32 protein-coding genes (1 of these 32 only partly in view) are annotated in these 42575 nt (G+C 45.9%); 10 read left to right on the top strand and 22 right to left on the bottom strand.

Translation table 11 applies throughout. From position 1 onward, the window contains the following. Positions 1-59 precede the first annotated feature (59 nt). The 4 genes from BFN00_RS03705 to BFN00_RS15910 form a co-directional block, all read right to left on the bottom strand. Positions 60-1169, bottom strand: coding sequence for a hypothetical protein (locus BFN00_RS03705; protein WP_005108063.1), 1110 nt, complete (start codon positions 1167-1169; stop codon positions 60-62). A 92-nt stretch (positions 1170-1261) separates the two neighbouring features. Beyond that, positions 1262-2662: a hypothetical protein gene (locus tag BFN00_RS03700; protein ID WP_071850494.1), complete on the bottom strand. Its 1401-nt coding sequence runs from the start codon at positions 2660-2662 to the stop codon at positions 1262-1264. A 10-nt stretch (positions 2663-2672) separates the two neighbouring features. Beyond that, positions 2673-2852 carry a hypothetical protein gene (locus tag BFN00_RS03695; RefSeq protein ID WP_005267565.1) on the bottom strand — a complete coding sequence of 60 codons (180 nt, stop codon included), beginning with the start codon at positions 2850-2852 and terminating at the stop codon, positions 2673-2675. A 254-nt stretch (positions 2853-3106) separates the two neighbouring features. Beyond that, the gene (locus tag BFN00_RS15910; protein WP_005267563.1) at positions 3107-3274 is read right to left on the bottom strand and encodes a hypothetical protein; all 168 of its coding nucleotides are present in this window, start codon (positions 3272-3274) and stop codon (positions 3107-3109) included. Between the two features lie 410 nt (positions 3275-3684). Here BFN00_RS15910 and BFN00_RS03690 point away from each other — a divergent pair, with 410 nt between their 5' ends. Beyond that, positions 3685-3885 (top strand): dodecin family protein, encoded by a 201-nt coding sequence (locus BFN00_RS03690; RefSeq protein ID WP_004278594.1) that lies wholly within the window; start codon positions 3685-3687, stop codon positions 3883-3885. A 67-nt stretch (positions 3886-3952) separates the two neighbouring features. Here the strand turns inward: BFN00_RS03690 and BFN00_RS03685 are convergent, their stop codons facing one another. The 4 genes from BFN00_RS03685 to ompR all read right to left on the bottom strand — a co-directional run bounded on the left by BFN00_RS03685 (position 3953) and on the right by ompR (position 9085). Continuing rightward, positions 3953-4645, bottom strand: coding sequence for a DsbA family oxidoreductase (locus BFN00_RS03685; RefSeq protein ID WP_071850493.1), 693 nt, complete (start codon positions 4643-4645; stop codon positions 3953-3955). A 232-nt stretch (positions 4646-4877) separates the two neighbouring features. Beyond that, entirely contained in the window at positions 4878-6395 is a 1518-nt protein-coding gene (gene scpC, locus BFN00_RS03680; RefSeq protein ID WP_071850492.1) for a succinyl-CoA:acetate CoA-transferase ScpC, read from the bottom strand. Positions 6396-6600: 205 nt separating this feature from the next. Continuing rightward, positions 6601-8061 (bottom strand): ATP-binding protein, encoded by a 1461-nt coding sequence (locus BFN00_RS03675; protein ID WP_071850491.1) that lies wholly within the window; start codon positions 8059-8061, stop codon positions 6601-6603. Positions 8062-8320: 259 nt separating this feature from the next. Then, positions 8321-9085, bottom strand: coding sequence for an osmolarity response regulator transcription factor OmpR (gene ompR / locus BFN00_RS03670; RefSeq protein ID WP_004278590.1), 765 nt, complete (start codon positions 9083-9085; stop codon positions 8321-8323). Between the two features lie 335 nt (positions 9086-9420). Between ompR and BFN00_RS03665 the strand changes: the two genes are divergently transcribed. Next, complete coding sequence (locus BFN00_RS03665) at positions 9421-11775, top strand: Tex family protein (RefSeq protein ID WP_071850490.1); 2355 nt, start codon at positions 9421-9423, stop codon at positions 11773-11775. 58 nt (positions 11776-11833) lie between these two features. Here BFN00_RS03665 and BFN00_RS03660 read toward each other — a convergent pair whose 3' ends face one another. The 7 genes from BFN00_RS03660 to BFN00_RS03630 all read right to left on the bottom strand — a co-directional run bounded on the left by BFN00_RS03660 (position 11834) and on the right by BFN00_RS03630 (position 17994). Next, entirely contained in the window at positions 11834-12151 is a 318-nt protein-coding gene (locus tag BFN00_RS03660) for a hypothetical protein (RefSeq protein WP_071850489.1), read from the bottom strand. Positions 12152-12211: 60 nt separating this feature from the next. Continuing rightward, the gene (locus BFN00_RS03655; protein WP_071850488.1) at positions 12212-13291 is read right to left on the bottom strand and encodes a patatin-like phospholipase family protein; all 1080 of its coding nucleotides are present in this window, start codon (positions 13289-13291) and stop codon (positions 12212-12214) included. A gap of 90 nt (positions 13292-13381) precedes the next feature. After that, positions 13382-13804: a hypothetical protein gene (locus tag BFN00_RS03650; protein ID WP_071850487.1), complete on the bottom strand. Its 423-nt coding sequence runs from the start codon at positions 13802-13804 to the stop codon at positions 13382-13384. Between the two features lie 72 nt (positions 13805-13876). Then, positions 13877-15496, bottom strand: coding sequence for an ABC1 kinase family protein (locus tag BFN00_RS03645; protein WP_071850486.1), 1620 nt, complete (start codon positions 15494-15496; stop codon positions 13877-13879). A gap of 12 nt (positions 15497-15508) precedes the next feature. Continuing rightward, complete coding sequence (locus tag BFN00_RS03640) at positions 15509-16186, bottom strand: ubiquinone biosynthesis accessory factor UbiJ (RefSeq protein WP_071850485.1); 678 nt, start codon at positions 16184-16186, stop codon at positions 15509-15511. 12 nt (positions 16187-16198) lie between these two features. Then, positions 16199-17143, bottom strand: a complete 945-nt coding sequence (gene ubiE, locus BFN00_RS03635; protein ID WP_004647333.1) for a bifunctional demethylmenaquinone methyltransferase/2-methoxy-6-polyprenyl-1,4-benzoquinol methylase UbiE — start codon at positions 17141-17143, stop codon at positions 16199-16201. Positions 17144-17289: 146 nt separating this feature from the next. Next, positions 17290-17994, bottom strand: coding sequence for a DUF8198 family protein (locus BFN00_RS03630; RefSeq protein ID WP_044111768.1), 705 nt, complete (start codon positions 17992-17994; stop codon positions 17290-17292). Positions 17995-18199: 205 nt separating this feature from the next. Between BFN00_RS03630 and pap the strand changes: the two genes are divergently transcribed. Further along, positions 18200-19618, top strand: a complete 1419-nt coding sequence (gene pap, locus BFN00_RS03625; protein ID WP_082180548.1) for a polyphosphate:AMP phosphotransferase — start codon at positions 18200-18202, stop codon at positions 19616-19618. Between the two features lie 54 nt (positions 19619-19672). Here the strand turns inward: pap and BFN00_RS03620 are convergent, their stop codons facing one another. After that, complete coding sequence (locus BFN00_RS03620; RefSeq protein ID WP_004278581.1) at positions 19673-20173, bottom strand: hypothetical protein; 501 nt, start codon at positions 20171-20173, stop codon at positions 19673-19675. Between the two features lie 177 nt (positions 20174-20350). On the opposite strand from BFN00_RS03620, the gene BFN00_RS03615 reads away from it, so the two are divergent. From BFN00_RS03615 to pnp, 5 genes are all read left to right on the top strand, one after another. Beyond that, positions 20351-24061 carry an exodeoxyribonuclease V subunit gamma gene (locus BFN00_RS03615; protein WP_071850483.1) on the top strand — a complete coding sequence of 1237 codons (3711 nt, stop codon included), beginning with the start codon at positions 20351-20353 and terminating at the stop codon, positions 24059-24061. Between the two features lie 4 nt (positions 24062-24065). Continuing rightward, complete coding sequence (locus BFN00_RS03610) at positions 24066-28190, top strand: UvrD-helicase domain-containing protein (RefSeq protein ID WP_071850482.1); 4125 nt, start codon at positions 24066-24068, stop codon at positions 28188-28190. Positions 28191-28261: 71 nt separating this feature from the next. After that, positions 28262-30043 (top strand): exodeoxyribonuclease V subunit alpha, encoded by a 1782-nt coding sequence (gene recD / locus BFN00_RS03605; protein ID WP_071850481.1) that lies wholly within the window; start codon positions 28262-28264, stop codon positions 30041-30043. Between the two features lie 892 nt (positions 30044-30935). Beyond that, the gene (gene rpsO, locus BFN00_RS03595; protein ID WP_004278577.1) at positions 30936-31205 is read left to right on the top strand and encodes a 30S ribosomal protein S15; all 270 of its coding nucleotides are present in this window, start codon (positions 30936-30938) and stop codon (positions 31203-31205) included. Positions 31206-31465: 260 nt separating this feature from the next. Beyond that, positions 31466-33553, top strand: a complete 2088-nt coding sequence (pnp, locus tag BFN00_RS03590) for a polyribonucleotide nucleotidyltransferase (RefSeq protein WP_171054287.1) — start codon at positions 31466-31468, stop codon at positions 33551-33553. Positions 33554-33691: 138 nt separating this feature from the next. On the opposite strand, the gene BFN00_RS03585 is transcribed toward pnp, so the two are convergent. From BFN00_RS03585 to BFN00_RS03560, 6 genes are all read right to left on the bottom strand, one after another. Next, positions 33692-33955 (bottom strand): HP1242/YdcH family protein, encoded by a 264-nt coding sequence (locus BFN00_RS03585; protein ID WP_004729352.1) that lies wholly within the window; start codon positions 33953-33955, stop codon positions 33692-33694. An 89-nt stretch (positions 33956-34044) separates the two neighbouring features. Continuing rightward, positions 34045-34374 carry a chaperone modulator CbpM gene (locus BFN00_RS03580; protein ID WP_004278573.1) on the bottom strand — a complete coding sequence of 110 codons (330 nt, stop codon included), beginning with the start codon at positions 34372-34374 and terminating at the stop codon, positions 34045-34047. Positions 34375-34858: 484 nt separating this feature from the next. After that, positions 34859-35320, bottom strand: a complete 462-nt coding sequence (locus tag BFN00_RS03575; RefSeq protein ID WP_005102907.1) for a DUF2147 domain-containing protein — start codon at positions 35318-35320, stop codon at positions 34859-34861. Between the two features lie 321 nt (positions 35321-35641). Further along, a complete protein-coding gene (gene hslO / locus BFN00_RS03570; RefSeq protein WP_004278571.1) occupies positions 35642-36517 on the bottom strand; it encodes an Hsp33 family molecular chaperone HslO in 876 nt (291 codons plus the stop codon). A 50-nt stretch (positions 36518-36567) separates the two neighbouring features. Further along, positions 36568-38421: a cation:proton antiporter domain-containing protein gene (locus BFN00_RS03565; RefSeq protein ID WP_071850479.1), complete on the bottom strand. Its 1854-nt coding sequence runs from the start codon at positions 38419-38421 to the stop codon at positions 36568-36570. Positions 38422-38496: 75 nt separating this feature from the next. Beyond that, positions 38497-40719, bottom strand: a complete 2223-nt coding sequence (locus BFN00_RS03560) for a primosomal protein N' (protein ID WP_071850478.1) — start codon at positions 40717-40719, stop codon at positions 38497-38499. A gap of 150 nt (positions 40720-40869) precedes the next feature. On the opposite strand from BFN00_RS03560, the gene gspF reads away from it, so the two are divergent. Together gspF and gspG are read left to right on the top strand one after the other, a co-directional pair. Further along, positions 40870-42075 carry a type II secretion system inner membrane protein GspF gene (gene gspF, locus BFN00_RS03555; RefSeq protein ID WP_071850477.1) on the top strand — a complete coding sequence of 402 codons (1206 nt, stop codon included), beginning with the start codon at positions 40870-40872 and terminating at the stop codon, positions 42073-42075. A gap of 79 nt (positions 42076-42154) precedes the next feature. After that, positions 42155-42575, top strand: the 5' portion of a protein-coding gene (gspG, locus tag BFN00_RS03550) for a type II secretion system major pseudopilin GspG (RefSeq protein ID WP_004278567.1). It continues 14 nt past the right edge of the window; 421 of the gene's 435 nt are visible here — the first part of the coding sequence; its start codon is at positions 42155-42157; its stop codon lies off the right edge, out of view.

Here is a 42575-nt window from a genome sequence, read left to right as displayed (position 1 = left end):
CTTAACTGACTGGCATTACATGAATGATGGGCTTTTATTATTTTCTCGTATCAGTCAGTTTAAAATAACGCTTCTAAACGCACCAAAGCCCCGACATAGTGATCACGATCTTCGCGATGATCATTCAAATAGTTCAGGTCGGTCTGGACAAAAAACCATTCACGTAAAAAAGGTTGTCTCCACGACACATAGGGGCCCCAGCGGTTGAGACGCAGATCCTTGTCATTTAGATAACCACCGGTATAAATGCCGTAACTGAAACGGTTGTCCTGAAAAAACTGATGTTGCCTGAAGGTGTAGTTGTCCCAGGTCAGATCATCGTCTTGATCATCTGCATAAGTCAGACTAAGCTGATTGGAGAAAAAGGCCTGATTGGGACGGGCATGGATTAGCTCCAGATTGGTCCGTAAATAGTTTTCGCTTTGAGTGCCATAGCGATAAATCTGTTCGGCATGAAAAGAGTAGTCATTTTCCAACGTCCAATCCTTACTGGCTTTGACACGCAGATAAATATCATCGCCAGAACGTAAGCCCAGATCCAGATCGGTTTGGAAAGGAATGCGATCTGACCATTCTGACCAACGTAAGGCAAAAGAGCTGTTATCTTCACGTGCACGTTTAGTATCCAGACGCTTATCTCCGGAAGTGGCAGGATTTTCATTGGTAATGGCGACATTGCTGTCTAATTCATTGTCCAGACTGTCATCACCAAAAACCACACTCAGCTTTTGTTCCAAGGTCGGAAGCTTGATCTTGCCGCGGATTCGGGGCTTAATCTCATAGCCTTCATATTCATCCCAGCGATTATCTAGAATGATCCGTAATGTGGCTGCAGCTGGCTGATCCGGATCGGTTTCACCAAACCAGTTATCAATTTTATGTGCAGTACGATCGGCCCATTCGCGGATGCCTTTCTGTTTTTGATCCGCCCATGAATAATTTTCTGTCTCTAGCGTGGATGGAACGATGGCGACACTTGATTGCTCTGGCAGAACCGTCGGTGTTGCATCGATCAAACGTGGAATCTGATCCAGCAAGCCTGATCGACTTGGCTCTGTATTTGTTGGACTGGCAGGAGCAGCTGTGACTGAATTTGCCCAAGACATGCTACCACTCATTCCTAAGCCCAGAGAGAGCAGTAAAATTTGAGTAATCCTGTTTATTTGCATGAGATATTTGTTGCTCTTGTATTCTTATATTCAGCTGTAGTTTTCTAAAAAACGGCCTTAAAAAGCAAGTTAAAGCTACAAAATAACAGCAATTATTCAATCATTTGAGCCTGAATTTCCCGATAAAGCTCTAATACCCGAATGGGTTGTGGCATTGTTAAAATAATATTGTGAATATTCTGCCAATTTAGCTGTTTGTCGCGTTGCAGCAAGATGTATGGATAGGCCAGCTCATCCTCTGCGAGAGAGATGCGTTTTTCACCATGAATCACTCGGATTTTTTGATGTTCCTGTAGCAAAAGCACTGGGGTAGAAAAATCCGCAGCAGCTTCTTTAAACGAGATAAATTTCTGCTTTTGAATGGACTGTGCGGGTATAAATGGATGGTAATCTGGCTGTGTCCAGACTGTTTCAGCCTGCTGCAAGTAAGCCGTTGAAAAAAACTCGAGTTGCATGAACCTGGTGCTTATAACAGACCACGCCAGTGATTTAATCGCAGCAGCCTGATGTTGATGATGGGTCAGCCAATGTTGAATACAATAGTGAGCCTGCAACTGACTCGGTACCCCTAAGAGCATCAGATATTTAACAAACTGACCTTGCAGATTCAATTGCTCAACCAAATAAACCTGACGTGCCTGCCAGTTATCTTCTGCCGCATAATATAAGACAATATCCAGATAAACAGGGTGTTGTTCAACATCGGATTCTAGTTCTAAAGCACAGAGCCGCTGGATATTAGTTTCTTCTAAACCTAAAGGGTGTACATGAGCGTTTAGTTTGCCCAGTTGGATCTGTGCAGGGAATTGAATCAATTCGGAGGCTGTGATCTGTTCTTGCTGAATTATCGTTTCAGCTTTGAGCTGAGGATCGGGAGTCTCATATACAGGGGGTACCTGTATGGGTAGCTCATCTGAGCGATGTGGTTCTAGCGCATGGATTCTTGCCCTCGGCCGTCCCCGATGATATTTGGTTGTTTCCACATCTTTTAAGCTGGTTTCAGCTTCGTTTAAGGATAAGGCAGGAACGATCAAGGGGGGATCCTGTTGCAGACACGAAAATTGCTGCTGTTGTTGCAACAGCCAGATATAGCAGTGTTGCAATTCAGCCCATTGGCTGTGCAGGGCAGGAGCTTGGGGAGCCGGAATCAGCCAGATTTGCCAGCCACGTTCAGGATGATGTAAAACTGCCCAGCCTGAATCCGGATGGGCAGACAGTGCTTTTTGCAGCGCCAAGATTTCGGTGAAATAGCCACGAAAGCTTAGATGATAAGACGTGTTAGCAGAAAATTGGTAGGTGATAAGTTCAGGCTGAGTGCGGGCTTTAAATGCTGAAATCTGGGTTTTGAAAATAGGCTCATTACACAGATTAAAAATATCGCGTATTCTTTTTTTAGAACGGGCAATTTCATATAAAGGCAGGACTTTATGCTCCAGTTGCTGCGCCAGTCCATGTAATTCTTTAATTAAGTGTGCTTTTTCTAAAGCATTCATTTTTTGATCTCTAGAGATGTTTCAGTGCTTTATCTAGGGTTTGTGCCAGTACGATGTTAACCGCCAGCTCGACCAGTCTGTATTCAGCAGAATTCGAGTCGGTATAGCTTTCTGCCATTTCAATTAAATAATCAATAGAAACTGACTGAGGCAGAATTTTGCCCTGTACCAATGCCTGAAGTTCATGCATAAAAAATTTTCTTATCATTAATCTATTTATATTGCTGCAATTATAAGCAGAGATCACATAAAATAGTGATCTATTTTGAGTATTTTATAAACAAATTTTTTAATTAAAAGTGATAAAAATCAATAGAAAAAATGAGAGTAGGAAATAGTCGATATTTTTTTTAGAGTTGTGCGTCTTTCACATTGAAGGTGTTTAATGTGATCAAAAAAACAGGCTGAATCAATCAGCCCGTTTTAATGAAAAACAGCTTTGCATTAAGCCGTTTTTTCAGTTACCACAGTCGCAGCATCTGCATTTACTGTTTCAGCAGGTGCTTTAGTCGCTGGAAAGTCTGGCAGATGAACCACTTGCGCCATTTGTGCAGACGCTTGAACAGAAAAAGCCATAACGGTTGCTGCGAAAGCAAATTTAAGAGCATTCATAGGATGACCTTTAATATCAGAGTGTTCAATGACTTGAACAGAGGAGAATATTTAAACTTAATTCGGGTGAAATAATAGCAAATAAGACTTAATAGAAAATGATAGATTCGGCAAATTTAGGCAGTAAATTTTAGATAAATTACTCTATAAAACAATAAATTAGTATATTTACTCTAGTTTGATTTGTGTGGTTTTACAGGGCTTTATACTTTATTTTAGCGATGAAAATCTGGACTTAATTGAGTGTCAAAATAAAAGGTCATATGTTTTCGATCTGCCAATTTAAAACTGAATTTCGAGCTTTGTTCAATCCATGTAAGTTTTTGCTATCGCTTGTTTACCAGCTGCTGCAATCTTCTAAGAATGGACTAAGATGGAATTCCATTCATTTTCATGCTGAGAGTTTTATTATGGCAATTGCAAAAGTGGTAGAAGTCAATTCAAGCAGCAATAAAAGCTTTGAAGATGCGATTCAAACGGGCATTCAAAAAGTCACGGAAACGGTCAAAAATGTACAAGGTGCTTGGATCAATGAACAGAAGGTTGTCATTAAAGAAAATAAAATCACGGAATATCGTGTCAATTTAAAAATTAGTTTTCTGGTTGATTAAGCGAATGCCATTCAATAACAAATAAAAAAACCCCATTTAAAATGGGGTTTTTTTATTGAACGTTGTTTTATTTAGCTTGGTCTGGCGTGTCACACGTTTCTGGTGAGCACTGTGCTGCCTGACTGTTGGTTGATGTATCGAGCGCTTTTTCAAATACTTGCAGGAAAACTTCTTTAGGCTGCGCGCCTGCCAATGCCACACGTTGATCAAAAACAAAGAAAGGTACACCGGTCACTTTGAGTTGTTCATGTGCGACTTCCTGATCGAATTTGACGAAATCAGCATATTCTTCCGAATCCAACAGGTCATCGACTTCGACCGGATTCAGGCCAATACGCGCTGCGATATCTTCCAGTGTTTCACGTTCTCCAATCGCCAGACCTTGGGTCATATAGCTATAGAAGAACGCTTCCTGTGCTTCATTGCCCAAACCTTTGCTTTGCGCCAGGTGAATCAGGCGATGCGCATTAAAGGTATTGCCTGAATTGGCACCTTCCCAGTTAAATTCAATACCTTCGGCTTTGGCCATTTCAGCAATATTGCGCTGCATCTCTTCGACTTCTGCCACGGTGCGGCCATATTTTTGCGCCAGACGCTCAGAGTTGGAGACTTCCTGACGTACCGGTGCTTCAGGATCGAGCTGGAAACTGTGCCAATGTACTTCTAGCTCAATACCTGCTTCTTGTGCAGCAGCTTCTAAACGTTTTTTACCAATATAGCAGAAGGGGCAAACCACATCTGACCAGATATCTACGCGCATGTCATGTCTCTAATTTTGCTCTTGTGTTCAAGTATGAGGGTGAAGAATCAGAATTTAAAGCCCTTGAGCATCAGAAGTGTATTTCTACAGCAGATCGGCAGGATAAATAAAAGAAGAAAGAGTAGGTGATAGCCAGATGGCTTCCTTAATATAATCAGGTTCTGACTATTCAAAAAAAATATAAAAATGCCATAAAAAAACGCCCCATAGGGCGTTTTGTGAATGCAGTCAATTATGCAGTTTTTACTGCAGCTTCAACAGCAAGCATGTGACCATTTTCTTCGAAGTTTGAGTGCCAAGAAAGCGCTTCACGAAGAAGATGAGGGGTATGGCCGCCTTTTGCACATGCACGGTCAAAGTAATCATTCAACGCATCGCGGTACATTGGGTGCGCACAGTTATCAATTACTGCACGTGCACGCTCACGCGGAGCCAAACCACGAAGATCCGCAAGACCTTGTTCAGTCACTAGGATATCAACATCATGTTCTGCGTGGTCGATATGTGAAGCAAACGGCACTACAGAAGAGATGTCGCCACCTTTCGCGATTGATTTGGTTACGAAGATCGCCAAGTGGGCATTACGTGCGAAGTCACCTGAACCACCAATACCGTTCATCATCTTGGTACCACATACGTGAGTTGAGTTCACGTTACCGTAAATATCAAACTCAAGTGCAGTGTTGATGCCGATAATACCTAAACGACGTACCAGTTCAGGATGGTTTGAAATTTCCTGTGGACGTAATACCAGTTTGTCTTTGTATTGTTCAAGGTTGTTAAATACTTTTTCGCCATATTTAGCAGAAAGCGTAATAGACGAACCTGAAGCAAACTTCATCTTACCTGCATCGATCAATTCAAAGGTACAGTCTTGCAGAACTTCTGAGTACATGATCAGGTCTTCGAAGTTTGAATCTTTCAGACCGGTCAATACGGCATTTGCAATTGAACCGATCCCTGCTTGAAGAGGTCCCAGGTTTTTCGGTAGACGGTCTTCAGCCACTTCTTTTTCAAAGAAAGCGATCAAATGGTTGGCAATGCTTTGCGTCTCATCATCTGGTGCAGTTACAGTAGATGGAGAGTCGTGCAATTCGCTGTTAAATACGATACCAACAATTTTAGATGGATCGATATTGATCGCATGTGTCCCGATACGCTCATCCACTTGAGTCAAAGGAATCGCTTGACGCGTTGGACGGTATGACGGGATATAGATATCGTGTAAGCCTTCAAATGCCGGGCTTAAGTTGGTATTGATTTCTACAATTACTTTTTCAGCAAAGATTGCAAAGCTTGCAGAGTTACCTACAGATGTGGTTGGAATGATGCCGCCATCTTCAGTGATTGCAACCGCTTCAATGATCGCAACATCTGGTTTTTTCAGCTGTTGGTTACGCATTTGTTCAACAGTTTCAGACAAATGCTGGTCGATGAACATCACTTCGCCGTTGTTGATCGCCTTACGTAAAGTGTTGTCGACCTGGAACGGTAAACGACGTGCCAGTACGCCAGCTTCAGTCAGTTGTTTGTCTAGATCGTTTCCTAGTGATGCACCAGTAATTAACGTGATCTTTAATGGATTTGCTTTTGCCTGTTGAACCAAAGCTAAAGGAACCGCCTTCGCTTCACCAGCGCGAGTAAAGCCACTCATACCCACAGTCATGCCATCTTGGATGAATTCAGCCGCTTGTTCAGGGCTGATGACTTTGTTGTGTAGGGAGGCTAAACGGATACGATCTAAAGACATTTTAACTCTCATTAATTCTTAAACTATGATACGGATTGTACCGCTCAAAAAATGTATTGTGCATAGGTGTTAGGCTAAGGTCTAATTTTTTAGCTAAATGTAGGTATAATAAAAAATGATGATTTTTAAATGATTGAATTCGTGAACTATAAAATGAATTGTATAGAAAAACTAAAAAGTCATTTGTTGAATTACTGATCACTTCTTAAAAGTGATCAGTCAAGGTTTGGCGAATTTTATCGAGTGTAGTGGCGGGGGGAAGTGTCTCAGGGTTCGCCTGATTCACGGGTAGTGAAATGATAGCTTCCAGCCCACCTTCAGGACGATTATGGATACGTAATTGACCATGGTGAATATCGACAATCCGTTTAACAATGGCCAGCCCCAAGCCACTGCCTTGTACCGTTCGTGCCGAATTGCCCCGAACAAAAGGCTGCATCAAGGCTTCAATCTGATCTTCCGGAATGCCTTCGCCATGGTCTGCGACACAAATCAACAGTTGATCTTCTTCAACATGCGCAGAAAGCTCAATTGGTTCTGAACCATAGCGTTTTGAGTTGTTGATCAGATTGCCAATCAGTCTTTTTAGCGACATGCTACGTGCCTGAATGGTCGGTATATCTTGTGGGGTGAAACGGATATCTAGCGGTTTAAACTGCTTGACCAGTTCCTGTAGCAGTACATTGACATTGGTGTCCTGCGGTTCTTCATCGGAACCGTCGCGCATATAGGAAATGAACTGATCCAGAATCGCGTCCATATCTTCGACATCATAAATCAGGCCTTCTTTGAGAAAGTCTTCATCTGGCATCATTTCGGCACTGAGGCGGATCCGGGTTAAGGGCGTGCGCAAGTCATGTGAAATACCGGCCAGCATAATTCGGCGTTCCCGCTCGGTCTGATCCAGCGTGTAAATCATCTGGTTAAAGGCATGATTGACCTGACGGATTTCCAGTGGACCATGATTGGTATCCAGATAGGGCGCTGAACCGATTCGACTATAACTGTTGGCGGCATTCTGCAGACGGCGTAAAGGACGGTTGAGCTGACGCACCAAGGTCAAAATAATGATGCCGACAATAATTGGCGTGCCGAGCAACCAGCCTAAAATCAGTTCATTACTATAATTGGCATAGGTCTTTAAAGGTTCCTGTACCCAGTGACCATTCATTTCAGGGGTCTGGATCCAGATACGAGGACTTGGCTTAAACTGGAAATAGACTGTGGCTTGTTCGATACGTAACTCTTTGGCCAGTTTGGTTTCGATCTGCCGGGTAAAAAATTCGGCAATCAGCTTTTCACGGACAGTGGGATATTCTGCTGGATTGGTAACATATTCAATGCCGACCCGGTTTCTTAACCAGTCATCGATATCGACTTCCTGCTGTTTATGATACAGGCGCAGATCGGGATTGTTGAGAATTTCCAGTTCCATGGCCAGATAACGCGCATGTTGCTGGATTTCAGGTAAAAATAAGGTACGCCAGAAGAACCACAAAGACATGAACAGGCTGAAACAGACCACAAAGACCACCAGAACTGTGGTACGCATGGCGGCAGAACGCGGTTTGATCTTGTCCAGAAAGCGTTCCCCACGCGTGCGTTTTTTTTCTGAGTAGGTAACAAAATCGGTAAATTTTTGTGGGTCGATGGGGTCGAGTTTCACATTGCGTCCTTTTGCTCAAAAGGGGAGGCTTCCCCCGTAGTTGGATACACGTTAAGGTCATCCGCAACTGTTTGAGGCACGACTCAAGATGGTCAATGATGTTTCTGCGAGAGAATTGCTTGAATGACGGAGGTTGTCGAGTTTTGCGGATGACAATGGTTTTGCTTACTTTTGTCGAAACAAAAGTAAGGCGAACCGCAGGTTAAACCCTATAAATGAGCTTAAACCATCAGACTCCGTCATGAATCAAGGTATTAATTTACTCCGCACCATCTGGAACAAACACATAACCCACCCCCCAAACGGTCTGGATATAACGTGCACGCGCAGGATTTTCTTCAACCAGACGGCGTAAACGTGACACCTGAACATCAATTGAACGTTCCATTGCACCCCATTCACGGCCACGCGCCAGATTCATCAGCTTGTCGCGAGTTAAAGGTTCACGAGGATGCTGCACCAGTGCTTTGAGTACTGCAAATTCGCCGGTAGTGAGTGTTACCACTTGGCCTTCACGGGTCAGGGTGCGGGTGGACAGATCCAGTGACCATGGACCAAAAGAAACGACTTCCATCTGCTGGCTTGGTGCACCTGGCACTTCGCGTACCTGACGGCGCAATACCGCACGAATACGCGCTAGCAGTTCATTCGGGTTAAATGGTTTTGGCAGGTAATCGTCGGCACCTGCTTCCAGACCGGCAATACGATCCGAGTCGCTACCACGAGCGGTGAGCATAATGATAGGCGTATCGATATTGGATTGGCGTAAACGACGACAGATACTCAAGCCATCTTCGACCGGAAGCATAAAGTCAAGCACGATCAGAGAAAACAGTTCCCGCTGTAAAAGTCGATCCATCTGCGTGGCATCATGTGCAGTTTTAACCACAAAGCCTTTATCTTCGAGAAAACGCTGTAATAAGGTACGCAGACGAACATCATCATCAACCACCAGGATCCGTTCGACCCGGTCCGTTTCGGTATGTACGGCATCGGCTTTTTCAGCAGGTACAACTAAACTCATGAGATGCTCCTTTATTCTTTATTGTCATCATAAACAAAAATCAAATAGGCTTTGAGTATACGATTCATTGATATTAATTGACTATGCTCTAAAGCACCAAATATTGCAGTTAAAATCAAGACATAGATACCAAATATATACATCTAAATGAGCAAAAAATACGATTTTAAGCTGGATAAAAAGCAAAGTTCATACAAACTTTATCGGGAAAAGCTGAAAACTATGGCACTTCATAATATAAAGATGAGGTAAATTAATAAAAACAATGGTGGATTTTATAGACCCGGTCTTTATAATCATGCCATTTAGTACTTATCCTTGTGGGATCAAACACGATGACTGACTTAGTTCAGCAGTTGGCAAAAGAACTTGCCGTACGTCCAAATCAAGTTGAGGCTGCCATCAAGCTTATTGATGAAGGTGCCAGTGTTCCTTTTATTGCACGTTACCGTAAAGAAGTAACGCAAGGCTTGGACGATACGCAACTACGTCAACTCGATACGCGTTTATCATACTTGCGTGATTTGTATGAGCGCCGTGACAAGGTGATTGAATCACTCAAAGAACAAGATAAATTGTCTGATGACTTATTGGCGCGTGTGAATGCAGCGGAAACCAAAAATGCATTAGAAGAAATTTACGCGCCGTACCGTCCAAAACGTACCAGTAAATCATTCAAGGCCAAAGAAGCCGGTCTAGGCCCGATTGCCGAAAAAATCTTTAATGAAGCCGTTGATCCAGCTGAAGCTTTGGTGGGTTTTAGCCATGAAGATTACCCAGATACTGAAAGCCAGCTTGATGCGATCCAGCACATCCTGATTGATGACTGGGCGCAAAATATCGCGCTGACCACTGAACTTAAAGCGACATTTGCAAAAACTGCCGTGCTGAAAAGTTTGGTTGCCAGTGATGAGAAAAAAGAAGTCGGTAAAAAATTCCGTGATTATTTCGATTTCTCTGAAAACTTGAATAAAGTGCCTTCACACCGTTTATTGGCGATGCTGCGTGGCCGTCAAGAAAACGTTTTAGGCCTGAAAGTGGATGGCGAAGATGATGCCCCGTTGGCGCGTATTGAAACTGAATACAATCTTGAAACTGTTCAGCCACAAGCGCGTCAGGATTTCTTGAAGCAAACTGCAAAACTATTTTGGCTCGGTAAAGTTCGTCCAACGATCGAACATTCATTGCTGACTGAAAAACGTCTGGCTGCTGAAACAGAAGCGATGAACGTCTTTGCTGAAAACCTGCGTCATTTACTGCTTTCTGCACCTGCAGGCGCACGTACCACTTTGGGCGTGGACCCGGGTATCCGTACCGGTGTGAAACTGGCGGTAGTGAACGAGTCTGGTGATGTTCTTGCACACAGCACGATTTATCCATTTGCACCAAAAGACGATAAAGAAGGTTCACTGGCCGAGCTGGCGCGTTTATGCCGCGAGTTCAATGTTGACCTGATCGCGATTGGTAATGGTACTGCAAGCCGTGAAACTGAAGCTTTAGTTGCTGAAATGATGGCTGCGAACAGTGATCTGAAAATGACGCGTGTTTCTGTATCTGAAGCAGGTGCATCGGTGTATTCAGCATCTGAACTAGCTTCACAGGAACTGCCTGAACTAGATGTATCTATTCGTGGTGCGGTATCGATTGCACGCCGTTTACAAGATCCACTAGCAGAACTGGTGAAAATCGATCCGAAATCGATTGGTGTGGGTCAGTATCAACATGACGTGAACCAGACCGGTCTGGCGAAAACCCTTGAAGCGGTCGTTGAAGACTGTGTGAACTCAGTGGGTGTGGATGTAAATACTGCATCAGCAGCAATTCTGGGTTATATCGCGGGTCTGAATAAATCGATCGCACAGCAAATTGTGGAATTCCGTAAGGAAAATGGTCGTTTTGACAATCGTCAGTCTTTGAAAAAAGTACCACGTTTAGGCGAGCGTACTTTTGAGCAGGCTGCGGGCTTCTTGCGTATTCAAGATGGTACAGAACCACTGGATGCGTCTGCAGTTCACCCTGAGTCATATGCTTTGGTGAGCAAAATTGTTGAAGCAAAAGCAACGACTGTAAAAGACATCATTGGCAATACTGAAATCATTCGCCAAGTGAATGCAGAAGAATTTGCAGACGAGAAATTTGGTCTGCCGACGATTCAAGACGTATTGGCTGAACTGGAAAAACCGGGCCGTGACCCGCGTCCAGAATTCCGCACTGCTAAATTCCGTGATGACATTACTGAAGTTGCGCAATTGTCTGAAGGCATGCAACTGGAAGGTGTAGTCACTAACGTGACTAACTTCGGTGCATTTGTCGATGTGGGCGTGCATCAAGATGGTTTGGTACATATTTCTGAACTTGCCAATGAATTCGTCGCTGATCCGCATAAAGTGGTGAAACCGGGTCAAATCGTACAAGTCCGTGTTTTGAATGTGGATGCTGAACGTAACCGCGTGAATCTGTCGATGCGTCCTGAAGGTTCTGAAGCGCCGGCGAAAGCACCACGTCAGCCACGTCGCGAGAACAATGAGCCACGTGGTGAACGTAAGCCTCAGGGTAAACGTCCACAGCAAGGACGTCCGCAAGGTGATCGCCCTCAGGGTAAGAAATCTCAAGCGGCTAAACCACAAGAGCAAAAAATTGGTGGTTTGGGTGCATTGCTATTGCAAGCAGGGATTAAAGGTTCTAAATAATTTTTGGATATCTTTAATTTAAAAAAACCTCCCAATCGGGAGGTTTTTTATTGGATTGTTATGAATTGATCATCGGCACAATCCAGCTAGTAATAATCAGCAAAATACCGAGATGCCCCAATTTTCGTGTCACATAGACCAACTTAGACGGTGGCTGTTCCAGTCGTTTTGCATATTCTTCCATGCTAATGCCGGGCTTGCCTTTACTGGTAAATAAAAATACCGCCAGGTCGATACAGATCAGAATCGTACCGATATCAGCGACCAGCTCCATCAGGACAAAATTCTGGCGATACAGCGACATGCTGACGCTATAAATCAGATAAATGGCAAAGGCCAGACACAGGTATTGCAGGACAACTAAAAACTTCTGCATAAATCTCAACAGTTCACAAAATTAAAGCAATTATACAAATAATCGGGCAGCTGCGGCCAATTACAAGGCTTGCATCACCTCAGCAAAATTCTGCTTCTCGACCAGTTCAAGAAATTCATCACCCAGACGCTGACTTTCCGCAATACATTGCTTCCACAGCTGGATCCGTTGGGTTTGATCCAAACCTTTTAAGTTAAAGTCTTTACGATCAGGCAAACGACCCAAAGGCAAACTTTGCAGATATTGCTGCGATGGAGAAAGCAGCAAAGTTCGTGCCTGATTTTCTGGATTTGAGGTACGTTTAAATAACTTGTCGAACCAGCCGGGGGTAATGCTATCGGTAAAATGTGGATACAGCACAATGCCTTTGCTCTGAAAGGGCAGGTCAATGTGATAATCAATCAGGCCACCATCGCGATAATAACCCTGCGGCGCATCCGGAATATTGTTCACCGCTGCCATCACCCCGGGAATAGACGCTGAAGCCATCAACCAGGACAACACACTCTGTTCGGTTAGTGCATGATAATGCGTGGTAAATCCATCTTCAGCGATTTTAAACTGCTCACCCGTATTCGGCTGGCTGATTACACGTTGCATGAAATGACGGCTGTGCCGGCGCGCGACTGCGGTCGTTCCAAGAATTCCAGCCACAGAAGCCAACAACGGCAATGCCTTGTCACTCTGGAAAATGTGTTGGGCTTTAATTGAAATGACTGCGAGATGATAATCTGGATGATTGACCAGATCGTTTTCTTTGCCTTGTACCAGATCCAGCAGCATGCCACGGCAAACTTCGCTGACATCCTGACGGGTCATTTTTTTATGAAAATAGAGGTTGGTATACAGCTCACCCAAACGTTCGGTTCCCTGTTGAACTCCATGTGCAGCCATACTGGCAAAACGCCAGCTGCCAATCGAAGAACCCACCAAAGTTCTACGCTGAGGTGCACGTGGAAAAAACTCACCAAAAATCGCCTGATCCAGTCCTTGGATCCCGATGCCTTTGGGGCCGCCTGCCGCACCGGGCACGATATCGACCTGTTCGGGTTGCAAACCTTGTTCCAGAATCAGCTCACGTGCCAGATGGCCAGCACGAATCGTGAGCGCAGGCGCACGTTTTTGTAAAATCTGTACCATGGTTGAACCTATACCAGTCAAATGTGTGCTTATTTTAAGCGATAGGTTTAAAGACCCAATGGCAAGATATGTCCTAAGGTGACTTGAGAGTCATGGCATCGGGTTGATGTAAGTGTGCATGAGTTCTTTATTGCGTAAATTTAAAAAAGGTAGATTAAATGAAATAATCAAAAGCGTGGTTATAGGATAGCTTGGCCAGTAAAAAGCATGAATTAGAAAGAAACTACCTGCAAGACCTATCCATATTTTTAAAGCTAGTATTAGCTGTGTTTGTCGTAGACAGAATAGAAATAACAACGGAAGCAGGTTAAAGCTGACAATGAGCCAGAAATAGTCACTATGAATCAGGCGGTAGAATGTGGTATTGGCAGCAGGGGACCATGCAAGCCAATGGGCTGTTTGGTTGATATAGAAAAAAATATCTATCCATGTTGGGAAGCTGTAAAGTAGTGCAGTGAGAAAGGTTTTTTGTCTATTCTGGCGATACAGTGCCCATAAAAAACTATATTTCATTTGGATATTCTTGCTTTATTTTTTCAATAATTTAAGCATAAAAAAGCCTGACGAATCAGGCTATTTAAAAAATTATTTCGCAATTCGCCAGACGGCAAGCACACTTGCCAACACAATCAGAATCACCGACACAAACCACGGTGAAATAATGGCAATCGCCAGCAGAATCGCCATGATACTGCCAAACATCCAGCTACGTTTTTGCTGATGTTCCATTTGCAGGCGCATACTTTGTAATTCATTGAGCTGTTTGGCATGCCAGGCCGACTGGTTTTTTAAACCGTTTAAGCTGTCGATCATCAGGGTCGGTAAATCCTGCGCCCCTAACAGCAGATCCGGGATTTTCTGTCCCAGTTCTTTAAGGTTCTTTTGCGGATTCATCTGGGCCTTGATCCAGTCCGTCAGGATCGGTTTGGCCAGACTCCAGATATCCAGTTCAGGATACAGGTCGGTTCCTAAACCCTCGACATGCACCAAAGTTTTTAGTAGCAACATCAATTGAGGTGGAATTTCCAGATGGAAACGACGCGCGATGTCCATGACTTCAATCAGAATGCCGGCAAAGTCCAGTTCATGCATCGGTTTGGACACCATCGGCCCCACACTGCGGCGCATTTCACGGGCCAATGCATCCTGATCAGTCCCCGGTGGAATCCAGCCAGCCTGATGCACCACCTGAATCAGCTGCATAAAGTCACTGTTCATGACCGCCAGTAGCATGCGTGCTACGGTCATCTGGTCGTGTTTGGACAGTTCGCCCATAATCGCGCAGTCCAGCGCAATAAAACGCGGATTGGCTGGATTGATGGTTTCTACAAAGACATTTCCCGGATGCATGTCAGCATGGAAGAAGTTATCGCGGAAGACCTGAGTAAAGAAGATGGTTAGGCCTTTACGCGCCAGATCGGCACGATCCATGCCCAACCGGTCAAAGGTCGCGATATCTGAAATCGGCACCCCGGTAATGCGCTCGGCTACCAGCACGTCTTTGCTGTCCATGTAAATTTCCGGCACATACATCATGCTCGAGCCGGTAAAATGATGGCGCATACGGCGGGTATTGTCCGCTTCCAGCGTCAGGTCTAGTTCATTCAGAATGATCTGTCGATAATCCTGAATGATTTCCGACAGGTGCAATGCGCGGGCAGCTTCCAGACGTTTTTCCAGAAATTGACCGAGCCATTCCAGAATTTCAAAATCCTGCAAAATCTGCTGGCGAATATTCGGGCGGGTGACTTTAACCACCACTTCACGGCCATCATGCAGGGCAGCCGTATGCACCTGAGCAATCGAAGCTGCAGCCAGTGGCTGGGTATCGAAACGCGCGAATAGGGTATTTACATCAGCTTTCAGGGATTCCTGAATGCGCATCTTGGCCACGTCATTATCAAACGGCTTGACCCGGTCTTGTAGCAAGACCAGTTGCTGTAAAACTTCAGGTGGAATCAGGTCACGGCGGGTCGAGAGCAGTTGACCGAGCTTGATCGCCAACGGCCCCATTTCTTCTAAAGCCAGTTTCAGCTTGAGCGGATTTTTACGTTCACGACTGGACCAGGCAGCCGGATGCATCCGGATGAGGGACAGCACATGCCGGGATTTTTCTGGTAATTCTTCCGCAGGAAACAACGTGTCGAGTCGATAGTGCGCGGCGATGCGCCAAAGTTCGAGTAAACGTGAAACATGCGGAATCATAAAGCTGTGTACCTAGTCTTGAGTAGAATTGTTTGAGGCATCAATTTGAGCCTGAAGCTGATGGATTTTTGCTTCAACCCGATCTAAATTTTGATTCAGGATACGGGTGTCCTGATTCAGGTCATCCATTTGCCAGCGTGGGGCAAACAGACCACTGTCTTCTTTTAAGGCATCTTCAGCAAAGAATAATTGACTTTGCAGGGTGCGTTTTAGCTGCTTGGGCAGCAGTTGCAATTTGCCAATTTCATGCGCCAGCGTCGGGCCAATCCAGGGACTTAAGTGCGCTGCCAGATCCAGTTCCGCCTGTTGCATGATGCGCTGGATTTCCTGCAATAACTTGTAGTCGCCTTGCAATGGAATATTGCCGACTTCATCGGAAAGCAGCAGCTTGAGTAATTCCACCACATTGCTGACCTGCAAGGTTGCGGTCGCTTCAAGGACTGTCGCGGAACTTGCGTCAAATGGACGTTGTTCAAAGACCGAAGGTGTTTCGGTATGACCGGTTGCCGTTGGTTCCAGACGAACTTTGCCTTCATCAAAAAACACATCAACCGAAAGCTGCGGCGAGGCGATCACCACCCGCAGCATTTTGCCGGACAGGGCATTCAGCTGGATGCGGGTAATGGCATCCAGATCAATCACATGATGAATCACGCGTTCAACAGCACCGAGTGCCAGAATTGACCACATAGGCAAGGAACCTTAAAGTTTGAAACCGCGGTGAACCGCAACAATCCCACCAGTCAGGTTGTGATAGTCACAATTCTGGAAGCCGGCATTTTCCATCATACCTTTCAGGGTGCGCTGGTCCGGATGCATACGGATCGATTCAGCCAGGTATTTATAGCTTTCTGCATCATTGGCAATGATTTTACCCATGATTGGCAATGCCGTGAACGAATAAAGGTCATACAGCTTAGAGAATGGCTCAAACACTGGTTTAGAAAATTCTAGCACCAGTAAACGGCCACCTGGCTTAAGGACGCGGTACATCGCAGCCAGTGCCGCATCTTTATCGGTCACGTTACGTAGACCGAAAGAAATGGTCAAAAGATCAAAGCTGTTGTCTGCAAATGGTTCTAAGGTTTCGGCATTGGCCAAAACGAAATCGACATTGGTACAGCCCGCATCAATCAGACGGTCACGACCGACATTCAGCATGGATTCGTTAATATCAGACAGTACCACATGACCTGTCGGACCAACTTCACGGCTAAAGACTTTAGCCAAGTCGCCAGTACCACCCGCGATATCCAGCACATGCTGGCCACGGCGTACACCTGACATATTGATTGCAAAACGCTTCCACAGGCGATGAATACCAAAAGACATCAGGTCATTCATAATGTCGTATTTGCTCGCCACCGAGTGGAACACTTCTGCGACTTTCTGGGCTTTTTCTTCGCTGTTAACAGTTTGATAGCCGAAGTGTGTGGTTGAGCCGACGTTACCGGTATTGGCACCACGCGGCAGATTATATTTAGGCACAGTACCCGTCACAGGCGTGTCAGTCAGACGTTGTTCTAAGGATTGTTGCTGACCTTGCGGGGTGCCTTGTGGAAGGGGTTCAGTTAAGAATGGGCTCACTTTGTCTGTCTGTTGTGCCGACTCGGGGGTAGGGGTAGGCGTTGTATTTTCATTCGACATTGGAGTCACTCCTAACATATCAATCGGGTTAATCTTGCATTGTCTGCATCATGACAGATTCTAAAGGCTTATTCAGCAATCATGATGCAATTGTTATGAATAATATACAGAAAAATTCACGCTTGGCAGAAATACTCATCGGGTATTTACTGAAACGGTAGCGGATCGCCAGAATGTACTTTATCGATAATCTGGCGTTCGGTTGCCGTGAACGTGCGTACAAATTTTTCTGCCGATTTGAGTGGCTTCATGGCCAGAAAACCATCCTGCATAAATTCATACATCACCTGAAAGTTATATTTATTCGCCGCGCCTTTACACATTTTAAAGGCCGTATAGACCACAAATGAACGCATGTATTTATCCAGACTCATGCCGAGCTGATCCAGCAGAGCCAACTGTTTCAAGCGTGCTTCACCCTGATCCAGCTTCAAATAGGTCAGGCGCATCATCTCGTCAGTCAGCGGTTCATGCGGATGATAATCCTGTAATAACTGAATCGCGACCTGTTCATCCAGCTGTACCGCCAGAATAGCCAGCTCTACACCTGAGGTGCCGGTTTTAATGGCATTTTCCGGAATAACTTTTTCTGCTTTATGCGCATATTTCATCAGCCGGGCAATCTGTTCTGCCAGCGCATCAAATTCAGCACCGCCGTAGAGACGGTTCAGGAAATATTCGGACATCAACAGGTTTTGTTTTTCAGCAAAATGGGCGCGATGAGTGCGCTGCATGCGGACTTTCTGCCAGGCCTGCACATCCTGTAAACGGCTTAAAATGTCAGGCCGGGTGTGATAAGCCAGTTGATAATAATGCGCTAACAGATCATCGAGTACGGCAAGTTTGGACATGAGGCTTCAATTATGATTGGAGGATGCAAGAATCTTAGAGGCTGCCGGACAATCCTGCTATGACAAATTGAACAGAGATCGGGCATTTGTATGTCAATCTGTTGTTTAAATAGCCAATTTAATCGTGTGAAAAACGTTGCCAGAGCTATTTTTTCGCTGAAACTCCTCGCTATACTGCAAATAGAATAAAAGATCAGGGTTGAAGATACGTATGGAACAACCACAATTTCAGTTAATGGATGAAGATCAGCTGTCTGTCGAGCTGATTGATGCCCAATATAATTTAAAAAAGACCCGGGGCCAGAAAAATGCCAAAAGTCTGGTGATTCTGGTGAATGGCATTGAGCTAGCCGGCAAAGGTGAAGCGGTTAAACAGCTACGTGAATGGGTCGATCCGCGCTATTTGCGCGTGAAAGCCGATAAGCCTCAGCTAGCCGGCCCAAAGCAAACCTTGTGGCAACCTTATGCGCGTTTTATTCCAGCTGAGGGCCAGATCATGGTGCTGTTTGGTAACTGGTATAGCGATCTGCTCGGCAGTGCCATGCAAGCTGAAAGCCCGCTGAGTGATGCACAGTTTGATGAATATCTGCAAGAGATGCAGGCCTTTGAACAGGACCTGAAAAATAACCATGTGGATGTGATCAAGGTCTGGTTTGACCTGTCCTGGAAAGTCTTGCAAAAACGCCTGGATGCCATGGATCCGAGTGAAACTCACTGGCATCAACTGCATGGTCTGGACTGGCGCAATCGCAAAGAATATGACACCTTGCAGCGCCTGCGTCAGCGCTTTACCGAGGACTGGTTCATTATTGATGGCGAAGATGAGAAGCAGCGCGACCAGCAATTTGCCCAGTATATCCTGAGTGCCTTGAAACATTGTCCGGATCATCCTGCCAGAGCCAAGGGAAGATGGAAACAGGCCAAGATTCCCGAGCAGTTAAAACATCCTTCCAAGACTCAAGCCCAGCCAGAAGATTACAAACCGGAACTAAAAAAATTAACCGCGAAGGTCGCCAAAGCCATGCGTTCCGATTCGCGTAATGTGGTGATTCTGTTTGAAGGTATGGATGCTGCCGGCAAGGGCGGCGCAATCAAGCGAATTGTCAAAAAACTCGATCCACGTGAATATGAAATTCATACCATTGCTGCACCAGAAAGATTTGAGCTGAGCCGTCCCTATTTATGGCGCTTCTGGACCAAGCTGCAAACTGATGATGATATCTGTATTTTTGACCGTTCCTGGTATGGGCGGGTATTGGTAGAACGGGTAGAAGGATTGGTCAGTGCGGTGGAATGGCAGCGTGCTTATGATGAAATTAACCGTTTTGAACAGAGTCTGGTCAAGCATCAAACAGTGATTGTGAAAATCTGGCTGGCAATCTCCAAGGACGAACAGGCAGCACGTTTCAAGGCGCGTGAAGATACACCGCATAAGCGTTTTAAAATTACCGAAGAAGACTGGCGTAACCGGGAGCGCTGGGACGACTATCTGAAAGCGGCAGCCGATATGTTTGAACATACTTCGACCGAGGAAGCGCCCTGGCATATTATTGCGACCGATGATAAGAATACCGCGCGGGTCGAGGTGTTAAAGGCTATTTTAAAACAGCTTCAGGCAGAATAATCTGCCTGAAGTAAGAGTGTCTAGAGGGCTGCAAAAATTCAGCTCACCCGGATTTTAACCTTGCGCCACCTGTTTTTGCTGGATATTTTTAGCTGCACGGTAGCATTCCTCTACATGTGCTTCAGCAATCTTTTTCATGACAAAATAGCCCAGACTTGCCGCCACCAGTTGGCCGCCCAGCGGAATGAATTTTGTGACTTGCTTTGTGATCACTTTCGCTGCAACATTGTTCAAAGATTTTTTAACTGCCGTACGTGCGACCACCAGACCAGAAAATTCTACGCCGCGTTTACGCAACTCATTCCAGTGCACCTGACGGGTTTTTGGATCATAGACACTGATCTGGTCAGGCGCCAGGCCGAAGCGGGCATTGATCTCGGGAATCAATTGCGACAAGATACCGATATCAATGACCACGTCCATAAACGGCACTGGAATAACCGCAGCACCGGCAGAATAATAGGCGCGTTTTTTGGTGAGTTCCAGGCACTCGGCGCGGATTTGTTCTAAATCTAGGCTCGGATCGAGACGTTCAGGAATTTTATCTAATTTCATGGGCACTACCTAAGCTCTATGTTGTTTTTTTCTATTCAAGCATCTTTAAGATGCTTTTTTCAAAGAAATTTTTCGACTGAAGTGTGGTTTTAAAGTGTCATAGAGCGCTCGGGATGTATAGTAAATAATCTTTATCGTTTTGTAGTAAAAACCACATTCAGCAGTTCAGGGGAACCAATGGCCATTCATGTTATTCAGAGTCAACGTATTGATGTGCTTTTGGATAGTATGCTGCGTATTGTCAACCAGACTGCCCGGAATCCATTTGAGGTGTTACAAACCCGGCACTTTATTGTGCCATCTCCGGCAGTAGAAACTTGGCTGACCCAGAAAATTGCCGAGAAAAAAGGTATTAGCGCCAATACCCAGTTTCATCACCGGATTCGCGCCTTTCAATGGACTTCCTATCAGTGGGTATTGAATGCGCCTAAAGAAGTGGAGCAGGTCCGTGAAGCCAATATTCCGCGCATTATCATCAAATGGCGCGTGTTTCAGGCGCTACGAAAATGCATTCTGCCTGAACAGATTCCTTTAGACGTCGATCATCCGCTGTATTCTATTGTGAAGCGGATTTATGACAGTGCTGACCGGCTGGAGCAGGGTACAGAGAAGCAGCTGAAAAAACAGAGCATGCTGTACTGGGTAGCCGAGCAGGTGTCGCGTTTGTTTAGCCATTATATGGATTATCGCGGTTATTGCGCGCGTAACTGTCCTCCAAACAACTGTAGTTGTCCGAGTAACTGGTTAGAGTCCTGGGGGCAGGATATTGCGCTCGATATCGAGCAAATGATCTATAGCCCCAAAGATGAAAATGGCCATGAGATGCAGGTGGCGGATTTTGTCAAGATTCAGGCGCGTGAACTGGAAGCCTGGCAACGCTGGTTGTGGCAGCATGTATTTCAGGATGACTATGCCAAAATCCTGGAGATTGAACGCCTGTATTGGGAGCGGCTGGAGAATGCAGAAACCCGCGCCCAGGCTCTAAAACGACTACCGGCCCAGATTGTGGTATTTAGCCTGCTAGAACTGCCACCCAGCCAGCTGGATTTTTTACGCCGTCTGGGGCAATACATTGATATCTATATTTTTCACTTCAACCCCTCGCAGGAATACTGGGCCGACAGTGTCGATCCGGACTGGAAAGCCAGGTTTGATTTGCAGCGGGAAGAGCGCTTTATTCAGCGTTTTGAAAAGACCCGTCAACGTAAACCGAATGATGCGGAAATAAAAGACTTCAGGATCAAGCAGCTGAACTTTAATGCCGAAGACCGGGAATCGCGGCATCCGCTTCTGACCCGATTCGGCAAGCAGGCACGGGATCATTTTTCTCTACTCTCTAAACTGTCTTCGGGGGAAGAGGGTCTCTGGGCCGATGTCTTTGTCGATGAATATCAAAATAAACTGCTGGCCAAAATCCAGTCAGATATTCTGTATTTACTCGAGCCTGAACAGCATCAATATGCTTTAAGCCCTGACGATGATTCTGTACAGATTCATGTCTGTCATTCTTCATTACGTCAGCTGGAAGTCCTCAAAGAACAGCTGATTCACTGGCTGGTTCAAGGCACTGAAGAAGCGCCGCGTCAACCAAGTGATATTCTGGTGTTGACGCCAAGTCTGAAAGAACTGGAACCAACAATTCGCAGTGTCTTTGCGCCGCCACCGCGGGAGCGTGAAATTGGCAGCAAACGACTGCAGAAAGATAACCTGTATTTACCGATCCAGATTGCCGGAGTGTCGCGTCTGGATGTCAGCAATGCCTGGCGCGCGGTACTGGGCCGGATTCAGTGGGTACGTCGCCGTTTCAGTATTGAGGACTTTGCCGACTGGCTCAGCCTGAATGCGACCCAGCAGTATTATGGTCTGGACTATAGTCAGGTAGAACGGATGTTGCAGTTGCTGACAGATGCTGGCTTTAAACGTGGACTGGACCAGCAGCATTTACAGCAAAGCCTCAGCGCAGGCGATGAGGATTACCGGTTTAGCTTTAAATTCGCCCTGGACCGTCTGGCGTTGGGTCTGGCGATTCCTGAACATACCCTGTTTCAGGACACCTTGAGTTATGCCAAGGTTCTGACCAGTGATTTTCCCTTGATATCCAACCTGATCCGGATTTATCAAGATCTGGTAGAGCGCCGTGACTGGCTGACTTTACATGAAACTGGACAACGCACGCCAGTCAAAACCTGGCTGGAATATCTGCGCGCCGATCTGAATGAATTTCGTGACGCTGGAGTAGAATCGCTCAAAACCGTTGCCGAAATTATCGACAAGCAAATGCGGATGCTGACCTTGGCCGATTATCATGACCAGGATGATCCGCATGCCAGTCAGGAACTGGTGGCACTCAGTCTGCCTCTGCCTTATGTGCTGGAAGAAATTCAGAATACCCTGGAGATGCAGCTGGATCAGGCCGAACCGACCGGACAGATTACTTTTAGCCAGATTGGTCAGATCCGGCCATTGCCTTATAAACTGGTGGTGATGCTGAATCTGGATAGCGGTAAATTTCCGAGCCGTAATCAACAGGTTCCGTTTGACCTGATGCGCAGCCTGAAGCCGCAACTCGGTGACCGTTCCCGTCTGGATGACGAGCAGGGCGCCTTTCTGGATGCCTTGCTGCTGGCACAGGAAAATCTATGGCTGTTCTATAATGGCTTTGATCTGGAGGATGGTGAGGCTCGTGATCCATCCACTGCCTTGCAGGAACTGGTTCAGCATATCGCGCTGATCTGCCAGTCTGAACAGCCGGATGCCGAAGTCGATCCGATGGTGGATATTCATGGTCTATCGGTCGCTCAACATATCCAGCAGCTTTATCATGTACATCCCTTACAGCCTTTTGATCCAGCCGGATTCGCAGATATGCAGACACCACGTTATCAGGATCAGTGGTTTGCAGTGGCAGAATATATCCGCAGCGCCGAAGGCAAACGCAGCAGCTGGATTAATGCACATTATCCGGCACTAGAACAAAAAGAAATCCGGGTACTCAAAGGTGATGAATGGATCCGCGATATGATTTTCCCGGCACGTCTATTCCTGAAAAGTGTCGGGGTTTCCACGATTCGCTATGCCGATTTGCCGAGTTCCCGGGAACCCTTATTATTGAACAAGCTGGAACAGTATCAGGTGCGGGATTTCCTGTTACAACAAGAGCAGGAGATTGAGCCAAACCTGATGCTAGACCGTTTGCCGGTGGGCAAAACCCAGCAAGCCACCTGGCTGGGCAGCCAGCAGGAACAGCAGTTATTGCAAGAACGTTTGCTACAGTTGGGCAAAGAACTGACGCCAGTCACCCAACAATCCCTGCAGTTCAGTCCTGAACTGATCATTCATATAAACGTGCCTCAGGTTCCACACAGCAGCTACTGGCTGAGTATGCAATCCTCTTCGGCCTCGGAAAAACGCCGTGCCCAGATCTGGCTGGAGTATCTGCTATGGCTGGCTTACTTGAATGACGATGCACGCTCACCAGAACTGGAGCGCATTGTCATTTTCAGTAATAAAACCCTGAAGTTTTCTGGCTTGAGTTCGAGCAAGGCACATGAGTATTTGCAGCTCTGGTTAAAGGCCTGGGAAATTGGTCAACAGCAGCCGCTGGTCTTGCCGGCAGAATTACTGATGAAAAAAGAGTGGCAGTGGGCCGAGAATGAACAGGGTAAAATGACCATTGTGGAAATGCAGGAATTGTTGGAAGCCTGGAACAACAGTTATAGTCCTAAAACAGCTAAGCCATTGACTTCGAATGAATCTAGTGTCTTGCATCAGGATTGGCAATTTATTTTGCAAGATCAGGATCCGGATCTGGCCTTGCAAAACTGCTGTCATGATTTTGCCCATGGCCTGTATGCACCAATTCATCAACATCTGGAATGGGTGAAATAGCCGTATGACTTTCTTAAAGCAGCAGACGCAAACAGCCATTTCTACCAATCCGATTCAGGACATGAAGTTTCGGGGCCTACACTGGATTGAAGCCTCGGCAGGCACCGGCAAGACCTATACGCTATCCAGTCTGATGGTGCGGATTTTTCTGGACCAGTATTATCCGCATCAGGTGATTGCGACGACATTTACCCGTAAGGCCACGGCTGAACTGAAAAACCGGGTACGGCTTCGCGTCGAGGAAACGCTGGCTTATATCCAGCGTCATCAGCAGCTCAATTCAGTTGAAATCGCAGCAAAAATCCAGAATGAAACCGATCCTTTATTTCAGCAGGTACTGAAAGATTATGGTTCACGGCTGGATTATGCCCGTCGCCGTTTACGTCTGGTGCTAAACCAGCTGGATGAACTGTTTGTCGGCACCCTGGACAGCTTTAGCCAGAAACTGTTACGTGAATTTGCCTTTGAAAGTGGCAAGATTGAACGTGCAGAACTGACCGAAGATCAGGATCTGTATATTCAGCAGCTGATTCATGATGTGCTGCGTGACTGGATTCAGCAGCAGCCGCAATATATGGTCAATCATCTGTATGTTCAAAATCTGCTGAAACCGGTGGAGCATTATACCGGGCTGGTGCGTGATGCCCTGAATTTCAGCAAGCAGCATTTCCGCAAGATCGAACTGGCTGAATGTGACCTGAACAAATTGGAAGCCTGCATCAGTCAATTAGTGAGTATTCAGGAGCATGATCTTGCCGTCATGCGGCGTTATTGTCAGGAAAGTCCGAAGTATTTTCACAAGAGTTTTTTGACCAAGTTAACCGAAATTTGTGAAAACTTTATGACCTGGAGCGCAGCCCTGAAAAATCAGGGTGGCATGAGTTTCTTTGATGCTGAATTGCAGCCGATTTTACTGAATCTGTGCCATTTGCGCCGCAAGAAAACCGATTTCCAGCCGACCACTCAGGTCTTTAACAAAAGCTGTCCGGATGCAGAGCAGCAGCTGATTTTGCAACATAGTCTGATCGTGGCAATTGATGCGCTGTGTGAGGTCAAACAGTATCTGGATGAGCAGCTGCAACAGCTTACGACCTATCTGGAATTTCATATTATTCAAAGTGTGCAGACCCGTTTGCCACAAACCTTGCAGCAGCAGGGTGAAACCACTTTTTCCCAGCAAATTCGTACATTGGCGGAAGCATTGCAAGGCCAGCAGGGACAGCGTTTTGCCCAGTTTGTACAGGCACGTTATCCGCTGATTCTGGTCGATGAATTTCAGGACACCAATCAGGATCAGGATGATTTGCTGGCCAAGATCTGGCGTGATGCCAACCGGGTGCAGTCCGGCTGCATGATTATGGTCGGTGATCCGAAACAGGCAATTTACGGTTTCCGTGGCGGCGATATGCTCACCTATAACAAGGCACATGCCGATGTGCTGCATAAACAGGGCCGCGAATATACCCTGATGCAGAACCATCGGTCAGTCAAACCACTCGTAGAAGTGGTTGATGCGCTGTTCCAGCGGCAAATGGATTTTGGCGAACAGGTGCAGTACACCTTGATTCAGGCCGGTAGTCGCCCGCATCCAGATCTGGTCGATATGGGCAGGATCAACCCGCAGCCTTTACGATGGATTCAGCTAGGTGAATCGGACCTGGAGGCAGACCAGGTGGCCTGGAAAATCCGTGCATTGCTGAATCAGTCTGCCCAGCAGCAACTGTACTTTCAGCAGCAAGAGCATCAGCAAAGCCTGAGCGCAGATGATATTGCCGTGTTGGGATTTGGGCATTTTGCTCTGGAACAGGTGAAGCAGCGTCTGCAACGTATGGGTATTCCCTGCTATAAAGAATCCAAACAGAGCGTGTTTGCCAGTCCAATCGCTCAGGATGTCGCGGCAGTATTGACGGCGATCATGGATCCTTTCAATGAGGCCAAGGTCAAGCGGGCTTTACTAACTCGTCTGCTGGGCTTCAATCTGAAAAAACTGATTGATTTGCAAGGCCAGAGTGAAGGCCTCAGTCGCTATATTGCGGATCTGGATATCATTCGGGAAATGTGGTTTGAGAAAGGCTTTTTGACCGCCTGGAATTATGCACTGAACCTGTTTCAGGTCTGGACCAATCTGGTGGCCAGTCAAAGTCTGGACAATGAGCGGGTGGTGGTCAATTTGCGCCATCTGACCGAGATGCTGAGCCAGCAGAGTGAATATTATCAGGGGGCGCAAAAACTCTATCACTGGTATTTGCGCCAGCTTCAGTCACCTTCAGGCAAGGACAGCGAAAAAGAACGCAAGCTGTCTGGGGATCATGGGGTGCAGCTGATGACCATTCATGCCTCCAAAGGGCTGGAATTTAAAGTGGTGTTTTTATTGGGAGCAGATGCTGCTTTTGATGTGAATAAAGGCAATCTGAATTTTTCCCTGTCTGCGTCTGAACAGGACAACATTCTGGAACAATCCCGGGTGATTGCAGTCAATCACAAGAATTTGCATGAGCAGGCGATTCTGCAGAATGCAGCGCGTAATGCTGCCGAAAACCACCGGCTCTGGTATGTGGCGCTGACCCGTGCCAGTCACCGGGTATATGCCATGCTGCAGGATCAAAACGCACAGTCCGATTCGGGGCTGGCCTTCTGGCGTGGTCAGGGAGATCAACTGTTTCAACATGCTTTAAGTCTGGTCGAGCCGCCTCTGTCTCAGGAGCCACCGCGCCTGGTCGAGCAGTCGAACCATCATCAGGTCGACATGCGGGCGCAACCTTTGCCAGAGCGGCAGTTTTATCCGCGAACCAAAACCAGTTTTACGGCTTTGTCACAGCATCAGCTACATGGACATATCTTGCAGGACGATCTGGTCACGGCTTATGAACAGCCCGACAGTGCTGCCGATGAAATTCATTTTACCGGTCTGGAAGAACAGCCAGCAGCTGTGCCCCTAGACTGGATTAGGCTGAATTTTCCTAAAGGCACCGTAGCCGGAACATTCTTGCACAGCATTTTTGAACATATTGATTTTCAGGACAGCAGTTACTGGAATCTGGAAATCCGGCGCCGTTTTAAAAATACCGCACCGCAAATCTGGCAGGAACTGAAAGAAAAATTTGAACAGGCTTTTCATATACGTAGTGTACTAGAACAGGCTTTTTCCCTGCATTATCAGGCCGCTGTGGTGAATCTGCGAACCCTGTTTCAGGCCACAGCTCAGGCAGATTTCAAAGCCGAGGAATTGCGTCATAGTATGCAGCGCGTATTGTCCAGCCTGAACTATAAGTTATTGACCGGAATTCGCCTGCATGACCAAAGTGAAGTTTATCGCCAGCAATGGCAGCAGATGTTTCACTCGGCACAACAGCTCGAGCGTTCAGCTCTGCTGGAATTTTTAAGTCAGTTTAGGGTGTATTTTGATGGGCTGGAGGATGACTCCTTTATCCAGTTTTTTGAACAGGAAGTGGCCCAGCTCACAAGCCCTGCAAGCACTGAATTGCTGAATGTGGACAGTATTTTCCAGACTGCTTTTGAGGGATTGCTGGACGAAATTACAGAAGATATTTTGCTGAATCTGATGCATGACTGGGTACATGACATTCTGGCTACTCCGATTCGGGCAGATTTTGCCTTGGCGCAGCTGGAGGTTAAACAGTATCTGTCAGAATTTCCTTTTTATCTGTCCTTGACCGATGCCCCTTTGCAGATTCGGCAAATCCATCAGCTTTTTCTCGAACATGACATGGTCATGAGCGATTTTAATGAGGCCAAATCGGCGCGATACCTGACCGGTTCCATCGATCTGGTGTATTTCGATGGCCAGCGCTACCATATTGCCGATTATAAAAGTAACTTCCTCGGACCTGATCAACAGCACTATAGCGCTGAAGCCATTCAGCAGAATATGAGTCAGTCCAGTTACTGGTTGCAGGCCGCTTTGTATCTGGTGGCGCTGCATCGGTACCTGAGTGCCAATATGCAGACTTATTCGATTCAGCAGCACTTGGGCGGCGCGACCTATCTGTATTTACGTGGGATGAAGGGACAGGTCCAGCAAGGAGCCTATCATTGGCAACCGGACTCTGAATTTATAGAAAAACTGGATCAAATATTGGGCTATTTTGAGCAGAAAAAATCAGCATGATTTTGCGATTTTATAAGATATATAGAGATTAAACATGAAATTATCCTGTGGATAACTTTGAGGATAACTGTGTGGAAAATGAGCAGAATCACGTGTCACAGCAACATTCCGATTTAATGGCCTGGATTGACTATCTGTGCCAGCCGCCGTTTAGTACGGCTACATTTGATCCGGCAGCAAAAATCTTGATCCAGCAATTACTTGAGGCGATGCAGGCGGGGGATAGCTGTATCGAGGTTGAGCCTCAGCAGGTTGCCTTATTACATAATCTGGTTCTAGACCGCCGTCAGCAGAGTGCAGGAATTGCACCATTTATTTTTGCAGATCAGCATTTATATCTGTACCGCTACTGGCAGCTAGAGCAGGCGGTAGCTGCACATATTGCTCGGATTAAAGCCCAACCGGTGGCCGCCATTGATTTATCTGAACGTGATCGCAGCCTATTGTCAGATCCACAGCAGCAAAAAGCCCTGCATATGGTGGCGCAGCAAGCCTTAAGCATTATTACCGGCGGTCCGGGGACTGGTAAAACCTATACGCTGGCACATATGATTGCGGTCCTGCATGAGGCAATGCCAAATATCCGGATTGCCATGGCAGCGCCTACGGGAAAGGCTGCACAGCGAATGAAAGAAGCGCTGCAAAAAGCCTTGCATAGTGAAGCTCTACAACAGTTTGAGCTAGAAGCATTAAAACAGTTACAACCGGTGACCCTGCATCGCTTACTAGGTCTGGGTACTCGCGGACAGCCACGCTTTCATGCCAAACAACCTTTGCCGTATGATGTGATTGTGGTCGACGAAGCCTCGATGCTGGATTTGAATCTGTCACAGATGTTGCTGGCCGCCGTACCATCTCATGCACGGCTGATTTTACTCGGTGATGCAGACCAGCTCGCCTCTGTGGATGTCGGAACGGTACTGGCAGATTTACAGCAAGTAGCGACTCTGGAGGATAACCGGGTCAATTTAATCACCACGCGGCGTTTTGCGACTGGAGCCAGGATTGGCGCAATGGCGGAGTTTATCCAGCAGAATCATCAGCCTTCTCACGTCTTGCAGAAATTTGAGCAGCAAATCGTGGCAGCCAGTGAGTTACAGGCGATCGATTTGGATCAGGTCGAAATCGACCAGTTGCAGCTACAATATCTGCTCTCGGGCACCGAACAGACCGCGCATAGTTTGAATCAGTATTATGACCAGCTGATGTATGGTTATCAGGCATATGTAGAGGCTATAAAAACACAACGAAACTCGGCTGATTTTGAGCAGTATGTGCAACAGGTGGTCAAAACTTTTGATGATTACCGTATTTTAACGGCAATCCGTTCTGGTGATCTGGGGCTGCTCAAGATCAATCTACAGATTGAACAACGTTTTTTAGCAGCTCAAGGTCAGTTGAAACAGGGCGACTGGTATGTCGGACGACCCGTCATGATGAGCTATAACGACTATCAGTTGGGCCTGTCCAATGGTGATATTGGTATCTGTTTTTTACGTGAGCAATCTGGTCAACGTCAGTTTGAAGTGTATTTCCCGAGTCTGGAAAAATGGGTATTAGCCACCCGTTTACCTAAAAGTATTGAAACCGCTTTTGCGCTGACCATTCATAAATCTCAAGGTTCAGAATTTTCCCATACGGCAGTGGTGCTGGATCAATATGCAAAAAATTTATTGAGCAAAGAGTTGATTTATACTGCAATTACTCGAGCCAAAAAAGTGGTCAGTTTATTGGTAGATTATGATGCTTTTACACAAGCACTTTGTGTTAAAACTACCCGGAAAAGTGGTTTGAGCCAAAAAATCATTGAACAATCTAGTAATTTAATTGGCAAAAATAATCAAATCTTGTAGGTAAAAGCTTACAAGGATTCAGGAAATTGACGCATAGAGCTTTTGCTCGGTTTTTGAGAAGATTGGTTCTACAAAATAACTCAACACGGAAAGTTGAGCATAATCGCATAATGATAATAATAATGTCGGTAGACAGCGAACTTACAGTGAAGTAAGTGAAAGAGGAAACTTACAGCCGCTAAGCCTTGTAGTTTTGGGAGAGACTACAAGGCTTTTTTATATCCTGATTTTTTTATAGGAAGCTTGCTGGATTTTTACCCTAATTTCTTAGCAAAAATTTTCAGCTCTAGCCAGTAAACTTAAGTAAATAGCGTTAAATAAAACAGGAGCTGTGTAACATTATGCAAATTTTCACTTGGTGATGTACGAAATGGCTTACAGTAAAATGAGGCAAATACCTCTAGTTGTCTGGTGGGAATGTGGCAAAATCTACCACACAAGGAAGATGATTTTTCAACAGGATGTTTGAAAATAATAATAAGCGTAAAACGCCATAATAATACAATAAATAATAATGATAAGAGAAAGAACTACAGCGCCAAAAAGCCCGAGTTTACTCGGGCTTTTTTTATCCATTTTTATGGAGAGCAGCTGAAGATTCAAGCGAGCTAAAAGGTTTGTGGGCTTTTCAAAGGAGTTTCTAGATTTAATTCATTCTGGATTTATTTCATTAAAATAATGCAAAACCTGAATCTTTGAGGGACAAGAGTCATCAGATCTGAATTGCATCAATGAGCAGCCAAAACCATGCAAAAATCTGGATCTATTTTTGCAATTTGATGCGTTTTCCCTTAAAATATGCAACTTGCTGTAGTGATGCACGGCAGTCAAGGTTTTGAATTCTCATCACTTTGATTTTTATCAAAATATATAAGCATCTCGGAGAAATCGAATGGCTTTAACTAACGCAGATCGCGCAGAGATCATGGCTAAATTCGCTCGCGCTGAAAACGACACTGGTTCACCAGAAGTTCAAGTAGCTCTTTTAACTGCTCAAATCAATGATTTACAAGGTCACTTTAAAGAGCATAAACACGACCACCATAGCCGTCGCGGTCTAATCCGTATGGTTAACCAACGTCGTAAGCTACTTGACTACCTTAACGGTAAAGACCACGGTCGTTATGTAGCATTGATCGGTGCTTTAGGTTTACGTCGTTAATTCGATTTAAACTTTATTTTCGGGTGTATTGCATGCTTTGTGCTGTATTACTGAAAACTAAAGTCGGCTTAGCTTTGCGCTAAGCCAGTGGAAGGGGCGAATGTTTCGCTCCTTCTTTGTGTTTAAAAATAGTATTTAATCTGGTGAGGTCGGCTTCTAAGCTTTGTCATTTACTCGTCCATATGGTCATGAATGCCAAACCTTAGGGGTCTCCACTAGAATAATTGTTCACAAGAACTAGGAAAAAATAAAACATGTCAATGTTTAATATTATTCGTAAAGAATTCCAATTCGGTCAGCACAACGTTATCCTGGAAACAGGTCGTGTTGCCCGTCAGGCAAACACTGTTGTGATTACCATGGGCGGCGTACAAGTACTTGTTGCTGTTGTGGCACAGCCTAAAGCAAAAGCAGGTCAAGATTTCTTCCCATTAACTGTTAACTACCAAGAAAAGCAATATGCTGCTGGTCGTATCCCGGGTGGTTATGGCAAGCGTGAAGGCCGTCAGTCTGAAGCTGAAACTTTGATTTCACGTCTGATTGACCGTCCAATTCGTCCGTTGTTCCCGGAAGGTTACTTCAACGAAATTCAAGTAACAGCCACTGTTATTTCTTCTGATAAAACAATGGATGCTGACATTGCTGCAATGTTAGGTACATCTGCTGCATTGTCTATCGCTGGTACACCTTTCCGTGGTCCAATCGGTGGTGCGCGCGTTGGCTTAATCAACGGTGAATACATCCTAAACCCGAACCTTGAACAACTTAAAGAGTCTGATCTTGATCTTGTTGTTGCGGGTACTGAAACTGCAGTATTGATGGTTGAATCTGAAGCGAAAGAGCTTTCAGAAGACCAAATGCTGGGCGCTGTTTTGTTCGGTCATGACGAAATGCAAATTGCGATCCAGGCGATCAAAGAATTTGCTGCAGCTGCAGGCGCGGTTGAATCAACTTGGGTTGCTCCAGTTAAAAATGAAGAACTTCTTGGTAAATTGAAAGAAGCATTCGAAGCGAAAATCTCTGAAGCGTACACGATTGCAGTTAAGCAAGACCGTTATGCGGCACTTGACGCGCTTTATGCAGAAGCAGTTGCACAGTTCGTTCCTGAAAATGACGAAACGGGCATTGCAGAAGAAGTAAATGAGCTGTTCGAAGACCTTAAATATCGTACTGTACGTGACAACATCCTGTCTGGTAAGCCACGTATCGATGGTCGTGATACTAAAACTGTTCGTGCAATCGACGTACAAGTAGGTGTTCTAGATCGTGCACACGGTTCTGCATTGTTCACACGTGGTGAAACTCAGGCCTTGGTCACAACGACTTTGGGTAATACACGTGATGCGTTGATGGTTGATACCCTTGCAGGTACAAAAACTGACAACTTCATGTTGCACTACAACTTCCCTGCATACTCTGTAGGTGAAACAGGTCGTGAATCTGGTCCTAAGCGTCGTGAGATTGGTCACGGTCGTTTGGCACGTCGTGGTGTTCAAGCAGTTCTTCCTGCGGCTGATCGCTTCCCGTACGTGATCCGTATCGTTTCTGACATCACTGAATCAAACGGTTCGTCTTCAATGGCGTCTGTATGTGGTGCTTCATTATCATTGATGGATGCTGGTGTTCCACTTAAAGCGCCAGTTGCAGGTATTGCGATGGGTCTAGTGAAAGAAGGCGAGCGTTTCGCAGTTCTTTCTGACATCTTGGGTGATGAAGATCACTTGGGCGACATGGACTTTAAAGTAGCGGGTTCTGCAAACGGTATTACTGCGCTACAAATGGACATCAAGATCGAAGGCATCACTGAAGAGATCATGGAATCTGCATTGAACCAGGCTTATGCGGGTCGTATGCACATCTTGAATGAGATGAACCAGGTGATTTCACGTGCGCGTCCTGAAATTTCGATGCACGCACCGACCTTCCAGGTGATCAACATCAACCCGGATAAAATCCGTGATGTGATCGGTAAAGGCGGCGCGACCATTCGTGCAATTACTGAAGAAACTAAAGCGGCGATTGATATCGAAGATAACGGTACAGTTCGCGTATTTGGCGAAACTAAAGCGGCTGCGCAAGCTGCAGTTGCCAAGATTCAGGCACTTACGGCTGAAATCGAGCCAGGTACAATTTATACAGGTAAAGTGATTCGTATTGTTGAATTCGGTGCGTTCGTAAATATCCTGCCAGGTACTGATGGCTTACTTCACATCTCTCAAATCTCAAACGAACGCATTGCGAACGTGGCAGATGTATTGAAAGAAGGTCAGGAAGTAAAAGTACAGGTTGCGGATGTTGATAACCGTGGCCGTATTAAATTAACGATGAAAGACATCGAACAAGTTTAATTCTTAAAAATATTCACATGGGAAAATTCATGTGAATAACAATAAAAAAGCCCTGAGCTTGATCAAAGTGTTTATTTTGGCTGGCTCAGGGCTTTTTTTATGCTTCAGTATTGGTCTGAATGTGGTGTTCAGTTGATCTCAGGTTAAGGGATCTGCTTCAGAGCTTTTTAACAGACGGTAAATTTCATCTTTTAATTTCAGTTTTTTACGCTTGATCGCCTCAATATCATTGTTGATATGATTGACTGGATCAAGTTCAAGCTGGCTGATTTCTTTGTCCAGCTCATTATGTTCCTCGAATAACTTGGCAAAATAGGGATTTTCCTCGCGAAGTTGCACAATCAAGTCGCGGTATTCGGGAAACATGTATTTGATTTTCTTATTGCAATCTTTGGTTTTCATAGGGATTCTTATACTCTAATCATAAAATTAAATATAAATATGTTCTGATCTGCACTGAAAAATGCAGATCAATAGAACATGAAAAGGATTTACTTGAAGTGCAAATGTTTGACCTCGCGGCGTAACTCCTGCACCTCATCAATGAGGTCGAGCATCATAGCAACGGCGCTAAATGAGGCATCAAAATCACGTTGCAGGCGATAGGCGCGTTGTGCACGCGAGATATCTTCGCCGAGGAAAGTGCTGGTCGGGGTTGTGGAACGATTGGGTAAAATTCCATGTTCAATTAACTGCATGACCCATTCGGGGCTTTGTCCACATGCTTCTGCAAAGTGGATCAAGTCAAATGAACGATCGTCCATAATTTCTGAGGGGGTATAACCGTGGGAAAAACTTTCTTGGTACTGAATCGTAGTCATGGGTCTACTCCTTAAACAGCCAAGTGTGCAAAATCCGGAGAGTGGGAAGGTGCTAAAATAGAACGCTTTCCAACCCTTGGACCTGCAGACTCAGAGTGATGACTCAAATGATCATGAGTGAAGAGTCGGGATGTGCTGGTAGTTGATGAATCAGTCGGTCTGACCGGATCTTTATCAGCAGGATGCGAGGCAAAGAAGGTTAAAGCTGAAGTGGTTTTTATAATTTTATGTGTTATCGACAAAGCGTATTCAATCACTTTCCTGTGTTGAATAGAGGGTGCCATATCAGGGCTGCAAAGCAGACCAAAGGGCAAAATTGAACGAGGCTGAAGATTGATCATCATAAATGGATAAAAAATAACCGTCTTCGATCCATTATTATGACTTTACTTGCCCCAAAACAGTTTTTATTTGTACCTTATTGTTTCAAATCATGACAAAGAAAAAAGCCCCTGATATAGGGGCTTTGAAAATCTTTCTGAAATTAATATTTTACCCAGGTTACACTGCGGCCAATTACCGATACCCCCACATAACCACGCAAGGTCAGACGTTTACCATTAGCACTTAAGCGTGCTTTACCTTTGTAAACTTTGCCACTGATCGGATCAAGCACTTTGCCATCATGGTATTCACGTGGCTTTTTCGGATCTGCCTTAAAATCCCAGATAAACGGCAGGCCTAGAAAAGGCTTGTTCTTAAGCTGACCTGGACATTTATGACAAATTCCCATTTTTTCTGCGCCAGGCAAGCTGCGTGTTTCGACAATCACTCCTTCATAACTGCCATCTGCTTTCTTGCGAATTTCCACATCCGCACGAGAATAACCCGATTGATCATCGATGGTTTTCCATTTACCCAATAACGGATCTTCATAGGCAAAGGCCAGGCTAGAGACTGCGGCCAAACTTATCCCCATTAGTAGAGTATTCAATAATTTTCTCATAACATACCTGTTAAATTGATGATGTATTCATTTTAGAATTATTGCTCTAATTTATTTTAAAAGCATAATTAAATCAAGAGTATGAACTGTGCGGTCTTTCTCATAATTTTTTGAAAATGATGAATATTCAGGTTTTGTTAGTGTGAATAATTTTATAATTTAAAAGGGATTCTTAGATTGGATTTACAGGAGAGTTTGATTCAGGAGGTAGACAGGTTTTCTACTGTAGGGGAATACGCTTTGTTGAGCTCAGTCACCTAGATTTTAAAACATAAAAAAAGCATTCCTGGGAATGCTTTTAAACTTAAGGATTCGAACTGCTTAGCTCAGGTGTTTACCAAATAGGCCCAAGGCTTCTTCAGCAGTAAAAGTATATTGGCTATTACAGAACTGACAGTCCATCTCGATCGGATTCTGGAATTCCAGCGTTTCACGGATCGACTCTATTCCGATTTGCTGTAAAGCGACTGCACAACGCTCTTTAGAGCAGGTACAACCAAACTTCAACACTTCCGTATCTGGCAGACGCACTTCTTCTTCGTTATATAAACGGTACAGAATATCAGTGGCTTGCAAACCGACTAACTCTTCAGTTTTTAGAGTCTCTGTGAGCATGGTCAGACGTGGCCATAGATCTTCATCTACCCGGCGTTGTTCTTCTTCACTATTACGTGGTAACAGCTGAATCAATAAACCACCTGCACGCTGATGGTCGCTCGCCAGCACAATGCGCGTTGGAATCTGTGCAGACAGGTCATAATACTGCATCAGACAGCCCGCCAAATTTTCTTTATCAAGGGGTACAATCCCCTGATAACGCTCGCCAAATTCTGGTTCGATATTGATGAACAGAACCGGAGAGGTGAGTGACTTCAACACGGTACTGCTGTCTTCACCGACCAGAAAGTGCGGATCTTCTTCATAGTCAGCCAAAGCGCGAACTTCACCCAAATGGTTACATTCAGCCATAGCCCATTTAAATGTGCCTGATGCCTGAATTTGCAGGCTGATACGCCCTTTAATCTTCAAGGTGCTGGCAAGCAGTGCAGTGGCACTGAGCATTTCACCTAGCAGGATTTTAACTGCAGGTGCATAGTCACGTTGCGCTAAAATGGTTTGTAAAGCTTCTTCAAGATGCACCACTTCACCACGAACAGGGCTATCTTCAATAAAAAAGCGTTGGCGTAAATCAGACATAAAATTCTCCATAACCCTGCTTTAATAGTGTCATTATTGTAAAACACAAGTTAGGACAGTTCATCTCTTAACGTATCAATTCCTGCGCCGTTTGTATCCTGTTGCTGCGGTGTATCCTGTTTTTGCACTTTATGGCGTTGATCCTGGGCAAACAGATGCTCCAGTTCGGCTAAACTGCTCCGCTGATTTTCATAATTTGGATGTTCATCCGGATCCAGATGATATTGGCTATTCAGCAGTTTTTCATCCTGTTCACGGAAGTTTTGAATCTGTTGCTGGCTATTTTCGAGGTCAGGATTGAGCTGGTTTAGTAAGGCCTGACTGAGTTCTAAAGCTGAAAGATAAGTTTCACGCCAGATGTGTTTCACGCCCAAATCCTGCAATAAATGCACATGATGCCGGTCACGGGCACGTATCCATAAACAGATTTCAGGATAATTCAGCCGCAGATGCCGTACGACCAGCATTGAGTCTTCAATATCGTCAATCGCTACAATCACCTGTTGTGCTGTAAAAATGCCGGCCTGTATCAAGGCTTCCGGCTCTGTTGCATCTGCCTGGTAGAAAGGAATATCGTACTGCGCCAGAAGTTCAGTGGCTGGCACAGTGCTATCCATGACACTAAAGGCATGTTGCTGTTGCAGTAAAATCCGGGCGATGATTTGCCCGAAGCGGCCAAAGCCAATCAGCAGAATCGGTGTACTGGTTTGAGGATTGGAATCGGTTTCAAAGGTTGCCGCCAGATGATTGTGACGATCCAAACGCGGTAAAATCTGGCTATGCAATAACCAATAAAATGCGGGGGTCAGCAGCAAGGAAAAACTCACCATCCAAAGCAAGGGGGACAGTAGATTGGCCGTAATAATCTGGTCGGATACCGCAATCACCAGTGCCAGTAAGGCAAACTCGCCGCCTTGCGCCAGACTGGCTGCCAGCAGAGTACTATTGCGCCAGCTATTTTGATGATAACGCGCCAATGCCAGGTTGATTGCAAACTTGACCAAGATTAAAGTGAGGGTGCCGCCGAGAATGATCCAGGGGAAATTGCGTAGATCAGGTAAGTGCAGTGACATGCCCAGACTGATGAATGCCAGGCCCATCAACAAGCCCTGAAAAGGCCGAATCGTGCTTTCTACTGCAGGCCGGAAATCTGAATCTGCCAGTAAAATTCCGGCAAATAAAGCACCGAGAAATAGATTTAGGCCGAGGGTATTCATCAATACTAATAATGCCAGGGTCACCGCAATCGCCACAACCGCATGCAATTCGTGACTGCCACTTTTAGCAATCCAGCGATACAACGGCTGCATCAGGTAACGATTACACAGGAACAGACCGCTCAACGTCGCGATGAGGGCAGCAAAGTAGGCCACCCCATGTTCAGTCGAGCGAATCCCGGCAAATAGGGGAATAGCTGCAATCACCAGAATGGCCAACAGGGAATGAACCAGCAGGATCGAATAGGCTTGCTGACCATAACTGGTGGCGAACTGTTCCTGATGATTGAGATGTTGAATCACCAGAGTCATGGCAGACAAACTGCCGGCGAGTCCAATTACAATGCTGGCAAGTAGGCTTTGCTGAAGGAAAACCCAGGCCATGAGCGTAAAAATCAGGGCGCTGATTAGTACCTGTAAAGCAGCTATCATCCACAGGGATGGATTAATCTGGACAATGCGTTGCGGTCTGAGTTGCAGACCGATCCAGAACAACAATGCCATCAGGCTGACTTGCATGAAACTACTCATGACTTCGGGTGCCTGAATCAGATGCAAAAGGCTTGGACTTAAGATGATCCCTGTTAACAGATAGCCCAGCACACTTGGCAATCTGAGCCTTTTACTCAGTGGCACTATCAACAGTGCAATGACCAGAACCAGTGTTATTTGTAACAGTATCGACATTTTCCTGCCCTAAATTTATTCTTGATCCAGACTGGGAGTCTTGTATTCCAGACCGATCCTCAGGCGCAATATCTTTTAGCTCAGTTCCTGAGGGTCGATGTCTAGCGTGAGCTTCATGCTAGAAGGTTTGTCCTGCAGCATGTTTTGCCACCAGCTGCGCACATAGTAATGCAAACGTGGACGATCCGCTGACAATAGCACCATATGTGACTGATAGCGTCCGGCCTTACGTTCCATTGGCGCAGGAATTGGTCCCCAGATGTCCAGCGCCAGATCAGGATATTGCCTGAGGAGTGCTGCATGTTTCTGTAAGAATTCGGTATTTTGTGCCTGATCCTTGGATTCACAGCGAATCAGGATGGCATAACGATAGGGCGGCATCTGGGCGATCTGCCGTTCTTTTAAGGTCTGCTGGGCAAATACGCGATAATTTTCATTGACCAGCGTATTCATTAGGGCATGATCAGGTCTGAGGGTTTGTAGATAGACATCACCCTTGTGTTCACCACGTCCGGCACGGCCTGCGACCTGTACGATCAGCTGCGCAGTACGTTCGGTTGCACGGAAATCCACACTCAGCAGACCGGAATCGATATCCAGAATCGCCACCAGCGTCACATAAGGGAAATGATGGCCTTTGGCCAGCATCTGGGTGCCGAGCAGAATCGCCGGTTCGCTTTTCTGAATCTTGTCATAGATTTTCTGCCAGCTGCCGACCCGACTGGTAGAATCGCGATCGACCCGAATCACCTCAAAATCCGGAAAGAGTTCATTCAGATGTTCTTCGACTTTGCCAGTGCCCATACCCAGTGTAACCAGTTCCTGATGCTGACATTGCGGGCAGTGTTCCGGCATCCGGTGAATAGTGCCACAGTGATGGCAATGCAGATGCTGATAAGGCTGGCGGTGTACAGTGAAGTTGGCATCACAGTGCGGACATTGCGCCTGCCAGCCACAGCTCCCACAAAGCAGAACGGGGGCATAGCCACGGCGGTTTAAAAAAATCAGTACCTGTTCCTTTTTCTCCAGACGCTTTTTGATGTCCTGAATCAATTGCAGGCTAATCCCATGCTGCTTCTGTGCGACTTTTAAATCCAGAATATGGATTTTGGGCATCAAGGCCGTGCCGGCACGCTGGTTCAGCTGCAGTGCCTGCATCTTGCCATGTTGCACCAGCGCATAACTGTCAATGCTTGGTGTGGCTGACCCTAAGATTACCGGACATTGCTGTAAATGGCCGCGGTACAGAGCGACATCTCGGGCATGATAGCGGAAGCCTTCCTGCTGTTTAAAGGACAGGTCATGTTCTTCATCCAGAATGATCAGGCCCAGATTCGGCATTGGCGTATAAATGGCGGAACGTGTACCGAGTACGATTGAGGCTTTGCCGGTTTCTGCCGACTGCCAGGCTTGTAGCCGTTTGGAATCATTCAGCCCGGAATGCAGCAGCGCAATATGGCAATGAAAACGGGACTGAAAACGGCTAATAGTTTGCGGCGTCAGGCCGATTTCCGGTACCAGTACCAGCACCTGTTTGCCCTGTTTCAGTACCTGCTCCATGATTTGCAAATACACTTCAGTTTTACCGCTGCCGGTCAGACCATCCAGTAAAAAAGCCTGATATTGATTGCGATATTTTAATACCTGTTCGACTGCATGTTTTTGTTCAGGATTGGCCGTTAGCGGCATCTGTGCCAGTTGCATCGGCTGCGGACTGAAATCTTGTGGCTCCAGCACACAGGCGCAAATCTCTTTTTTCTCCAGCGCTTTTAAGGTCGCGGTTTCAATCCCGGCCATGTTGAGCACAGTTTCAGTTGTTCCGACCGGATGCAGTTTTAAAATCCGGTAGGCTTCCTGCTGCTTGTCCGAACGGCGTACTTTGGCCTCGGCATTAGTGTCCAGGAGCTTCCAGGTACGGGCCAGCAGGTTGTAAGGCTTACCCTGACGCAGCAGGGTCGGCAAGGCACTGTGGACGACTTCACCGATCGGGAACTGGTAATACTGCGCTGACCATGTCAGCAAACTTAAAACTTTGGCATCTATAATGGCTCGTTCATCGAGCAGTTCGGTCACAGCTTTAAGCTTAAAGCGTGGATCGAGAGGAGTGTCTGCGGACAGTTTTTCGATAATCACCCCGACCAGATTCTGCCGACCAAACGACACCAGTACACGTGTGCCAATCTGCGCTTGTTCAAATTGTTCTGCACTCATTGTGTAATCAAAACAATCAAATACATGCACAGGTACAGCAACGCGTACGCGATAAAGTGGACTGGAATCGGTGTGAGAATTTTGCATATCTTGGGGTGGAAATCCTGAAGAAATTTCGTCGTGCTTAAAGTTCGATTATGTTAGAGTGAGCAGATAATTTATATCAAAGAATATGAATGATTTCGGTGGTCTGACGCAACAGCGTTGAGCAAAATTTTGGAAAATTAGAGCATTACAATGCCTGCATATCAGTTTATTGCGCTTGATGCTTCAGGAAAGCAGCAAAAAGGCGTGCTGGAGGGGGATTCTGCACGTCAGATCCGGCAACAATTACGGGATAAAGCACTTATTCCGGTCTCTGTTGATCCTGTTGAAAAAAAAGACCAGCATCATCGTCGTAAATGGTTTGAAAAAAGCATCACCGCCTATGATCTGGCTCTGATGACCCGTCAATTATCCGTGCTGGTCGCCGCCGCAATTCCATTGGAAGAAGCGATTCGCGCCGTCGGCAAGCAAAGTGAAAAAGTCCATGTACAAAACCTGCTGATGTCAGTGCGCTCCAAAGTGCTGGAAGGGCATAGTCTCGCGCAGGGCTTGCAACAATCCGGACGTTTTCCTGAACTGTATATTGCCACAATTGCCGCCGGTGAACGTTCCGGACATCTGGACCTGATTCTGGACCAACTGGCAGACTATACCGAAAATCGGTTTGCCATGCAGAAAAAAATCCAGGGTGCAATGGTCTATCCGATTATTCTGATGCTGATGTCCTTTGCAATCGTAATGGGACTGATGACCTATGTGGTGCCGGATATCGTCAAGACTTTTGATCAAAGCAAAGATGCTTTGCCCTGGATTACCGTGGCCTTGATGAAAGCCAGCGATTTTATCCGCATTGCCTGGCCATTTTTATTGATCGGTGTTGCTTTAGGGATTTTCCTGTTGGTCCGGTTTTTAAGAACCACTGCTGGGCATTATGCCTTTGACCGTCTGACCTTAAAATTACCTTTATTCGGCAAATTGTCACGCGGGATCAATGCCGCACGTTTTGCCAGTACCTTATCTATTTTGACCCAATCTGGCGTGCCGCTGGTCGATGCATTGCGGATTGGTGCCGCAGTCAGTAATAACTGGGTGATCCGTGATGCTGTCAATCTGGCGGCAGAAAAAGTGACTGAAGGTGGTAACCTGGCAACCCAACTGGAACGCAATGGTTATTTCCCGCCGATGATGGTACAAATGATCAAAAGTGGTGAAGCGTCCGGTGAACTGGACCGGATGCTGGAACGTGCTTCACAGATGCAGGATCGCGAAGTGACCACCCTGATTTCAACTTTACTGGCCTTGCTGGAACCTTTAATGCTGGTACTGATGGCCAGTATCGTTTTGGTGATTGTGATAGCAGTGATGCTGCCAATTGTGAATATGAATAATATGATTTAAACAGAAACCAGTTAGAATTTTGCTGTGATCAAGATTCAAGTGGAAATTCTGAATGATGCAAATAAATGAGAGAGATTGAATGAAAAGGAATCAATTAAATAAACAGACGGGCTTTACCTTAATCGAAGTCATGGTGGTGATTGTTATTCTCGGTGTGCTTGCTGCGCTGATCGTTCCGAACGTGATGGGACGCGGTGAAAAGGCCAAAGTAGATACCACCGTGATCAAGTTGCAGAGCATTGCAGGTTCACTGGATCAATACAAGCTGGACAATGGCAAGTATCCAAGTATGCAGGAAGGTGGTCTGGATGCACTGGTGAATCAGCCAGCGACTGCAAAAAACTGGGTGCCGGGCGGTTATGTCAAAGGCGGTTTTCCAAAAGACAGCTGGGATAATGAACTACAATATGTGATTCCGGGCACCGATGGTCGAAGCTTCGATCTGTATTCATTTGGTGCAGATGGTCAATCGGGTGGTGAAGGAACAGATGCCGATATTT

Source organism: Acinetobacter sp. AR2-3 (assembly GCF_001878775.1).
Taxonomy (GTDB): domain Bacteria; phylum Pseudomonadota; class Gammaproteobacteria; order Pseudomonadales; family Moraxellaceae; genus Acinetobacter; species Acinetobacter lwoffii_D.
Note: the sequence above shows the minus strand (reverse complement) of the source record. Positions and strands in the feature narration are given on the sequence as shown.

Coding starts and splice junctions, on each gene's coding strand:
- pnp (WP_171054287.1), top strand. CDS start 31,466: ATGTTTAATATTATTCGTAAAGAATTCCAATTCGGTCAGCACAACGTT.
- BFN00_RS03560 (WP_071850478.1), bottom strand. CDS start 40,719: ATGCAAAATTCTCACACCGATTCCAGTCCACTTTATCGCGTACGCGTT.
- BFN00_RS03575 (WP_005102907.1), bottom strand. CDS start 35,320: ATGAGAAAATTATTGAATACTCTACTAATGGGGATAAGTTTGGCCGCA.
- BFN00_RS03695 (WP_005267565.1), bottom strand. CDS start 2,852: ATGCATGAACTTCAGGCATTGGTACAGGGCAAAATTCTGCCTCAGTCA.
- BFN00_RS03565 (WP_071850479.1), bottom strand. CDS start 38,421: ATGTCGATACTGTTACAAATAACACTGGTTCTGGTCATTGCACTGTTG.
- ompR (WP_004278590.1), bottom strand. CDS start 9,085: ATGAGTTTAGTTGTACCTGCTGAAAAAGCCGATGCCGTACATACCGAA.
- BFN00_RS03620 (WP_004278581.1), bottom strand. CDS start 20,173: ATGAAATTAGATAAAATTCCTGAACGTCTCGATCCGAGCCTAGATTTA.
- rpsO (WP_004278577.1), top strand. CDS start 30,936: ATGGCTTTAACTAACGCAGATCGCGCAGAGATCATGGCTAAATTCGCT.
- BFN00_RS03665 (WP_071850490.1), top strand. CDS start 9,421: ATGACTGACTTAGTTCAGCAGTTGGCAAAAGAACTTGCCGTACGTCCA.
- hslO (WP_004278571.1), bottom strand. CDS start 36,517: ATGTCTGATTTACGCCAACGCTTTTTTATTGAAGATAGCCCTGTTCGT.
- BFN00_RS03585 (WP_004729352.1), bottom strand. CDS start 33,955: ATGAAAACCAAAGATTGCAATAAGAAAATCAAATACATGTTTCCCGAA.
- BFN00_RS03640 (WP_071850485.1), bottom strand. CDS start 16,186: ATGTGGTCAATTCTGGCACTCGGTGCTGTTGAACGCGTGATTCATCAT.
- BFN00_RS03705 (WP_005108063.1), bottom strand. CDS start 1,169: ATGCAAATAAACAGGATTACTCAAATTTTACTGCTCTCTCTGGGCTTA.
- BFN00_RS03655 (WP_071850488.1), bottom strand. CDS start 13,291: ATGGTACAGATTTTACAAAAACGTGCGCCTGCGCTCACGATTCGTGCT.
- BFN00_RS03690 (WP_004278594.1), top strand. CDS start 3,685: ATGGCAATTGCAAAAGTGGTAGAAGTCAATTCAAGCAGCAATAAAAGC.
- BFN00_RS03650 (WP_071850487.1), bottom strand. CDS start 13,804: ATGAAATATAGTTTTTTATGGGCACTGTATCGCCAGAATAGACAAAAA.
- BFN00_RS03660 (WP_071850489.1), bottom strand. CDS start 12,151: ATGCAGAAGTTTTTAGTTGTCCTGCAATACCTGTGTCTGGCCTTTGCC.
- ubiE (WP_004647333.1), bottom strand. CDS start 17,143: ATGTCGAATGAAAATACAACGCCTACCCCTACCCCCGAGTCGGCACAA.
- gspF (WP_071850477.1), top strand. CDS start 40,870: ATGCCTGCATATCAGTTTATTGCGCTTGATGCTTCAGGAAAGCAGCAA.
- BFN00_RS03580 (WP_004278573.1), bottom strand. CDS start 34,374: ATGACTACGATTCAGTACCAAGAAAGTTTTTCCCACGGTTATACCCCC.
- BFN00_RS03685 (WP_071850493.1), bottom strand. CDS start 4,645: ATGCGCGTAGATATCTGGTCAGATGTGGTTTGCCCCTTCTGCTATATT.
- BFN00_RS03700 (WP_071850494.1), bottom strand. CDS start 2,662: ATGAATGCTTTAGAAAAAGCACACTTAATTAAAGAATTACATGGACTG.
- BFN00_RS03610 (WP_071850482.1), top strand. CDS start 24,066: ATGACTTTCTTAAAGCAGCAGACGCAAACAGCCATTTCTACCAATCCG.
- scpC (WP_071850492.1), bottom strand. CDS start 6,395: ATGTCTTTAGATCGTATCCGTTTAGCCTCCCTACACAACAAAGTCATC.
- BFN00_RS15910 (WP_005267563.1), bottom strand. CDS start 3,274: ATGAATGCTCTTAAATTTGCTTTCGCAGCAACCGTTATGGCTTTTTCT.
- BFN00_RS03615 (WP_071850483.1), top strand. CDS start 20,351: ATGGCCATTCATGTTATTCAGAGTCAACGTATTGATGTGCTTTTGGAT.
- BFN00_RS03645 (WP_071850486.1), bottom strand. CDS start 15,496: ATGATTCCGCATGTTTCACGTTTACTCGAACTTTGGCGCATCGCCGCG.
- BFN00_RS03630 (WP_044111768.1), bottom strand. CDS start 17,994: ATGTCCAAACTTGCCGTACTCGATGATCTGTTAGCGCATTATTATCAA.